We start from the raw sequence: 57283 nt of genomic DNA, 5'->3' as shown, positions 1-57283 counted from the left end.
CGGGCGGGCCGGGGGGCACCGAGTCGGCGCCCGCGACCGCCCCGCCCCCGCCGCCGCCCGCCGCGAAGGAGGCGGTCGCGGGCGACCCGGAGGGCGGGACCGCGACGGACCCACGCCGCGTCCGGCTGATCTTCGTCGGGCTGATGCTCACGCTCCTGCTCGCGGCCCTCGACCAGATGATCGTGGCCACGGCGCTCCCGAAGATCGTCGGCGAGCTGCACGGCCTGGAGAAGATGTCCTGGGCGGTGACCGCCTATCTGCTCGCCTCGACGATCGGTCTCCCGATCTACGGCAAGCTCGGTGACCTCTTCGGGCGCAAGAGCGTCTTCCAGTTCGCCATCATCGTCTTCGTCGTCGGCTCCGCACTGGCCGGCTGGTCCCGCACGATGGACCAGCTGATCGCCTTCCGGGCCATCCAGGGCATCGGCGGCGGCGGGCTGATGATCGGTGTGCAGGCGATCATCGCGGACGTGGTACCGCCCCGCGAGCGCGGCCGCTTCATGGGCCTCATCGGTGCCGCCTTCGGCCTCGCCTCGGTGGCCGGCCCGCTGCTCGGCGGCTTCTTCACCGACCACGCCTCCTGGCGCTGGTGCTTCTACATCAACGTGCCGTTCGGCCTGGTCACCCTCGCCGTGATCGCCGTGGTCCTCAAGCTCCCCAGGCCCACCGTGCGCCCCCGGCTCGACGTCCTCGGCGCCGCCCTCCTCGCCGCCGCCTCCACCTGCCTCGTGCTGCTGACCAGCTGGGGCGGTACGGAGTACGCGTGGGGCTCGGGCACCATCCTGGGGCTGGGCGCCGGAGCTGCCGGAACGACTCTGCTCTTCCTCCTCGTCGAGCGCCGTGCCCCCGAACCGATCATCCCGCTGCGGCTGTTCCGGGACTCGATCTTCAACGTGACCGCCCTGGTCGGCGCGGTCGTCGGCGTGGCGCTGTTCGGCGCGGCCAGCTATCTGCCGACCTTCCTCCAGATGGTCGACGGCGCCACCGCCACCGAGTCCGGGCTGCTGATGCTCCCCATGATGGGCGGCATCGTCGGGGCCTCCGTCGTCTCGGGCCAGCTCATCTCCCGCACCGGGCGCTACCGGGCCCACCCGATCGCCGGCAGCGCGATCTCCGCGGTGGGCATGTGGCTGCTCTCCCGGCTGGAGACCGACACCCCGCGCCTCGAGTACAGCATCGCGCAGGCGGTGCTCGGCCTCGGGATCGGGCTGGTCATGCCGGTGCTGGTGCTCGCCGTGCAGAACTCCGTACGCCCCGCCGACCTGGGCACCGCCACCAGCGCCAACAACTACTTCCGGCAGATCGGCGGCAGCGTCGGCGCCGCCGTCTTCGGCACCCTGTTCGCCGGGCGGCTGGCCGACGCGCTCGCCGTCCGGCTGCCCTCCGGAGCGGACCTCCCCGACCCGGAGTCGATCACCCCGCAACTGGTGCACGCGATGGAGCCCGCGCTGCGGGACGCCTACATCCAGGCGTACGCCGACGCGATGCCCCGGATCTTCCTCTACCTCGTGCCGGTCCTCGTGCTCGGCCTGTTCTTCGCCTTCTTCCTCAAGGAGAAACCGCTGGTGTCCCACAGCCCCGAAACCACCGCCGGCCCCGAAACCGCCGCCGAGCCCGCCCCGATCCCCTCCGCCCGCACCGGCCAGGGCCACCCCTCCACCGGCTACCTCTCCGGCGTCCCCGTCTCCGGCAGCGTCCAGCACTCCGACGGCACGAAGGTGCCCCGCGCCGCCCTCACCCTCATCGACGTCCAGGGCCAGCAGGTCGGCCGGGGGGCCAGCGGGGAGGAGGGGCGGTACGCGCTCAGCGTGCCGGGCGCCGGTTCGTACGTCCTCATCGCCGCCGCCGGGGGCCACCAGCCACAGGCTGTCAGCGTCACCGTCGGCGAACGCCCCGTCGAGCTGGACGTGGTGCTCGGCGGCGCCGGCCGGCTCGCCGGCACCGTCGTGACGGCGGACGGGGTGCCCGTACGGGACGCGGCCGTCACCCTGACCGACGTACGCGGCGAGGTCGTCGCCTCCACGCGCAGCGGCCGCGAGGGCGGCTACGTGATCACGGAACTGGTCGCCGGCGAGTACACCCTCGCCGCCTCCGCCCCGGCGTTCCGGCCCGCCGCGCTCCCGGTCAGCGTGCAGGCGGCCAGGGAGACCCGGCAGGACATCGAGCTGGCCGGCGGTGCCGTGCTGCGCGGCATCGTCCGGGCCAGTGCCGGGCGGCCCGTCGAGGACGCCCGGGTCACGCTCCTGGACGCGGCGGGCAACGTCGTCGACACCGTGACCACAGGACCGGACGGCGCGTTCCGGTTCGTGGACCTGTCCACCGGCGAGTACACCGTGATCGCGGCCGGCTACCCGCCCGTCGCCACCGTCCTCCAGGTCGCGGGCGGCGGGCGCACCGAACGGGACCTCCAGCTCGGGCACGAGGACTGAACGCCCGGTCCGTGAGGAGGCGTCGCGCCCCCGGTACGCGGGCGTACCACCCCCGGGGGTGATTCCGCCGATGCCCCGCGGACGCCGGTCGCGGCCCCGTACCGTGGAGTCACGCGCCGCGGAACGTCGCGGTGAGGAAGGAGCCTCCCCCTCATGGACCTCGGTGTGCCGCAGCAGAGGACACCACAGCCGTGTGACGCCGCGGCGGGCCGCGTACCGCTCGCCGTGGCCGTCGTCGACACGGAGGGACTCGTCTCGCACTGGTCGTCCGGTGCGAGAAGGCTCTTCGGCGTGGCCCGCGAGGACGCGGTGGGCTGCCCGGCCGGTGAACTGCTGCCCGTGTCCGGTGTGCCGGCCGGGGGCGAAGGCGCCTACGCCGCGCAGGGCCCCGCACTCGACAGCTCGCTCAGCGGGGACTTCGCCTACCCGGCGTCGGGCCGGGCCCGGCTGGACGGGCCCGCGCGCGGCCGGATCGACGTGCTGTGGTGGGCCTACCCGCTCGCCGGACCCGGACCGGCCCGTCTGCTGGTCCTCGCGGCCGACCACGAGTATCTGCGCGGCGCGGAGGACGGCGAGGACCTTCCGGCCCGTACGGTCGCCCCCGGCTTCGCCCGGCACACCGACTTCCCCGGCCACTTGGAGCTGTCCGCGCGGCTGCCGGAGATCCTGCCGAACATGAGCGTCCAGGAGGCCACCGGGATCGTCGCCCAGGTCCTCGAACTGGGCTACCCGGTCCTGGAGTTCAGCCACCACGACCGCATCCCCGTCACCCCGGACTGGGGCGTGCCGCGACGCGCGGGGGCCCTGCCCCTCCCGGAGGCCGAGGACCCGGCCGGGGAGTCGGCCGTCCCACGCGCCGCCCCCCGCCCCGAGCTGGACCTCGAATACGCGGCGGTCCGCGAGCGGCTGGAGTTCCTCAACGAGGTGAGCGGCCGCATCGGCACCTCCCTCGACCTCGAACGCACCATCCGCGAGGTCACCAGCGCCGCCGTCCCCCGCTTCGCCGACTTCGCCGGTACGCATCTGCGCGCCGCCGTCCTCGCCGGTGAGGGCTTCCCCGACGGACCGCCCGACGTCACCACCATCTGGCACCGCGTCTGGGTCGAGCACAACGACGAGCCGGGCCGCTGGGACGACACCGTGCCCGTCGGCGAGGCCATCGCCTTCCCCGAGCACACCCCGTTCTTCCAGTGCATGGTCACGGGCGAGCCCGTCGTCGTGCCCCGGGTGAGCGAGGAGCTGAGCAACCGCATCTCGGGCGAGTTCGAGAAGCGCGACCTGCGCCCCCTGATCACCAACCGCTCGCTGCTCATCGTGCCGCTCAAGGCCCGCGACGTGGTCCTCGGCTTCATGGTCCTGATGCGCCGCCCCGGCCGCGAGCTCTTCGACGACATGGACCGCACCACCGGCGCCGAACTCGCCGCGCGGGCCGGGCTCGTCCTGGACAACGCCCGCATGTACACGTACCAGGAGAACGTCGCGGAGACGCTGCAGGACAGCATGCTGCCCAACGTCGAGCCCCGCATGGCCGGCTGCGACATCGCGACCCGCTATCTGCCGGGCACCCGGCTCGGGCGGATCGGCGGCGACTGGTTCGATTCGGTGAAGCTCCCCGGCTCGCGCACCGCGCTGGTCGTCGGCGACGTCATGGGCCACGGCCTCAACTCCGCCGCGATGATGGGCCAGTTGCGGACCGCCGTACTGACCATGGCCACCATGGAGCTGCCGCCCGCCCAACTCCTGCGCAACCTGGACGACCTGGCCCAGCGCCTCGGCGAGCAGTACCTCGCGACCTGCCTGTACGCGGTCTACGACCCGATCGCGGGGGAGCTCCAGATCGCCAACGCGGGCCACATCCCGCCCGTGCTGGTCCGCGCCGAGGACGGCCGCGCCGAACTCCTCGACCTGCCGACCGGGGCACCCATCGGCGTCGGCGGCGTCGCCTTCGAGACCGCCGAGGTGCGGGTGCGCCCCGGCGACCGGCTGGTCCTGTGCACGGACGGCCTGGTCGAGGTGCGCGGCCAGGACATCGGGGCCGGGCTCGCCGCGCTCTGCGCCTCCGCCGCCCACCCCGCCGCGTCGATGGACGACGCCTGCGACACCATCATCCGCGCCCTGAACCCCCGCGGCGGCCGCAAGGACGACGTCGCCCTGCTGATGGCCCGGCTCAACGGCATCGCGGACGAGGACGTCGCCGAGTGGCAGCTCGCCCTGGACCCCCGTGAGGTGTCCCGGGCCCGCCGCCTGGTGCGCGGCAAGCTGCTCGACTGGGAGCTGCCCGACGCCGTGGAGGCGGCCGAGCTGATGGTCAGCGAGCTGGTGACCAACGCCTTCAAGCACGGCCGCACCCACCACATCGGGCTCCGGCTGGTCCGCGCGGGCGCGCTGCTGTGCGAGGTCAGCGACGACGAGCCGGCGCCCGCCTCGCTCCTCGGCGTCACCGACAGCGACGAGTTCGGCCGGGGCCTCATGGTGGTGAGCGGCCTCGCCAGGGAGTGGGGAACCAGCGGCACGGCACGCGGCAAGACCGTCTGGTTCGAGCTGGCACTGTCCCGGTCCCGCGCCAACGGCCCTTTTTCCTAAGGAGGTTGCTTCCGCACCCTTGCCCCGGGAGACCTGTGGGCAGTAGTCCCTGGCTGAACAGGATGAGCCTGCACCAGGGGACTTGGGAGTACGCATGGGTGTGTCACAGCAATACCGCGAGGCGTGGGAAGGGTTCTGGGCGGCCACGTCCCACGAGCCCGGCGAGGCGATCTGGGACGCGGCCCCGGACCTGAGCGCCATACCGCACAGCCGGCTGTTCCTGCCGTACGCCGACACCACCCTGCCCGTCGTCGATCTCGGCTGCGGCAACGGCACGCAGACCCGTCACCTCGCGACCCTCTTCCCCCGCGCGATCGGGGTGGACCTCTCCTACGCGGCGATCGAGCACGCCCGGAAGGCGGACCCCCGACAGGTCGCCGAGTTCGACCGGCTCGACCTCACCGACGCCGACGCCGTGCGCGCCCTGCACGAGCGGGCCGGCGACGCGAACGTCTACATGCGGGCGGTGATCCACCAGAGCGACCCCGAGGCCCGGCCGGCCGTCGTCGCCGCCGTGGCCACGCTGCTCGGCGAACGCGGGCGGGCCTTCGTGGCCGAGCTGACCCCCGCGTCCAAGGACGTACTGCAACGCGCCGCGCAGGGCCCGGGCGGGCCGGGGCCGAAGCTGCGCCGGGTCTTCGAGCACGGGCTCAAACCGGCGAGCGCCACCGAGGAGGAGGTCCCGCAGCTGTTGGAGGCGGCCGGGCTGACCGTCCTGGACAGCGGCGACACGGTCCTGCCGCAGACCGAGAACCTGCCCGACGGCACCCGCCTCGACCTGCCGGCGAGGTGGTTCGTACTGGCCGCCGGCTGACCCGGGCACGCACCGGTCCCGGACGCGCGAGCACGCCCGGGGCCGGCCCGTCCGTCACGGCAGCAGCCGCGGCCGGCGCCGTGCCGCGACGTCCTCGACCCGGCCGGCGAGCAGCACGGCCACCGCGACGGCCAGCAGGGCGCGGCCTTCCCGGAGAGTGGTGGCGCCGGCCTTGCGGTGGGCGGCCCGCTCGGGGCCGGCGGAACCGGCGGCGGGCGTGGGCGCCCTGTCCGTGTGGGCGGCCTTCCGGGACCGCCCGTGCACCGACGAGGACCCCGTCGCGGGCCGACGACACCTGCAGCGGCGTCACACAGCGGGACGGGGCGTTCGCCGAGGCGCTGAGCGGCTGACCGCCGGCTCGGCGCCGGTCCCCTCCTCCCGCACCAGCGCCATCAGGGCACGCGCCCCCGGGCTCATGGCCCGTGCCTCGGGAAGCACGACGACGCTCTGGTAGGCCGCCTCGTCCGCCCCGTCGAGCCGTACGGCCACGAGCCCCCGCGCCTCGGGCTTGCGGGAGAAGTGGTGCGGGACGAGCGCGATGCCCAGCTGCTCCTGGACCAGCTCCAGCAGGCTGTGGACATCGGTCACCTCCAGCGCCACGGTGCGGCGCACCCCGGCCGCCGCGAACGCCGCGTCGGCCGCCCGGCGCGGCCCGAAGTCCGGGTGGAAGTCGATGAACGGTTCACCGGCCAGCTCCGCCCGGTCCGCCCGCTCGGCGGCCGCCAGCCGGTGGCCCGGCGCGCACAGCAGCACCATGGGTTCCCGGGCCAGCGGGACCAGCTCCCCGCGCCACCCCGCCGGGTCCACCGTCGCGGCGAACGCGATGTCGAGCCGCCCGCCCGCCACCCCGTCCACCAGCTTCGCCGTACCCTCCTGGCGCAGCCGGATGTCCATGTGCGGGTGCGCGCGGTGGAAGGCGGCGAGCAGCCGGGGCAGCCGCAGCCCGGCCACACACTGCTCCACGCCCACCGACAGGGTCCCGCGCAGCAGACCCCGTACCGCGTCGACGGCCTCCTTCGCGGCCCGCACCCCGGCCAGGGTGCGTTCCGCCTCCACCAGCAGGGCGCGCCCCGCCTCGGTCAGCCGTACGCTGCGCGTGGTCCGGCTGAACAGCGGGGTCCGCAGCTCCTGCTCCAGCGCCCGCACGGAGGCGGAGAGGCCGGACTGCGACACGGCGACCCGCTCCGCGGCCCGGGTGAAGTGCCGTTCCTCGGCCACGGCCACGAAATGTTCCAGCTGACGCAACTCCATGATTGAGAACTCTAGGCCCTGAATCCCAGTGGAATCTCCTGTTGGACTGCTGGATCGAAGTGGTCCAGCCTTGGGGTGTCCTGCCGGTCATGGCCGGAACGTCTCTCCCGTGGAGCCCGCATGTACATCCCGTCCGCCGACCGCTACGAGAACATGCCCTACCGGCGTACCGGACGCAGTGGCCTGAAGCTGCCGGCCCTGTCGCTCGGCCTGTGGCACAACTTCGGCGGGGACCGGACACCGCAGGCCCAGGGCGAGATCCTGCGCCGCGCCTTCGACCTCGGCATCACCCACTTCGACCTGGCCAACAACTACGGCCCGCCGCCCGGCTCCGCCGAGACCGCGATGGGCCGGGCACTCGCCACGGACTTCGCCGCCCACCGGGACGAGATCGTCGTCTCCACCAAGGCCGGCTACCTGATGTGGGACGGCCCGTACGGCGAGTGGGGTTCGCGCAAGAACCTGCTGGCCTCGCTGGACCAGAGCCTCACCCGCCTCGGCCTGGACTACGTCGACGTCTTCTACTCCCACCGGCCCGACCCCGAGACCCCGCTCGAAGAGACCATGGGCGCCCTCGACTCGGCCGTACGCCAGGGCAAGGCGCTCTACGTGGGCGTCTCCAACTACTCACCCGAGCAGACCCGCGAGGCCGCCCGCATCCTGAAGGACCTCGGCACCCCGCTCCTCATCCACCAGCCGCGCTACTCGATGCTCGACCGCCGGCCCGAGGACGGGCTGCTCACGGTCCTGGACGAGCTGGGCGTCGGCTCCATCGCCTACTCCCCGCTGGAGCAGGGCATCCTCTCCGACCGCTACCTCGACGGCATCCCGGCGGGCTCCCGCGCCGCGGGCAGCAGCCCCTTCCTGTCGGCCGAAGCGGTCACCCCCGGCCTGGTGGCACGGCTGCGCCAACTCGACGAACTCGCCGCCGCACGCGGCCAGTCGCTCGCCCAGCTGGCCCTGGCCTGGGTGCTGCGCGGCGGGCGCGTCACCTCCGCCGTGGTCGGCGCGAGCAGCGTCGCCCAGCTGGAGAACAACGTCGCGGCCGTGCGGAACCTGGACTTCACCGACAAGGAGCTGGCCCGGATCGAGAAGCTGCTGAAGGGCGCCGGGCGCGGCTGAAGGACCGGCGTCCCCGGCGGCCCGCGCCGGCCGCCGGGGACGCCATTGGAATGGACCTGTGGAGGTCCCGACACCTCTGGCCTGCGCGTTCCCCGGCGCGTACCGTGTGGCCGCATGAAGATCCTCGTCAGCGCCGACATGGAAGGCGCCACCGGCGTGACCTGGCCGGCCGACGTGCTGCCCGGCACGCCGCAGTGGGAGCGGTGCCGCTCCCTGTTCACCTCCGACGTCAACGCCGCCGCCCTCGGCTTCTACGACGGGGGAGCGGACGAGGTGCTGATCAACGAGGCCCACTGGAGCATGCGCAACCTCCTGCTGGAGCGCCTGGACGACCGCGTCCAGATGCTCACCGGCAAGCACAAGTCGCTGAGCATGGTCGAGGGCATCCAGCACGGTGACGTCGACGCGGTCGCCTTCGTCGGCTACCACACCGGCGCCGGTACCGAGGGCGTCCTCGCCCACACCTACCTCGCCAACTCCATCACCGGCGTCTGGCTGAACGGCGTCCGGGCGAGCGAGGGCCTGCTCAACGCCCACGTCGCCGCCGAGTACGGCGTCCCCGTCGTCCTCGTCACCGGCGACGACCTGACCTGCGTGGACGCCGAGGGGTACGCCCCCGACGCGCGGAAGGTCGCCGTCAAGGACTACGTGTCGCGCTACGCCGCCGTCTGCCGTACGCCCGCCCGCACCGCCGCCGACATCCGGGCGGCCGCCGCGCGGGCCGTCTCCCTGGCCGGCCGGTACCCGCCGGTGGAGGGCGGCCCGTTCACCGTGGAGCTGGAGTTCGACGCCGAGCACCTGGCCGCGGCGGCCACCGTCGTCCCCGGGGTCGCGCCGAGCGGCGAGAGGCGGGTCTCCTACACCAGCGCGACGATGTACGAAGGTATCCGCACGTTCAAGGCGGTGACGACGATCGTCTCGTCCGCCGTGGAGGAGCAGTATGGCTGAGGCGACCGCCCCCCAGGATTCCGTCGACGCCCTCGCGCTCGACGAATCGGTGACGTTCACCTCCGAACTGATCCGCATCGACACCACCAACCGGGGCGACGGCGACTGCCGCGAACGCCCCGCCGCCGAGTACGTCGCCGAGCGTCTCGCCGCCACCGGCCTCGAACCCGCGCTCCTGGAGCGCACCCCGGGCCGCACCAACGTGGTCGCCCGCATCCCCGGCACCGACCCGGCCGCCCCCGCGCTCCTGGTCCACGGCCACCTGGACGTGGTCCCCGCCGAGGCCGCCGACTGGGCCGTGCACCCCTTCTCCGGCGAGGTGCGCGACGGGGCCGTGTGGGGGCGCGGCGCGATCGACATGAAGAACATGGACGCGATGGTCCTGGCCGTCGTCCGGTTCTGGGCCCGGGCCGGCATACGCCCCCGTCGCGACATCGTCATCGCGTACACCGCGGACGAGGAGGCCAGCGCGGCGGACGGGGCCGGCTTCCTCACCGACCGGCACGCCGCCCTCTTCGAGGGGTGTACGGAGGGCATCAGCGAATCCGGTGCCTTCACCTTCCACGCCGGGCCGAACCTGCCGCTCTACCCCGTCGGGGCCGGTGAACGCGGCACCGGGTGGCTGAAGCTCACCGCCCACGGCAAGGCCGGCCACGGCTCCAAGGTCAACCGCGCCAACGCCGTCAGCGCGCTCGCCGCCGCCGTCGCCCGCATCGGCGAGCACGAGTGGCCCGTCCGGCTCACCCCCACGGTCCGTGCCGCGCTCACCGAGATCGCCGCGCTCCACGGCATCCACCCCGACCTCGACGCCCCCGGCTTCGACGTCGACGAACTCCTCGGAAAGATCGGACCGGCCGCCGCCCTCGTCGCCCCGACCGTCCGCAACAGCTCCAACCCGACGATGCTGGAGGCCGGTTACAAGGTCAACGTCATCCCGGGCCACGCCACCGCCTACATCGACGGCCGGACCGTCCCCGGCGGGGACGAGGAGTTCCGCACCACCCTGGACCAGCTCACCGGTCCCTCCGTCGACTGGGAGTTCCACCACCGAGAGGTCGCACTCCAGGCCCCCGTCGACTCACCCACGTACGGCAGACTCCGCGCCGCCATCGAGCGGTTCGACCCCCACGGGCACGTCGTGCCGTACTGCATGTCCGGCGGTACCGACGCCAAGCAGTTCTCCCGGCTCGGCATCACCGGATACGGCTTCTCGCCGCTGAAGCTGCCCGTCGGCTTCGACTACCAGGCCCTCTTCCACGGCGTGGACGAGCGCGTCCCCGTCGACGCGCTGCACTTCGGCGTCCGGGTCCTGGACCACTACCTGCGCACCGCCTGAACCAGTCGGGGGAGACCCACACCCATGCCAACCACACAGCCCTACGGCAGCTGGCCCTCGCCGATCGACGCCGCGCTGGCCGCCTCCCACGACGGCCGCCCCGAGTACGCGGGCGCGGTCGGCGACGAACTGTGGTGGACCGCACCGCGCCCCGCCGAGGCCGGCCGGCGCGCCCTCGTCCGCCGGACCGCCGAAGGCGCCACCACCGAGCTGCCCGCCCCCTGGAACGTCCGCAGCCGCGTCATCGAGTACGGCGGACAGCCCTGGGCCGGAACCGCACGGGCGGAGGGCGGCCCGCTGATCGTCTTCGTCCACTTCGACGACCAGCGGCTGTACGCGTACGAGCCCGACGGCGCCCGCGAACCCTGGCCGCTCACCCCCGTCTCCTCCGTCGGCGGCGGACTGCGCTGGGCCGACCCGCGCCTGCACCCCGGGCGGGGCCGGGCCGGCGAGGTCTGGTGCGTCCTGGAGGAGTTCACCGGCGACGCGCCTTCCGAACTGCGCCGCGTCCTCGCCGCCGTACCGCTGGACGGCTCGGCGGCCGACGACCGCTCCGCCGTACGCGAACTCACCCATGAGAAACACCGGTTCGTCACCGCACCCGAGGTCTCGCCCGACGGGCGGCGCGCCGCCTGGATCGGCTGGGACCACCCGCGCATGCCCTGGGACGGCACCGAGGTCCTGGTCGCCTCCCTCGCGGACGACGGCACCTTCCGCGACCCCCGCGTCCTCGCCGGCGGCCCGGACGAATCCGTGCCGCAGATCCAGTGGACCGCCGACGGCCGGCTGCTCCTGGCGAGCGACCGCAGCGGCTGGTGGAACCTGTACCGGCTCGACCCGGACAGCGGAGCGACCGAGGAACTCTGCGCCCGTGAGGAGGAGTTCGCCGGGCCGCTGTGGAAGATCGGGCTCGTCTGGTTCCGCCCCCTGGCGAACGGGCTGATCGCCACCCTCCACGGGAAGGGCACCACCACCCTCGGCATCCTCGACCCGGAGACCTGCGACCTCGTCGACATCGCGGGCCCCTGGACCGAGTGGGCGCCCACCCTCACCGTCCAGGACAGCCGCGTCACCGGCGTCGCCGCCGGCCCGCACAGCGGGTACGAGATCGTGGAGCTGGACACGGCCACCGGACACACCCGGATCATCGGCACCCCGCACCAGGACGCCGTCGATCCCGCGTACTACCCCGAACCCGTCCTGCGCACCTTCACCGGACCGGGCGGACGTGAGATCCACGCCCAGGTCTACCCGCCGCGCAACCCCGCGCACACCGGCCCCGAGGGCGAGTTGCCGCCCTATGTGGTGTGGGCGCACGGCGGGCCCACCGGCCACGCCGCGCTCGTCCTGGACCTGGAGATCTCCTACTTCACCTCACGCGGCATCGGTGTCGCCGAGGTCAACTACGGCGGCTCCGCCGGATACGGCCGCGACTACCGCAACCGGCTGCGCGAGCAGTGGGGCATCGTCGACGTGGAGGACTGCGCCGCCGTCGCCGGGGCGCTCGCCGCCGAGGGCACCGCCGATCCGGACCGGCTCGCCATCCGGGGCGGCAGCGCCGGCGGCTGGACCAGCGCCGCCTCGCTGACCGGCACCGACGTCTACGCCTGCGGCACCATCATCTACCCCATCCTCGACCTCGCAGGCTGGGCCACCGACGAGACCCACGACTTCGAGTCCCGCTACCTGGAATCGCTGGTCGGCCCCCTCGCCGAGGTCCCCGAGCGCTACCGGGAACGCTCCCCGGTCGGCCGCACCGACCGGCTCACCGCGCCGTTCCTGCTGCTCCAGGGCGAGGACGACCCCATCTGCCCGCCCGTGCAGTGCGAGCGCTTCCTCGCCGCCGTCGAGGGGCGCGGCATCCCGCACGCGTACCGCACCTACCGGGGCGAGGGCCACGGATTCCGCCGCGCCGACACGATGACCGACGCGCTGGAGTCCGAACTCTCTTTGTACGCCCAGGTGTTCGGCTTCGACCGGCCCGATGTACCGCCGCTGGAGCTGAGGAAGTGACCCTGACCCCGCTGATCCGTCCCGCCCGGCTGCGCCCGGGGGCCAGGGTCGCCGTCGTGTCCCCGAGCGGGCCCGTGCCCGCCGAGCGGCTGGAACCCGGCCTGGACATCCTGCGCGGCTGGGGCCTCGACCCCGTGCCGATGCCCCATGTGCTCGACGTGCACCGGGACCTGGACTACCTCGCCGGCCCGGACGAGGGACGCGCCCGGGACCTCCGGGACGCCTGGTGCGACCCGTCCGTGGACGCGGTGATCTGCGCGCGCGGCGGGTACGGGGCGCACCGCATGGTCGACCTGGTGGACTGGGCGGCGGTGCGCGCGGCCGGGCCCAAGGTCTTCGTCGGCTACAGCGACATCACCGTCCTCCATGAGGCGTTCGCGCTGCGGACCGGCTTCGCCACCCTGCACGGGCCCATGGTGGGGGCCGAGACGTTCCTCAAGGACCCGCGCACCCAGGAGTCGCTGCGGGCCACCCTGTTCGAGCCGGAGACCCAGCGGACGCTGGGCCTGGAGGAGGCACGGGCGCTGGTGCCGGGCCGGGCGCGCGGCGTCACGTACGGCGGCTGTGTGAGCCTGCTCGCCGCCGACCTCGGCACCCCGCACGGCCGTGGATCGGCCCGGGGCGGGCTGCTCGTCATCGAGGACACCACCGAGGACCCGTACAGCCTCGACCGCATCCTCACCCAGCTGCTGCGGGCCGGGGCGCTGGACGGCGTCGCCGGGGTGGCCTGCGGCTCCTGGGCGGGGTGCGGGCCGTACGAGAAGGTACGGGCGGTGCTCGCGGACCGGCTCGGGGCGCTGGGCGTCCCGGTCGTCGAGGAGCTGGGCTTCGGGCACGGACCCACCGGGCTCACGATCCCGCTCGGCGTGCCGGCCGTGCTCGACGCCCCGGCGGACGGCGGCCCGGCCACCCTCACGGCCGAGGTGCCCGCACTGCTCTGACCCGCTGCCGCCGCCCCCGTCACCCGAATGGCCGAACATCTCCGCCGGTGGGAACGGGGGCGGCGCCATCCTGGAGCCCGGGGCGACGGCCTTACAGGGCCGGGAAAGGGGCTGCTCATGAGCCCGAAGGACGTATCGAGCAGCGGGAAGAGCGGCAGCGGGGCCTTCACCCCCGCCCGCATCCTGGTCCTCGTCATCGCGGTCCTCTCGGTCGTCTTCATCGCCGAGAACACCAAGGACGTCGAGGTCCGCCTCATCATCCCGCTGGTGACGGCGCCGCTCTACGTGTGGCTCGTCGTGATGTTCGTGGCGGGCATGGCGTGCGGGGCCTACTTCTTCCGCAGACGGGCCAAGTAGGAGCGCGGGCGACGGCCGTGCGGGCAGGGTCCACGAGCCCCGCCCGCACGGCCGTTCTACGCTGGGACGATGTCCGACACCCGCCCTCTCGCCGAGGGACCGCGTACGGCGATCCGCCGCTTCACCCCGGGCGACGCCGACGAGTTCACCGCACGGGCCCGGCAGAGCACCGCCCTGCACCGGCCCTGGCTCTTCCCGCCCACCACTGCCGGCACGTACGCCGCCTACGCGGGCGCCCTCATCGACGACCCGGCGCGGGCGGGCTTCCTCGTGTGCGAACGCGACCGGGCGGGCGGACCCGGCGACGGCGCGATCGCCGGGTTCATCAACATCAACAACATCGTCGCCGGTTCCTTCCGCTGCGGCGCCCTCGGCTACGGGGCCTTCGCCCACGCGGCCGGACGCGGCCTCATGGGCGAAGGGCTCGGCCTCGTCCTGGACCACGCCTTCGGCCCGCTCGGCCTGCACCGTCTTGAGGCCAACATCCAGCCAGGCAACGAGAGTTCGATCGCGCTCGTGCGCCGGGCGGGCTTCCGGCTCGAAGGCTACTCGCCGGACTTCCTCCACATCGACGGCGCCTGGCGCGACCACGAACGCTGGGCGATCACCGCCGAGATGCGCTGACTACCCGACCAGGCGGCGGGCCGCGTCCGCGATGTGGTCGCGGGAGATCCCGGCCGCGTCGAGCAGTTCCGCCGTGGTGCCCGACCCCGGCAGGCCGCTGCCGGCGAGATGGGCGAAGGCGGGGTGGCTGCCGGCCGCGGCGAGCGCCGAGAGCACCGCCTCGCCGATACCCCCCTCGGGGTGGTGGTCCTCCACCACGACCAGGGCCCCGGTCTCCCGGGCCGCGCGGGTCAGGGCCTCGGCGTCGAGCGGCTTGACGGAGTAGAGGTCGACGACCCGGGCCCGTACGCCCTCCCCGGCCAGCCGGTCGGCGGCGGCCAGGCACTCGTGCAGCGTGACCCCGGCGCCGACCAGGGTGACCTGGTCGTCGTCGCCGTGGCGCAGGGTCTTGGAGCCGCCGACGGGAAACGTCTCCTCGCTCCCGTACAGCACCGGGTAGGCGCCCCGGGTGGTGCGCAGGTAGGAGATGCCGTCGATGTCGGCCATCGCCACGGTCAGGGCCGCCGCCGAGGTGGCGTCGCTGGGGTACAGGACGGTCGAACCGCGCACCGCGCGCATCATGGCCAGGTCCTCGACGCCCATCTGGGAGGGGCCGTCCGCGCCGATCTCCACCCCGCTGTGGGTGCCGCACAGCGCCATCGTGATGTCCGAGACGGCCGCCATGCGGATGAAGTCGTGCGCCCGGGTGAGGAACGCGGCGAAGGTGGTGGCGTACGGGCGGTAGCCGCGCACGGCCATGCCGACGGCCTCGGCGACCATCTGCTGTTCGGCGATGTACGTCTGGAAGAAACGGTCGGGGTAGGCCTTCTCGAAGTCCTGGGAGTGCGTGGAGTTGCCGACCTCCGCGTCCAGGGCGACGACCTCGGGCCGCGCCCCGAGCGCCACCAGCGCCTTGCCGAAGGCGACCCGGGTCGCGACCTCGTCCCCCTTCTCGAAGCGCGGCGGCTCCACGGTGCCTCCGGACCGCGCGGCGACGGGCGCGGCCTTCGGCGGCCGGGGGCCCGAGACCCGCAGATCGCGGACCCCGCCCAGCTCCTCGACCGCGCGCTCGGCCAGGTCCTCGGGCAGCGGCTTGCCGTGCCAGCCCTCCTTGTCGGCGACCTCGCTCACCCCGCGCCCCTTGACGGTCTTCGCCACGATCACGGTGGGGGCGCTGCCGTCCGCCGCGGTCCTCAGCGCGCGGTCCACCGCGGTCAGGTCGTGGCCGTCGACGACGAGGGCGCGGCAGCCGAACGCCTCGACGCGGCGCGCGTAGGTGTCGGTGTCCCACTCCAGCTCGGTGGGGCCGGACTGCCCGAGGCGATTGACGTCGATGATCGCGGTGAAGTTTCCCAGTTCGTGCCGGCCGGCCTTGTCCAGGGCCTCCCACACGGACCCCTCGGTCATCTCGCTGTCCCCGCACAGCACCCACACCCGGTACGGCTGCTTCTCCAGGTCCCGCCCGGCGAGCGCGATGCCGACACCGTAGGCGATGCCCTGCCCCAGCGAGCCGGTGGCCACGTCCACCCAGGGCAGCTCGGGTGTGGGGTGGCCCTGCAGCCGGTGACCGAAGCGCCGGTACGTCGTCATCAGCTCCTCGTCCGTGATCGCACCGGCCGCCTTGAACATGGCGTAGAGCAGGGGTGAGGCGTGGCCCTTGGAGAAGACGAGGTGGTCGCCGGCCGGGTCGTCGGGGGCGTCCCAGTCGTAGCGCAGATGGCGCGTCATGAGGACGGCCATCAGATCGGCCGCGGACAGGCTGGAGGTGGGGTGCCCGGAGCCGGCCGAGGTGCTGGTGCGCACCGAGTCCACCCGCAGCTGCTGGGCGAGCTCGAAGACCTCGGTGAGGTCGCTGTCGGGGCCGAGCGTGGTGGTCTGTGCGGTGGTCATGGGACGGACCTTTCGTACGGAGTCGGACGACGGAACGGGTTCCCGCATCCGCACGGTCCATCACCTTCCGGGTGCGGGTTGCCCTCCTTTGCGCCGACCCGGTGGTTCACGGAGGGCACGATTCCGCAGGAACGTCACTACACGTAACCAATGGCTACGGTGCGTGCTGAACGGGTGTGACGATCACGCCCCGACGCACGGAGTTGCCCTCATGCGAAGCATGACCGCCAAGCTCGGCGCCCTCGCGGCCACCGCACTGCTCGCCGTGACCGCCCAGACGGGACCGGCCGGTGCCGCGGAAGAAGCCGCTTACTTCAACATGCGGGACATCACCCGCTCCGACTTCGTCATCAAGCTGACCGACCCGGCGAAGATCCAGGAGGCCCGCCAGATCGTCGAGACCGGCGAGCGCAAGATCGTCATCGGCCGGATCGTCAAGCGCTCGGCGGACTACAACCCCCGCTGGAGCTTCCACTACAACCCCGACACGGTTCAGTTCGCGGAGGCCGCCATCGAGGTCTGCGACGCCACCACCCCGTACGTGGAGGACCACCTGGACGAGGCGGGCGGCGCGTTCCTGCCCGGCCTGTACTGGTGCCCGTGGACCGGCATGCTCACGGCGGAGGTCACCGCGCCGTAGCGGGTGCGAAGCGGGCGGCGCCGGTCCCTCGAGGGGCCGGCGCCGTCGTGTTCAGCGACGCTTGTAATTGATCTTCATCGTGTCCATGTCCGTCACCGTGGACCGCAGCCCGCCATGGCCGTAACCCGCCTCGCGCAGCGCCGTCTGCGCCCGGTCCTCGGCGATCGCGCCCGCCATCTCCTCGCCGTCCTCGGCGTCCGAGACGACCACGTACCGGAAGCTGAAGTGCTTGAGCACCCGGTCGTAGGTGAGCGACCCCTCCTCGGTGAACTGCATCGCGGCGAGGCCGTGCTCCTCCACCCCGGCCAGCAGCCGCTCGCGCGCCGCGTCCGTCAGGTCCTGCCACGTGCCGCGCACGATCACCCGGTACGTGTGCTGCGTGCTCATCTGTTCCGCTGTTCCTCTCGGCCTGCCGCGTTCCGTGTCCGGAGCGAGCGTACGGGGGCCCCGGGCGAGGCGGAAACGGAATTCCGGGCGGCGGTGGCCCCGGCCCTTTGCCGAAGAGTGACGCCGTAGCCCCTGGCCGGGGCGGCGGGCGCCGTGTTCCATGGTCGTCGGGGGGCGCCCGGACCTGTGGCGACCCGTGCGAGGGAGCGAGGTCGCCTTGGCCACCACCGTACGACGTGCCGTACTGACCCTGCCCGCGGCGGCGACCGGGCCGGAGGACCCGACCGCGGCCACCGCCGCCGCCCGCGAGGTGTGGTCGGCACTGCCCCCGGAGGTCCGGGCGCGGGGCCGGTTCCGGCTGCTGGAGGCCCGGTTGCTGACCGAGGAGGGCCGCCCCGACGCCGCGAAGGCGGTGTTCGAGGCGGGCTTCGAGGTCGCCGACCTGCGCGAGGGCGCGGAGATCCTTGAGGAGGTGTGGCACCGGCTCACGGACGAACCGCTGCCGGACCTGTACGACTTCCGCATGCGCCCGAAGGCCTGACGGCGCGACGGCTTCCGCGGGCCGTGGCCGCGCCGACGTGGTCCTGCGGTCCCGGGGCGGCGCCCGGGGCCGGGATCAGGCGGGCAGGTTGCGGTCGGCGTACTCGAAGACCGAGCCGTCCGGGTGCACGGCGATCAGGTTGCGGCCGACCGGGGTCGGGACCGGGCCCGCGATGACGCGGGCACCGACCCGGGTCAGGGACTCGTGGGCCTCGTCGACGTTCTTCACGGCGATGGTCGCGGTGACCTTGCGCAGGATCTCCAGCTCCGATTCGGGGCCGCTCATCAACAGGAAGCAGCTGATCGCGGCGACGGACACCCCGCCGCGCTCGAAGCGGAGGGCGGGAGCGCCCGTGAGCTCCTCGTAGAAGGCCACCGCGGCCTCCAGGTCGTCGACGCAGATACGCAGCGTGGTTCCCAGGATCTCCATACCGGCCAGGGTAGTTGGCGGCCCGCCGCCATGTGATCCATTCGGTTCCGGCCGCTCAGGCGCGGCAGAGCACCTCGCCGTGCGGCACCATGAACCAGCCGTCGCCCTCCTCGCCCCAGGCGCGCCACGCCCCGGCGATCTCCGCCAGCTCCTCCGTCGTGGCGTGCCCGCCGTCCACCGCGCGCTTCGCGTACGCCGAGCTGACGGTGCGGTCGGCCCACAGGCCGCTCCACCACGCCCGGCTCTCCGGCGTGGCGTAGCACCACGAGCCCGCCGTGGGGGTGATGTCGGTGAACCCGGCCTGCCGCGCCCAGGACAGCAGACGGCGTCCTGCGTCCGGCTCGCCGCCGTTGGCCCGGGCCACCCGGCCGTACAGGTCTGCCCAGCGGTCCATACCGGGCGACTCGGGAAACCAGGTCATCGCCGCGTAGTCGCTGTCGCGCGCCGCGACGATGCCCCCGGGGCGGCACACCCGGCGCATCTCGCGCAGCGCCTGCACCGGATCGCCTACGTGCTGGAGGACCTGATGGGCGTGGACCACGTCGAAGGAGTCGTCCGGGTAGTCCAGGTCGTGGACGTCCGCGACGGCGAACTCCAGGTTGTCCAGGCCGCGTTCGGTGGCGACCTCGGCGGCCTGGCCCAGGATCTCGTCGGTGGTGTCCATGCCCGTCACCCGGCCCGGGGCGACCAGGGCGGCCAGGTCCGCGGTGATGGTGCCGGGGCCGCAGCCGACGTCCAGGACGTCCAGGCCCGGGCGCAGTTCGGCGATGAGATAGGCCGCGGAATTGGCGGCGGTGCGCCATCGGTGCGAGCGCAGCACCGACTCGTGGTGGCCGTGGGTGTAGACGGCGGTCTCCTTCGGCATGGGCATGCGTCCTCTCTCGAAACGCGAACCGCGAAAGCGGTGATCGGTAGTGCCACCGTAGAGCCTGTTGCCGAATAATGAGATGGCCATCTCGTTATGTGGATGGTCGTGAGGCGTGCGAAAGGGCGGCCGACTCCGTGTCGGCCGCCCGCCGGCCTTTGGGCCCGGTCTCCTACACCGGTCTCGGGCAGTACACCGTCAGCGCCTCCGGCAGCTTGTCGACCATCAACTCGGTTCCGCTGTGCGCCACTTCACCGTCGTACGCGTACGGCGTCCCGGGCTTCAGACCGGCGACGCGCACCCGCTGCCGGCGTACCGCCGCATGCATGGGGGAGCGGGTCAGCGGACCGGAGACCGCCGCCGCCAGCAGCCGCAGGCCGGGGGTGCGGCCGCCGTGCACGACCCGTACGTCCAGCAGCCCGTCCGCGAGGTTGTGCCGCCGACCCGGCGCCGGACCCACCCGCTGGAACAGGCCGTTGCCGACGAACAGCAGCCACAACGGGCGTCGCCTGCCCTGGATTTCGGCCTCCAGCGGGCGCTCGCCGCGCAGCACGTGCAGGGCCGCCAGGACCCCCGCCGGCCAGCCGCCGATCCGGGGCGACCAGCGCTCCCGCATCCGTACGAGCTCCGGATACACGCCCAGGCTGAAGGCGTTCAGGAAGTAGCCGGGCGCGCCGCCCGGCCCGTCGGGCCCCGGTCGGAAGCGGCCGAGGTCCGCCCGCACGGCGCTCCCGTCGACGAGCGCGGAGCAGACGTCGGCGACCGTCTCGATGCCCAGGTCGTACGCGAAGTGGTTGAGGGTCCCGCCGGGGAACACCGCGAGCGGCAGGCCGTGCGCCGCCGCCACGGCCGCCGCCTGATTGACCGTGCCGTCCCCGCCGCACACCCCCAGCGCCCGGCACCGGCCGGCCGCCTTCTCCAACTCGGCGGAGAGCATGTTGGGCGAACACTCGACGATCTCCGCCTCCGGCAGCGCGTTCCTGACCAGCGAGGCCGTGGCCGTCGCCGTCCCCGACTCCTGGTTGACGACGACCACCAGCTCCCGCCCCTCGGGCAGGGCGGGCGCATCGGCCGACGGCCTGCCCGGCGCGGGCAGCTGTCCCCTGGTCGGTATCACCCCGCGCAGGGCGAACGCCGCCCCCACTCCCAGGACCGCCCCGGCCAGCACATCGCTCGGGTAGTGCACCCCGGTGTAGACACGGGACACCGCCACGGACAGCGCGACCGGCGCGACGACCGCCCCCCAGCCCTTCGACTCCAGCGCCACCCCGGTGGCGAACGCCGCGGCCGACGCCGCGTGCCCCGAGGGGAACGACGTGGTCACCGGCTGCCGCTTCAGCTGCCGTATCACCGGTACGGCGTCCCGGACCGGCCGCTCCCGGCGGACCGCTCCCTTGCCCACCGTGTTGATCGCGGCCGAGGCCACCGCGAGCGAGGCGACGCCCCGCAACGCGGCCCGCCGGGCCCGCGCACTGCCCCCGAAGGCGGCCATGCCGGCCGCCGCGCCGAACCACAGGAGCCCGTGGTTGGCGCTGCGGCTCAGCCGGGGCAGTACGGGGCCCGCGGCCGGCCAGTGCCGCCGGGCCAGGTTCTGGAACACGGCGACATCGCGCCGGTGGAACCGGTCGCGCAGTCCCGTCAACCGGGACGGGAGGGAAGCATTGCTCACTGAGGACATGCGACAGCGAATACCCCCACATCACCGCCCCGAACCAGCGGCCACGCCGAAGGTAACCTATGACCGTCATACCGATCGTCGGCCGGCCTGCCCGACGCGGAGAGGGGGGTGCACGGCCATGGGGCGACTCGTCCCCGCGGTGACCAGGGCGCTCGATGTGCTCGAACTCTTCCTCCACGGCGAGGGCACGCTCTCCGCGCCCGAGGTGACCCGGAAGCTCCAGCTCCCCCGTACCACCGTCCACGAGCTGCTCACCACGCTCGCCGCCCGTTCGTACCTGGTCACCGACCCCGAGCGGCCCGGACGCTACCGGCTGGGCGTGCGCACCTACCAGCTCGGCAGCCGGTACGCCGAACAGCTCGACCTCGCCACCGAGGGCCGGCAGGTCGCCCGGCGTCTGGCCGCGCGCTGCGGCGAGAGCGTGCACGTCGCGATCCTGGACGGCACCGACGCCGTCTGCGTCGCCCAGGCCGACTCCACCCACGCCGTACGCATGGTCTCGGCGGCCGGTCACAGGCTGCCCGCCCACTGCACGTCCGCCGGCAAGATGCTGCTCGCCTCGCTGCCCGCCCCGGAGCTCGACGCCCGGCTCGACGGCCTTGAGCTGCCCGCTCTGACCCCGCACACCATCACCGGCGACCGGGAGCTGCGGGCCGCGCTCGACGCCGTACGGGAACGGGGCGTCGCGACGGAGTACCAGGAGTCCGGCCCCGGCGTCAGCTGTGTCGCCGCACCCGTGCGCGACCGGTCGGGGCGGGTCGTCGCCGCGCTCTCCGTCTCGGTCCCCATGATCCGCTGGAACGAGGAGCGCGAGCGGGAACTCGCCACCCTCGCCCTCGAAGGCGCCGACGAACTGTCCGGCCGCCTCGGCCACGACCGGAGCAGGGCGTGAAGCGACGCCCCCGCTCCAGGGCAGGCGCCCCGCCCCGTTCCCTCGTATAAAGGTCCGGAGGGCGAACGGCGGGTCGGATCGGCGAGCGGTGGCGAAGGAGGCCCGATGGGCCGGGAGCGGACCGGGCGTCACGAGCGCCCCACGCACACGCTCCGGGAGGACCGGGGGCCCGTACGGTACGGGCCGCCGGCCCCCTGGCCGGGCCTGCCCGTCCTGCCGGAGCTGGCCGAGGTGCTGGCCTCCGCCGCCGGCCGCGCCACCCCCGAACCCGCCGGCGGATCGGCCGCCCTGCGCGAGGCGGCCCGCGCCTACTGGGAGCGGCGCGGGCTGCACGGCGGCCCCGAACACATCGCCGCCGCACCCGGCACGGCCCCGCTGCTGCTCGCGCTGATCGCCGCGCACGGGGGCGACGTGCTGCTGCCGCGCCCCTGCCCCGCCTCCTGGATCCCGCAGGCCAGACTGCTCGGCCGGCCCGCCTACCAGGTGCCCACGCCGGCCGAGTGCGGCGGCGTGCCCGACCCGTACGCGCTCCTCGAAACCGTACGGAGGGTGCGCGCCGAGGGCGGCAGACCGCGGCTCCTGCTGCTCTCGGTGGCCGACGACCCCACCGCCACGGTCGCCCCGCCGGAACTCCTGCGCGAGGCGTGCGAGGCCGCCGTGGACGAGGGGCTGCACATCGTCAGCGACGAGACCTGGCGCGACACCCTGCATCGGCCGCACGAGACGGTCCTGGTCAGCCCCGCCGAGATGTGCCCGGACGACGTCACGGTGGTCTCCGGCCTGTACGGGGCGCTGACCCCGGCCGCCTGGCCGGTCGCCGTCGCCCGGTTCCCGGCCACCGCGCGCTCCGCCGTGCGCCACGCCCGCACCCTGGACGTCCTCACCGCACTCGGCGCCTCGATCGCCGGGCCGGTCGCCGCGGCCGCCGCCCACGCGCTGCGCGAACCGGACGCCGTCACCGGACGCGCCCGGCGCGCCGCCGCCCTGCACGCCCGCATCGCCACCGAGATCCACCGCGCCGTGCTCGCCTGGGGCGCCCTCGCCCGGCCCCCGCAGGCGGGCCGCCACCTCTACGCGGACCTCGGCCCGCTGCGCTCCCGGCTCGCCGCCCGGGGCGTCACCGACTCGCTCGAACTGGAGGAGTACCTCTCCGAACGGCTCGGCGCCCCCACCCCCGGCGGACACCGTTTCGGCGACGAACTCGGCGCGCTCCGGGTGCGGCTGGGCACCGGCTCGCTGCTGGGCGCGACCCCGGAGCAGCAGACCGAGGCCCTCACCGCCGCGGACCCCCTCGAATTGCCGCACATCGCGGCAGCGCTGAGCATTTTCCGAGCAGCCCCAGACGAACCGCGCTGACCCACCGCGCCGGCGCATTCCTGGACGGGAGCCCCGATGACGGACCAGACCGAGCGCCCCTCAGGGCCTGACCGGCGGATCTTCGTGGGCCCGCGACGCCTGGCACGCGCTCTCGCCGCACGCCCGAATCACCCGAGCACACCCAGTACGGGGGAGATCCGGGCGTACACCGAGAGCACACCACAGACGCCGCAGGCCGCTCCACGAGGATCCGCCGGCCAGGCCCTCGCCCGGGCCACACCCCCCGTGTCCTGCGGCGAGGTCGTCGCACCGCGTCCTCTCGGCGAGGTGCGCACCTGGCCCCGGAGCTTCGCGGACCGGCTCACCGCCCCGCTCCCCGGCGTCAAAGCCATGTCCCGCCTGGCCCGCGAGCACTCCATCCGGCCCAACGCGGAGGGCCTGCGCCACATCCACCGCCTGCCGTACGCCCCCGAGCCCCTGCCGCCCGTCCCGGCCGGGGCCGGCTGCGTCACCTGGGCCGGGCACGCCAGCTGGATCATCCGCACCGGCGGTCTCACGGTCCTCGCCGACCCCGTCTGGTCCCGCCGCATCCTCGGCACCCCGGCCCGGATCACGCCCGTCGGCGTCCGCTGGGAGGACCTGCCGCCCGTCGACGCGGTCGTCATCAGCCACAACCACTACGACCACCTCGACGCCCCCACCCTGCGCAGACTGCCCCGGCACACCCCGCTGTTCGTCCCGGCGGGCCTCGGCCAGTGGTGCCGCCGCCGGGACTTCGGCAACGTCACCGAACTCGACTGGTGGGAGTCCGCACAGCTGGGCGGGGTGCGCTTCGACTTCGTGCCCGCCCACCACTGGTCCCGGCGCACCCTCACCGACACCTGCCGCTCGCTGTGGGGCGGCTGGGTCATCCAGGACACCACGGGGGACGGCCCACGGATCTACTTCGCCGGTGACACCGGGTACGGCCACTGGTTCGCCGAGATCGGCCGCCGCCACCCCGGCATCGACCTCGCCCTGCTGCCGATCGGCGCGTACGAGCCCCGCTGGTGGCTCGGCGACGTCCACACCGAGCCGGAGGAGGCGGTGCAGGCGTACGAGGACCTCGGCGCACACGCCATGGCCCCGATGCACTGGGCGACCTTCCTGCTGTCCGCCGAACCGGTCCTCGAACCGCTCACCCGGCTGCGCACCGCCTGGCAGCGCGCCGGACACCCCCGCGACCGGCTCTGGGACCTGCCCATCGGCGGCTCACGCCTGCTGGAGGGTCCGGCCGGCTGAGCTCACCGCGCCCACCTCGCCCGCGTCCGGCGCCACATCGCGGGAGCCCCGCTGAGCAGCAGCGTCAGGCCCACCGCCGCCACCACCCCCTGCCAGGGCTCCGGGAACAGCGAACCGCCCAGGACGCCGATCAGCTGATACGTCGCCGCCCACGCCAGGCACGCCGGCACATCGCCCCGGGCGAACCGGCGCATCGGCATCCGGCCCAGCAGACACGCCAGCATCACCGGGATCCGACCGGCCGGGACCAGCCGGGACAGCACCAGCACCGTCGCCCCCTTCTCGTCCAGCTTCCGCTGCGCCTGCTCCAGCCGCTCCGGCGCGGCCCGGTCCCGGATCGTCCGCAGCCACCGCGACCCGTTCTTCGACCGCACCCCCCGCTGCCCCAGCCAGTACAGGGATATGTCCCCCAGAAACGCCGCCGCCGACGCCACCGCGAACACCATCAGCAGCGAGAACGGCGACGACTGGTGGAAGGCCACCACGGCCGCCGAGCTCACCAGGGCGCCCGTCGGCACCACCGGCACCAGGGCGCCCAGCGCCACCAGCAGGAACAGCGACGGATAGCCGACCGCCTGCCGCGTCGACTCCGGAGGCAGCTGCGCCGTCTCCCGCAGGAAATCGATCACCCGGAGCACCCCGGCCGTACCCGCTCGCCGTGCGCCAGCCGGTGCACCACGACCTCGGGCGCCGCCATGGCCGCCTTCCGCGCGAACTCCTCGCCCGGGGCGTGGAACTCGTGCGGCCGGACCCCGTCCATCCCGATCGGCCAGTACGTGCCGTAGTGCACCGGCACCGCCGCGCGCGGCCGCAGCCGGGTCAGCACCTGGGCCGCGCGGCCCGCGTCGAGGTGCCCGTGGCCCAGATAGGGCCCCCAGCCGCCGACCGGCAGCAGCGCCACGTCCACCGGACCGACCGCCTGCGCCATGTCGTCGAAGAGCCCGGTGTCCCCGGCGAAGTACGTACGCGCCGTGCCCTCCACCACGTAACCGAGAGCGGGGGAGCGGTGCGGGCCCATCGGCAGCCGCCGGCCGTCGTGCAGCGCCGGCACCGCCCGGACCCGCACCTCGCCCACCCCTACCTCGTCGCCCGCCACTACCTCGGTGATCCGCAGCCCGCGCGCCCGGCGCAGCAGCCGCAGACCCGGAACCGACCGCAGCGAGCCACGCGGCACGACCACCCGGGCCCCCGGGGCGACCCGCGCCAGCGACGGCAGGTGCAGATGGTCGGAGTGCAGATGGGAGATGAGGACCACATCGGCCACCGCCGCGTCCGGACCGGGCAGCGCGCCCCGCCGGCGCCGCAGATGCGCGAAGCGCCGTACGAACAGCGGGTCGGTCAGGAAGCGGACCCCGGAGTCCTCGATCGTGCACGTGGCATGACCCCACCAGGTGATCTCCACCGGCACGTCACCGCCTCCTCCGCTCCCCGGACCCCACCACACCTGCCCCGACGAGCCTACGGGCAGTCCCGCCCGGCGCACCCGCGGGCCACCGGTCCGGGGCCGTGCCCCCGTGCGCCCCCTCATCGCCCCGGAACGCGCCCTCGGCCACGGGCGCGGACGCATAGGGTCGGGGAACGACGAGCGACGGGGAGACGGGGCATGGGGGACGTACGTGTGGCGGCCATCGCCAGTCTGACGCCGCTGGAGGAACTGGACAGCGATCCGTTCCTCGTGGACACCCGCGGCCAGCACGCCATGTGCGCCCGCTGGGCCGCCGACCAGGGCTACGTCGTCACCCGGCAGCTGCGCCTCTACGGACTGCGCCCCGACCACCCCGCGCTCTGGGCCGACATCGACAGCGGCGAGGTCGAGCTGTTCGTCGCCCCCAGCGACCGGGTCCTCGCCCGCGCCCTGGCCTCGGTGCCGGAGTTCACCGCGGAGTGCGAGCGGCGCGGCGTACGCCTGGAGATCGCCGGGCTCGACGAGCCGTCCTACACCGCCGACGGCAAGGCCGGCGTGCACCGCAGGCTCTCCATGCCGACCGCCGGATACGACGGCTGCTGACCGCGCGGGGGACCGCCCGGCCGCTGTGAAAGGCTGGGGCGGGGCCCGGAACGGCAGGGCCCGGACGTGAGGTGACGACGGCGTGGGCGACAGGCGATGGCGGCGAGCCGGCAGCGCGCTGATGCGAGTGATCGCGGTCTGGGCCGTCTCGACGCTCACCATGCTGGCGCTCGCGGGCGTCCTCCCCGACTTCCGGCTCCAGTCCGCCGACGGCGACAGCATCACCAAGACCGCCTTCACCGCGGCCTGGGGCGCGGGCGCCTTCGGACTGCTCTCCGCACTCGTCTGGCCCGTGCTCGTACGGGCGCTGCTCATCGTGCCGGCCCTCGTCCTCGGCATGCTCGTCTTCTTCCTCAACGGCTCGCTGCTGCTGGTCGCGCTGCGGCTCATCCCGGACGGCCGGGGCGCCGCCGCCTGGGAGACCGCCGTCGCCGTCGCGGCCGTCATGTCCGCCGTCGCCTCCGCGACCTCCACGACCCTCGCCGTGCGCGACGACAACGCCTACCGCCGCCGCCTCTCCCGCCTGGCCTACCGCCGCCGCCGGCGCGGCGGTACGGGCGGGGACCCCCGCGGGGGCCCGCCGGGCACCGTCTTCATCCAGCTGGACGGGGTCGGCCACGACACCCTCGTCCAGGCCGCCGCCGGGGGTGTGATGCCGACCGTCGCCCACTGGCTGGCCGGCCCCGACGGGCACCGGCTCACGCCCTGGCGCACCGACTGGTCCAGCCAGACCGGCGCCAGCCAGCTCGGCATCCTGCACGGCAGCAACCACGACGTCCCCGCCTTCCGCTGGTACGAGAAGGAGACCGGCGTCGTCATGGTCTCCAGCAAACCCGCGTCCGCCCTGGAGCTCCAGCGCCGGGCCGTCGCCCGCACCCGGGACGGCGGACTCCTCACGCTCGACGGCGCCAGCCGCGGCAACCTCTTCAGCGGCGGCGCCGGCCAGCTCGCGCTCGTCCTGTCGATGGCCGCCAGGCTCGGCAAGGGCGGCCGGTCGCGGGCCGGGTACTTCGCCTACTTCTCCGACCCGGCCAACGCCGTCCGCACCGCCGGCTCCTTCGTCGCGGAGGTCTGCCGGGAGATCGCCCAGTCGACCCGCTCCCGCCTCCGCAAGGAGACGCCCCGCATCAAGCGCGGCGGCCTGTACCCCTTCATCCGCGCCTTCGCGACCGTCGTCGAACGCGATGTGGTGGTCACCGCCGTGATCGGCGACATGTTCGCCGGACGGACCGCGGTCTACGCCGACCTCGTCGCGTACGACGAGGTGGCGCACCACTCGGGACCGCGCAGCCGGGACGCGGAGAAGGTGCTCGCCCGCCTCGACCGGGCGCTCGCCCTGATCGCCGAGGTCGCCGAGCAGGCCCCCCGCCCCTACCGGATCGTGCTCCTCTCCGATCACGGCCAGAGCCCGGGGGAGACCTTCGCCGGCGCGTACGGGCTGACCCTCAAGGAGCTCGTGCGGGCGGGCAGCGGACTGCCCGTGCCCCGGCGCGCGCAGCGCACCCGCAGCGCCTCCGAGGCGCGCGACGCGGTCCGGATCGCGCTGCACCGGCCGGTCGCCGAGGGCCGGGAGCACGTGGTGAAACCCTCCGACCCGATAGTCCTCGCCTCCGGCAACCTGGGCCTGATCTCGTTCCCCGACATCGAGGGCCGCGCCTCGCTGGAGCAGCTGGAGCGCCGTCACCCCGCGCTGCTCTCCACCCTCGCCAACCACCCGGGCATCGGCTTCCTGCTCGTCCGCAGCGAGCGGTACGGCTCGGTGGTGCTGGCCCGCGACGGGGTGCGGGTGCCCGTGGCGGACCTGGCGGACGGCCGGGGTCCGCTGACCGCGTACGGCCCCGGAGCCGCGGACGCGATCCGCCGGACGGACACCTTCCCGCACGTCGCCGATGTGATGGTCAACTCCATGTACGACCCCGTCACCGGCACCGTGCACGCCTTCGAGGAACAGATCGGCTCGCACGGCGGCCTGGGCGGCGACCAGTCCCGGCCGTTCCTGCTGTGGCCGCGCTCCCTGACGGACCCGCTGGACGCCGTCACCGGCGAGGACGGGGAACGCCCGGACGAACTCGTCGGGGCCGAGGCCGTGCACCGGGTCCTCAGACGCTGGCTGCAGGAGGCGTCGGGGCCCCAGGTGCCGGTGGGCAACGACTGACGGCCGAGCGGGCCGCGGGAGTACGTTGACCGGCCGTCAACCGGGACCGTCGGCCACGGCGGGCGGCCGGGCGGTCCCGGCACCTCGGGGCCGGGGCGTTGTCAGTGGTGGACGGCAGGATGGAGGGCATGACGAATTCAGCAGTCGTGCTCACCGGCCACGCCTCCTATGCCGCCGCCGTCGAAGAGGCCGCGCAGGCCGCCGCCGCGTACTACGCCACCGGCGAGAGCACACTCGACGACGACGCCTACGACCGGCTGGCGCGTGGCATCGCCGCGTACGAGCGTGAGCACCCGCAGGAGGTGCTGCCCGCGTCGCCGACCGGCAAGGTGGCCGGCGGTGCCGTCGTCGGGGACGTACCGCACACCGTGCCGATGCTCTCCCTCGACAACGTCTTCTCGGCCGAGCAGTTCGCCACCTGGACCGCCTCGCTGGAGCGCCGGATCGGACGGCCCGTCACCGCGTGGAGCGTCGAGCCGAAACTGGACGGGCTCGCGGTCGCCGCCCGTTACCGCGAGGGCCGCCTGGAGCGGCTGATCACCCGGGGCGACGGGACCGCCGGTGAGGACGTGTCCCATGCCATCGGGACCGTCGTCGGGCTCCCCGGCCGGCTCGCCGAACCGGTCACGATCGAGATACGCGGCGAAGTCCTGATGACCACCGAGCAGTTCGAGCGGGCCAACACCGTCCGCACCGCGCACGGCGGCGCCCCCTTCGCCAACGCGCGCAACGGCGCCGCGGGCACCCTGCGCGCCAAGGACCGCGCGTACACGGTGGAGATGACGTTCTTCGCGTACGGCGCCCTGCCGCTGCCCGACTCCGGCGAACCGGACGCCGCCTCGGCCGAGCTGCCCCACAGCCAGGTCCTCGCCCGGGTCGCGGCCCTCGGCGTGCACACCGCGGCGGACACCGAGGCCGCCCCGCGCACCGTCGCCACCGTCGAGGAGGCCCAGGCCCGGATCGGGGAAGTCGCCGCGCTGCGGGCCTCGTTGCCCTTCGGGATCGACGGCATCGTCATCAAGGCGGACCTGGCGGCCGACCAGCGCGACGCCGGCGTCGGCACCCGGGCCCCGCGCTGGGCCATCGCCTACAAGCTGCCGGCCGTCGAGAAGGTCACCCGCCTCCTCGGCGTCGAGTGGAACGTGGGCCGTACCGGCATCATCGCGCCGCGCGCCGTGCTGGAGCCCGTCGAGATCGACGGCTCGACCGTCGGCTACGCCACCCTGCACAACCCGGCCGACATCACCCGCCGGGACCTGCGCATCGGCGACCACGTGATGGTCTACAAGGCGGGCGACATCATTCCCCGCATCGAGGCGCCCGTCGCCCATCTGCGCACCGGCGACGAGCAGCCCGTCGCCTTCCCCGAGGTGTGCCCGCAGTGCGGTTCGGAGATCGACACCAGCGAACAGCGCTGGCGTTGTGTGCGGGGCCGCGACTGCCGCCTCGTCGCCTCCGTCTCGTACGCGGCCGGGCGCGACCAGCTCGACATCGAAGGGCTCGGCACGACCCGGGTGGTCCAGCTCGTCGAGGCCGGGCTGGTCGCCGACTTCGCCGACCTGTTCACCCTGGAGCGCGAACAGCTGCTCGCGCTCGACCGGATGGGGGAGACCAGCACCGACAATCTGCTGGCCGCGATCGACGCGGCCCGTTCCCAGCCGCTGTCCCGGGTCTTCTGCGCCCTCGGGGTACGCGGGACCGGGCGGTCCATGTCCCGCCGCATCGCCCGCTACTTCGCGGACATGGACCGGATCAGGGCCGCCGGCGAGGAGGAGCTCCAGCGGGTCGACGGCATAGGAAAGGAGAAGGCGGCGGGTGTGGTCGCGGAGCTGGCCGAGCTCGCCCCGCTGATCGAGAAGCTGGTCGCCGCCGGGCTCACCATGACCGAGCCGGGTGCGACCCCGCCCCCGGCACCGGGGGAGCCCGCCGGCGAGGAGGCCGCCGGCAGCGCCGACGGCACGCCGCTGGCCGGGATGACCGTGGTGGTCACCGGGGCCATGACCGGCGCGCTGGAGAAGCTGTCGCGCAATCAGATGAACGAGCTGGTCGAGCGGGCCGGCGGGAAGTCCTCCTCCAGCGTCTCCAAGCGCACCACGCTGCTGGTGGCCGGTGAGAAGGCGGGCTCGAAGCGGACGAAGGCGGAGGACCTGGGGGTGCGCATCGCGACGCCGGAGGAGTTCGCGGAGCTGATCGGGGAGTTCCTGCCGGTGGACGCGTGACACATGGGGGGTGACGCGCGCTGTGCGGGGGCCGGGTGGTGATCCGGGCCGTGGGCGGCCGGTGACCGCGGGTCGGGCCGTGTCCTTCGATTTTGCTTGGCAGTGGCTTTCTTTGCCTGCCTATTGCATAGTGAGGGCTTGGCCAGGCCTCGCGATCAGCGGGTCACTGGGTGTGTACGGTCGCGGCTGCGCGCGGGAGGTGAGGGGCGATGCGTTCTGTGCGCGACGGACGGCGGCAGGACCGCTCCGTCCACCCGCACCACCGGGGCGTCGCCCGGGGCCTCGCCCTCGACCTCGGCAGCTCGCGGACCCGCGCCTGGGTCCCCGGCCGGGGTGTCGTCGCGGACACCGCCCACGGGAACGGTGAGTACGGCCACGGCCGGCCCGTGCGGCGAGGCCGCATCGTCGACCCGGAGTCGTGCGGCCGCATGCTGGCCCGCATCGCCGACCGGGCCCTGGGCGAGCGCCGCGAGGACATGGTCGTCGTCCTCAGCCACCCCGTCCTCGCCGGCCCCGGACACCGCACCGCGGCCCGGGAGATGCTCCGCGCGCTCGGCGCCTCGGACGTCATCGTCCTGGACAGCGCCCGGGCCGCCGCTGCGTGCGCCGGACCGGAGGGCGGCGGTCCGCTCCTCGTCGTCGACCTCGGCGCCGAACTGACCGAGGTGACCCTGCTCGTCGACGGCCTGGTGCGCGACGCGCGGCTGGCCGAGACCGGGCTCAGCGACCTGGAACCGGGTGAGCCGCCCGCCGCCGTCGTCCGCGCCGTCCTGGACATGGTCATGGCCATGTGGCGGCAGGACCGGCACGGGGCGCTGCTCGGCGCTCTGCGCAGGGGCCCGTCGCTCGTCGGAGGCGGTGCGCTGGACCCGGGTGTCACCCACCGGATCGCGGTCCGCCTCGGCGTCCCGGTCCGGCTCCTGGACGACCCGGCGACCGCGGTGGTGCGCGGGGCGGGGCTGATCCTCGGCTCCGTCCTCCGCCACGCCACGGCCACCGCCCTGCCCGGCCGATCCCGGTGACCCCTCTTCCGGGGCCGCCCCCGGGGAACGCGGACCCCGGGGCCCGGCCGGACGAGCCGGCACGCGGTGAACGGGCTTCGCACGCGGGGGCGCGTGCCGTATGTGCCCGTGGCGCCGGACCACGCCCCGAACGCGCTCCGGCCGCGCGGCGGTACGTCGTCGCGTTGTTCCTCGCTGTGCTCGCCCTCCTCGTCGGCGCGCCCGCGGTGGCGGGGGCGGGTCTCCCCGTGCGCGCGACGGCGACGCTTGCCGGGACGCACGCGGTGTCGGCCCCCGGCCTCCCCGTACGCGCCTCGACCGCCGCCCGGTCCGCCGCACCCGCCCCCGTGCCCCGGTTCACCGCACCCGCCCCCGTGCCCCGGTTCACCGCACCCGCCCCCGTGCCCCGGTCCGCCGCACCCGCCCCCGCCGCCCCCGCCCGGTCCGCCGCACCCGCCCCGCCCGATGCGGCCCCCGCACCCCCTGCCACCGCCGACCGCGGCCCGCACACCACCCCGTTGACCGCCGTCGAGCACCCCCGTACCGCACACCAGTTGCCCCCGCCGGGCCCCGGCGGCCTCGCCCCGTGCCCGGCGGCAGTCCCGCTTCCGCACCTCGCCCCCTGGTCCGGCCGCACCACCCCCGTCCCCGCCGCCCAGCGGCTGCGCGTGGCCCTTCCCGGCGTGCGCGCTCCCCCGAGTGCCGGTGTTCACCGGCCGAGGGACCGCTTCCCGGTCCCGCTTCCCACCAACGCCGTGCCGTTTCCGCCGTCCTAGTGCCGTGGCACCAGCCGGGGCGGGGGCGCCCGGCGCCCCCTCGGAGGAAATCCGCAATGACGCGCGCCACCACGGTGCGGGCGGTTCTGGCTGCGGCCGTGCTGCTCGTCTCCGTGCTCATCACGCTGACCATGTCACCCAGACTCGGCCTCGATCTTCAGGGCGGCACCCGCATGGTGCTGCAGGCCAAGGACTCCGACACCGCGACCGCCGACCGCGAGAGCACCGACCGCACCCTGGAGGTGCTGCGACGGCGCATCGACTCGCTCGGGGTGACGGAGCCGACGCTGACCCGGTCCGGCGAGGACCGGATCATCGTCGAACTCCCGGACGTCCAGGACCCCCGCGAGGCCGCCGATGTGATCGGCAGGACCGCCCAGTTGACCTTCCACGCCGTCCAGGGCCCGGGTGAGTCCGCCGAGAGCGGCAAAGGGACGACTCTGCCCGACGAGCAGGGAAGACCACTCGCCCTCGGCCCCGCCGCGCTCTCCGGTGCCGGTGTCAAGGAGGCGTCCGCCTCGTTCGACGCCCAGCAGGGGGCGGGCTGGACCGTCTCGCTCGACTTCCACCAGGACGCCGGCCGGGACTGGACCCGGCTGACCGGGGAGGCGGCCTGCCACCCGGTCCAGGACGAGCGGCGCCGGGTCGCCATCGTGCTCGACAAGCGGGTCATCTCCTCGCCCCAGGTCTCGCCGACGGTCTCCTGCGGTTCGGGCCTGCCCTCCGGCTCCACCCGGATCACCGGCTCGTTCAGCGCGGACGAGGCCCGTGAACTCGCCCTGCTGATCGAGGGCGGCGCGCTGCCCGTGCCCGTCGAGATCGTCGAGCAGCGGACGGTCGGCCCGACGCTCGGCGCCGCCGCGATCGAGGCCAGCGCGCGGGCCGCCCTGATCGGGGCTACGGCCACCGCCCTGTTCATCATCGTGATCTACCGCCTGTTCGGCGCCCTCGCCGCCGTGGCGCTCGCGGCGTACGGAGTCATCTCGTACGCGGCCCTCGTCGCCCTCGGTGTCACGCTGACCCTGCCCGGGCTCGCCGGTTTCGTGCTGGCGATCGGTATGGCCGTCGACGCGAACGTGCTGGTCTTCGAACGGGCCAGGGAGGAGTACGCCGGGCGGGCCGGGAAGAGCCTGCGCGCCTCGCTCGCCGCCGGGTTCAAGGGCGCCTGGACGGCCGTCGCGGACTCCAACGTGACGACGCTCATCGCGGCCGGGCTGCTGTTCCTCCTCGGCTCCGGACCGGTCAAGGGGTTCGGTGTCACGCTCGCCATCGGTGTCCTGGCGTCGATGTTCTCCGCGCTGGTCATCGCCCGCGCCCTCACCGAGATCGCGGCGCACTCGCGGTTCGTCGCGGACTACCGGGGCGTCAACGGCATCGCGATCCCGGGCCGGGTGCGGACCTGGCTCACCCGGCGCGACCCGCAGCCGGTGCGCTTCCCGCGCCGCTGGCTGACGGTCTCCGCCGCCCTGGTCGCGGTGGCCGTCGCGGGCATGGTGGTGCGCGGGGTGAACCTCGGCGTCGAGTTCACCGGTGGCCGGCTCGTCGAGTACTCCACCAGCCGCCCCGTGGACGTCGAGACCGCGCGCACCGCCCTCGCGGGCGCCGGGTTCGGGGACGCGGAGGTGACCACGGCCGGGGCGGGCGACATCTCCGTGCGCACCGGCGACCTCGACAACGACGGCGAACACACCCTGCGGGCCGCGCTGGCCGCCGAGGGCGGCGAGACCACCAAGGTCCGCGACGAACTGATCGGCCCCAGCCTCGGCGACGAACTGCGGCGCAACGCCCTGATCGCCCTGGCCATCGCCGTACTCGTGCAGTTGGCCTATCTGGCGGTCCGGTTCCGGTGGACGTTCGCCGTCGCGGCGGTCGGGGCGCTGGTGCACGACGTGATCATCCTGACCGGAGCGTTCGCCTGGCTGGGGCGCACCGTCGACGGCATCTTCCTGGCCGCGCTCCTCACCGTCATCGGGTACTCCGTCAACGACTCGGTCGTGGTCTTCGACCGGGTACGGGAACTGTGGGCGAAGTCCCGCGGAAAGCCCCTCGCGGACGTGGCGAACCGGGCGGTCCTGCAGACCGTGTCCCGGACGGTGAACACCGGGATGGGCGCCCTGTTCATCCTCACCGCCCTGGCCGTCCTCGGCGGTGACTCGCTGGAGGACTTCGCCCTCGCCCTGCTGATCGGCATCGTCGTCGGTACGTACTCCTCGGTGATGACCGCCGTGCCGGCCGCGCTTCTGCTGGAGCGCACCGGCAAGGTCCCGCCGCCCGCCCGCACCCGGGCCCCGCGCGCCCGGCAGGGCGCCGGACGCCGCGCCCCGCACGACAACGGCGCGCGGGTGTAGCGCGTGCGGGCCCGTGCCCGCCGTACCGGCGAAATCCGGCGCGGCGGACACGGGCCCCGGCCCGTCGTCAGGCCACAGGCGAGCGCAGACAGGCGGCCCCCGGCCCGTCGTCAGCCACCTGCGAGCGCAGATACGCGGCGGTGCCCGGGTCGGCCGGCAGCAGCGTCTCGATGGCGAGTTCCGCCACCGTCACGTCCATCGGAGTGTCGAACGTCGCGATCGAGGCGACGAACGACAGCACCCGCCCGTCGTGCTCGAGGACCAGCGGCAGGGCGAACGCCACCGACGACGAGGGATGCCGCCGGCCCCGCTCCCGCCAGCTGCGCAGCCGCGGCCCCACCCCCGTGTCGAGCGCGACAGTCGTCATACGGAGACCGTAACGTCACCGGCACCGCCGACCGGCATCGACCACCAGTGAGGGAGCCGCCCCATGCCCGCCGCACCGCTGCCGCAGAACGAGATCGAGGACCGGCTGCGCGAACTGCCCGGCTGGTCGCTGGAGGGCGACCGGATCAGCCGCACCTACCGGCTGCCCTCGCACTTCGCCGCCGCCGCCCTCGCGATGCACGTCACCGCGATCCAGGACGAGCTGAACCACCACAGCGACCTGACGCTCGGCTACAACACCGTCGCCCTGTCGGTGAACTCCCACGACGCGGGCGGCAAGGTCACCGAGAAGGACCTCGGCCTGGCCGCCCGGGTCGAGGCGGTGGCGCCGGGCCACGGGGCGAAGTAGCGGCTGCGCCTGCCGGGGTGGGGGGCCGAGGCAGCAGGCCCCCTCAGGACGCGGCGCCGAAGCCGGGGTGCGTGGCGAGCCAGCGCGTGTAGCTCTCGCTGCGCTCCACCGCCTGGGCGTACGCCGCCCGGGTGTGCCCCCTCACCGCTTCGGCCGCCGCCGACGCGGCGGCCGAGCGCGGGTGCCGGCCCAGCAGGTGGCGCCAGCTGAGCGGCGCCCCGCCGATCGGACGCGTGACCACGCCCGGGGTCGGCGGGAACGTCGCCCGGCACAGCCCGACCGCCCGCCCCACCTGGACGAGGTGGACGACGGATGAGGTGTCCGTCTCGTACACCGACGCGGGGCTGAAGCCGGCCCGGGCGCACGCCGCCACGAAACAGTCCGCGAAGCAGCCGTCGCCCGGCACGTCCGCCCAGCACTCGTCGGCCAGTTCGGACAGCTCCAGCTCGTCCCGTCCGGCCAGGGGATGGGTCTCCGGCAGCATCACGAAGACCGGGTCGATCCCGACGACCTGCCACTCCAGCCGGTCCGCGTCCGGCGGCGCGCTCTCGCCGCAGGCCCCGATGAGCGCGAAGTCGAGGCGTCCGTCGACCAGTTGGGAGGCGATCTCGACCACCGACCAGGAGGTGTACGTGGTCACCGGTGCGGCCGGGTGCGCGGCGGCCAGCCGGTCGACGAGCCCGCCGAGCAACGGGCCGTGCGTGCCGCCCAGCCGGAACCGCTCCATGGCGCCTCTGGCGTTGGCGAACCGCACCGCCTCCTCCTGGAGCTCGCTCACGGCGGGCAGCACCACCCGGGCGCGCTCCAGCACCAGTTCGCCCAGCGGGGTCGCCCGCGCGCCTGTGTGGTCCCGGTCGAACAGCGGGCCGCCGAGCGCCTTCTCGATCCGCCGCAGCTGCGCGCTGAGCGCGGGCTGCGCGAGGCCCAGCGCGGTGGCGGCCTTGGTCAGGCTGCCCGTGTCGGCGATGGCACGTACGGTTCGCAGATGCCGCAACTCCAGCTCCATCACCGCACGTTATGGCCCCCGTGGCCGCACGGCAATACGTCGTTGGTTCAGACCTCTGGTTCGGGCCCCCGAACGGCGATCATGGCCTGGTACTGCTCGGCGGAAGTCAGGGGAGAGGGCGGGAGGCGGGTCCGGACACCTCGCAGGTGTCAGACGAAGGAGAAGTGCGCGGCGGCTTCGGTGGGCGCGGTCGCCTGGCGGCGTCCGGGGACGTCGTGGACGCTGGTGGCGCCCTCGGAGCGGAGCTGGTCGGCACCGGCGTCCCGGGCCATGACGGCGGCGTAGGCACGGACGTCTGTGGCGGTGAGGTCCGTGCGGCCTCGCTCGGCGTACTGCTGGAGGAGGTCGGTGACGTCCGGGTCGAATCGCAGCATGGTCACCGGGGCGTTGAAGCGCTTGGCGAGGGTGACGAGTCGTGCGCGTGCCCGCGGCGTGACGTTTGTCGACTCGGCGACTGCGCTGTGCCCGGCGGCGAGCCTGGCGGCGATCCTGCGGTCACGTTCCTCGAAGATCTGTGCGTCCGCCGTGTCGGATTCCGCGGGTGCGGGTGAGGTGCCGAAGAGCTCCGCCCGGATCTCGTCGCTGGACACCACGTCCTTCGCGTCGATCTGCCGGCGCGCGATCAGGGCCCGGACGAAGCTGGTCTTGCCGGAGGCCGGCGGGCCGACGAGGACGACGAGTCCTCTCGGCACCCGGATGGCCGGCGCGGGAGCGTCGAGGTAGAGGTCGCCTGCGCGGTCGAGAGCTTCCTCCGGGGAGCCGGTGGGCAGTCCGCTGGGCAGGACGCCGTCCCGGTAGCCGTCGTTGCCGGCCGGATAGGGGGCGAAGCCCCAGGTGTGCAGTACACCGGTGAAACGCAGTCGGCACAGCGGCAGGCTCCGCCCGCCGGACAACTCGGCTGCCACGTAGGCGAATCCCGCGCGGAAGCGGACCGTGACGGCGTCCACATGGGGCCAGCGGGCGCGGGCGTGGCGGTTCAGGCGCCGGCGCAGGTGGTGCTGCATCGATTCCGGCGGGTTCTTCGGCACGGGTCCATCCTGCCGGGTGTGGCAGCGATCCGCCATGACCGTTGGCTGTGGCAGGCAGGGGGCGGGCGGGTAGGCGGGCAGGCGACGGGCGGGAGGCGTTCCTCACCGGGCACGGACAGGGCCGGAGCCCGGTGAGCGCGGCACGGGGGCCGGCGGGGCCGCTGCGCCTCTCGCCTGATCCCGCCGGGGGACGCCGCCGAACAGCTCGTCCGAGTCCTGGCCGTCCTCCCGGACCAGGACCGCGCGCGGACGGACCCCGAGTACCGGCTGCCGGCCTTCCGGCGCAGGTGCCCCACCTCCGCCCCCCGGCGGCCGACGGCTTGCCGGAACGGCAAGGAAGTTTGCCTGACGGGCGTGGGGTGGTGAATCTGGAGCCATGAGCAACCACCCCGGCCACCACCACGACGGCCACCAGAGCCTGCACCACGAGCCCTCCGCGCACGGCCACCACCACGGCGGGACCGAACCCGACTGGGACGTCATGGCCCCGCTCCTGGAGCGCAACGCCGAACTCAGCAGCGCGCAGTACACCGAGGCGGCCCGCTGGATCGCCGGCCTGCCCACCGCGCCGAAGGTCCGCCGGGTCCTGGACATCGGAGCCGGACCCGGTGTCGTCGCCTGCCTGCTCGCCGAGGTCTTCCCCGACGCGGAGGTCGTCGCCGTCGACGGCACCCCCGCCCTGCTGGAGCGCACCCGGGACCGCGCGCGCCGGCTCGGGCTTGACGGCCGCGTCACCACCCTGCACGCCACCCTCCCCGAAGGGCTCCCCGAGCTGGGCGAGGCCGACCTGATCTGGGCCGGCAACACCCTGCACCACATGGGCGACCAGCGCGCCGTACTGGCCGGATTCGGCGAGCTGCTGCGCCCCGGCGGCACCGTCGCCCTCGTCGAGGGCGGGCTCCAGGCCCGGCAGCTCCCGCGCGACCTCGGCTTCGGCAGGCCCGGACTCGAAGCCCGGATGGAGGCCGCCGAGGCGGAACTCTTCCAGCGGATGCGCGCCGAACTGCCCGACGCCCGGCGCGAGGTGGAGGACTGGGCCGCCCTCTTCGGCGCGGCGGGCCTCACCCCGCAGGACACCCGCAGCTTCCTGCTCGACCTGCCCGCCCCCCTCGGCGACGCGGCACGCGAACAGGTCGTCGCGGACTTCACCCGCCGCCGCGACGGGCTGCGCGACCACCTCGACGCCGACGACATCGCCGTGCTCGACCGGCTCCTCGACCACGAGGATCCGGCGTCCCTGCACCGCCGCCCGGACGTCTTCCTGCTCCTGGCCCGCACCCTCCACCTGGGCCGGCGCGCCGCCTGAGCCGTCCCCGTACAACAGCGGAACCGCCGCCCCGGCTCACGAACGAGCCGGGGCGGCGGTTCCGTACGGCTTCGGCGGTCAGGCGCCGGCGTTGAACTCGCCCGGGTTCGGGCCGAGCCGCTTGCCCTCGTCCAGCGCCGCGAACGCGGCCAGGTCATCGGCGTCCAGCTCGAAGTCGAACACGTCGATGTTCTCCGCGATCCGCGACGGCGTCACGGACTTCGGGATCACCACGTTGCCCGTCTGGAGGTGCCAGCGGAGCACCGCCTGGGCAGGCGTACGGCCGTGCTTGCGGGCGACCGCGAGGACGGTGGGGACCTCCAGCAGGCCCTTGCCGGAACCCAGCGGCGACCACGCCTCGGTGAGGATGCCGTGCTTGGCGTGCAGGGCGCGCGACTCGGCCTGCTGGAGCTGCGGGTGCAGCTCGATCTGGTTGAGCACAGGCACCACCGAGGTCTCACCGAGCAGGCGCTCCAGGTGCTCCGGGAGGAAGTTCGACACCCCGATGGCCTTCGCGCGGCCGTCGGCGTAGATCTTCTCGAACGCCCGGTAGGTGTCGACGTACGCGTCCTTGGCCGGCACCGGCCAGTGGATCAGGTACAGGTCGACGTAGTCGAGGCCCAGCTTGTCCAGGGAGGCGTCGAAGGCGCGCAGCGTCGAGTCGTACCCCTGCTCGGTGTTCCACAGCTTGGTGGTGACGAACAGCTCGTCGCGGGCGACACCGGAGGCGGCGATGGCCTTGCCCGTGCCCGTCTCGTTCTGGTAGATCGCGGCGGTGTCGATGCTGCGGTACCCGGACTCGATGGCGGTGGTGACCGCCTTCGTCGCCTCGTCGTCCGGCACCTGCCAGACGCCGAACCCGAGCTGGGGCATCTCGACGCCGTTGTTGAGGGTGAGGGAGGGGACCTGGCTCACGAGCAGAGGATCCTTACGTTGAGGGGTGGGACTCCCCACCTCAACGAGCGAGGGCGCCCACACATTCCCGGTGGCCCGGCCCGATCGTCCGCTCAGCGGTACAGCGCGTCCACCTCGGCCTCGTACGCCGCCTCGATCGCCTTGCGCTTCAGTTTCAGCGACGGCGTGAGCAGCCCGTGCTGCTCGCTGAACTGGTGCGCCAGGATGCGGAACGTACGGATGGACTCCGCCTGCGAGACCGCGGTGTTCGCCGCCACCACCGCCCGGCGCACCTCCATCTCCAGATCCGGGTCCCGCACCAGCTCGCCCGGCGCCAGGGACCGCCGCCCCTGCATCGCGAGCCAGTGCTCCACCGCCTCCTGGTCGACGGTGACCAGCGCCGCGACATAGGGCCGGTCGTTGCCGACGACGATGCACTGCGCCACCAGCGGATGCGCCCGCACCCGCTCCTCCAGGACGGCCGGCGACACGCTCTTGCCACCGGACGTCACCAGGATCTCCTTCTTCCGCCCGGTGATCGTCAGATAGCCGTCCTCGTCCAGCGCACCCAGGTCCCCGGTGGCCAGCCAGCCGTCGTTGAGCACCGCGTCGGTGGCCTTCGGGTCACCGAGATACCCGCCGAACACATGGCCCCCGTGCACCCACACCTCGCCGTCCTCCGCGATGTGCACCGTCGTGCCGGGGACCGGCTGCCCGACCGTGCCGTACCGGGTGCGCTCCGGGGGGTTCGCGGTGGCCGCCGCCGTCGTCTCGGTCAGCCCGTACCCCTCGTACACCGTCACCCCGGCGCCCGCGAAGAACAGCCCGAGCCGGCGCTCCATGCCCGAGCCGCCCGACATGGCGTTCCGGATGCGGCCGCCCATCGCCTCGCGGACCTTGCGGTACACGACCTTGTCGAAGAACTGGTGCTGCATCCGCAGCCCGGCCGAGGGCCCGGGACCGGTGCCGAACGCCCGCGCCTCCACCGCCTCCGCGTACTTCACCGCGATGTCCACGGCCTTGTCGAACGGCCCCGCCCTGCCCTCCGCCTCCGCCTTGCGCCGGGCCGCGTTGAAGACCTTCTCGAAGATGTAGGGGACCGCCAGGATGAACGTGGGACGGAACGAGACCAGATCCGGCATCAGGGCCTTCGCCGACAGCTCCGGCTGGTGCCCGAGCTTGACCCGGCCCCGGATCGCGGTGACCTCCACCATCCGCCCGAAGACGTGTGCCAGCGGCAGGAAGAGCAGCGTCGCCGCCTCGTCACCCGGTCTGGAGTGGAAGACCTGCTCCCAGCGCGAAGCCAGGGTGTCCGTCTCGAACATGAAATTGGCGTGCGTGAGGACACAGCCCTTGGGGCGGCCCGTGGTGCCGGAGGTGTAGATGACGGTCGCCACCGACTCCGGGGTCACCGCCCGCCGGTGCCGGTGCACCACCTCGTCCTCGACGTGCGCGCCCGCCTCCACCAGCTCCGCCACCGCGCCGGCGTCCAGCTGCCAGAGCCGCTTCAGCCGCGGCAGCCGGTCGATGACCGAGGCCACCGTCATCGCGTGGTCCTCGTGCTCCACCATCACCGCCGACACCTCGGCGTCGTGCAGCATCCACAGCACCTGCTCGGCCGAGGACGTCGGATAGACCGGGACGGACTGGGCGCCGACCGCCCACAGGGCGAAGTCGAAGAGGGTCCACTCGTAGCGTGTACGCGACATCAGGGCGACCCGGTCGCCGAACCGTACGCCGTGCGCGATCAGTCCCCTGGCCAGCGCCAGTACCTCGTCGCGGAAGGCGGCGGACGTGACGTCCTGCCAGTGTCCGTCCGCGTCCTTCCGGCCGAGCGCGACCCGGTGCGGCTCCTCTTCGGCATGGTCGAACACGACATCGGCGAGGCCGCCCACGAGGGGCGCGGCCGCCATGGGTGGGACAGTGAACTCGCGCAATGACCTGCTCCTTGTGGCGCTCCGCACGGCGCCGCGACGCTACCCCACCGAGCGTCCTCGCGAGAGGGTCCGGAGCCGTCCGTACCGCGTGGTATCTGCACTGGTCAGGGGCCTAAATCCGGCCAGATGGGCAAGGCTCGGGCGCGCTTGGGACCGCGGAGTAAGCGGCTCGCGCGGGAATCTCCACCGAATCTGTACGACACGATCACTGCCGGTCCGGGCGGTTACGGGGCATTTGTCCCCGTGCGACCGGTCCGGTGGGATCGGTCCGCCCGGCGCCGGCCGCCGCGTTCCGTGCATCCTCCCCCGCCCGGCACCCCGTCATGCCTGTTCACACCGACCGTGACAGCGGTGACGGCGGGGCACTCATTTCCGGATCGGGGCCCCACCCGAGCAGGATGGTCCGGGGCACGACCCGACCCGAACGGAAGAACACGTGGAGCACATGAGCCGCCGCCGCACCCCGCAGCCGCCGTCCTGGCTGCCGATCGACCCGTACATAGCGGCGCTGATCGGCACCGTCGTCCTCGCGGCACTGCTGCCGGCCTCGGGCACGGCCGCCGACGCGGCCGGCGGCGCCTCCACCGGCGCGGTCGCGTTCCTCTTCTTCCTCTACGGGGCGCGCCTGTCCACCGCGGAGGCCCTGGAGGGTCTGCGCCACTGGCGGCTCCACCTCACGGTCCTGGGCTGCACCTTTCTCGTCTTCCCGCTGCTGGGACTGGCGAGCGCGGGGCTGGTCCCGTACGTCCTGTCGCCGCAGCTGCAGAGCGGCTTTTTGTTCCTGTGCCTCGTCCCCTCGACCATCCAGTCGTCGATCGCCTTCACCTCGATCGCCCGGGGCAACGTGCCCGCCGCGATCTGCGCGGGCTCCTTCTCCTCGATCGCCGGCATCTTCCTCACCCCGCTGCTCGCCGCCGCGCTGCTCGGCGACAGCGGCGGCGGGTTCTCCGGCGAGGCCCTGCTGAAGATCGGCGTCCAGCTGCTGCTGCCGTTCCTCGCGGGGCAGCTGCTGCGCCGGCGGATCGGAGGCCTCATCGCCCGGCACCGCAAGGTCCTCGGCCTGGTCGACCGGGGCTCGATCCTGCTCGTCGTCTACACGGCCTTCAGCGAGGGCATGGTCGCGGGCACCTGGCACCAGGTCACCCCGGCCGGGCTCGGCGCGCTGCTCGCCGCCGAGGCGGTCCTGCTCGCGCTGATGCTCACGGTGACCTGGTACGGGGCGAAGCGGCTCGGTTTCGGCCGCGCGGACCGCGTCGCCATCCAGTTCGCCGGCTCCAAGAAGAGCCTGGCCTCCGGGCTGCCCATGGCGAGCGTCCTGTTCGGCGCCCACGCGAGCCTGGCGGTGCTGCCGTTGATGCTCTTCCACCAGATGCAGCTCATGGTCTGCTCGGTGATCGCCGGGCGGCGCGCCCGCCAGGGTCAGGAGGAGGCGGCGGCGTCGCCGGAGGCCGTAGCGGTGGGCTGAGCCGAGTCCAGCGCGATGCGGTGCTCTCCCGCGTACACGTTCATGGACGGCCCCCGCAGGAAGCCGACCAGTGTCAGACCCGTCTCGGCGGCCAGGTCGACGGCGAGGGACGAGGGGGCCGAGACGGCCGCCAGGACGGGGATGCCGGCCATCACCGCCTTCTGCGCCAGCTCGAACGAGGCCCGCCCCGACACCAGGAGGATCGAGCGGGACAGCGGCAGCCGGCCGTCCGTCAGCGCCCGGCCCACCAGTTTGTCGACCGCGTTGTGCCGCCCGACGTCCTCCCGCACGTCCATCAGCTCGCCGGTCTCGGAGAACAGCGCCGCGGCGTGCAGGCCCCCGGTACGGTCGAAGACCCGCTGGGAGGCCCGCAGCCGGTCGGGGAGCGCGGCCAGCAGCGCGGGCTCGATCCGGAGCGGGGGAGCGTCGGCGACGGGGTGCCGGGTCGTGGTGCGGACCGCGTCCAGGCTCGCCTTGCCGCACAGCCCGCAGGACGACGTCGTGTAGACGTTGCGCTCCAGCGTGATGTCGGGGACCTCGACACCCGGCGCGAGCCCGACGTCCACCACGTTGTACGTGTTGACCCCGTCGGCGGTCGCCCCCGCGCAGTACACGATCGACCGCACCTCGGCCCCGTCGCCGACCACCCCCTCGCTGACCAGGAAGCCCGCTGCCAGCGCGAAGTCGTCGCCCGGCGTGCGCATCGTGATGGCGAGCGGCCTGCCGTTCAGCCGGATCTCCAGGGGCTCCTCGGCGACCAGGGTGTCGGGGCGGGTGGAGACGGCCCCGTCCCGGATGCGGATGGTGCGGCGGCGCTCGGTGACCCGTCCCATGACCGTGTTGGACCCGATTTCTGTGCGTGCGGGGCCCTGAACGGCCCTGGATGGCGGCTGCCGGGTCCCCGGGCCGGCCTGCGGCGAAGGACCCCGACGCTGCCATTGTCGTGCACCCCGGACACGGCGCCGCAACCGGAGGGCCCGTCCGGAGCCACCGGCGGGTGGTGCCGAGCCCTCCAAGCCGAAGCCGGTATTCCTGTGGGATCACCTGTCTCCGTACCGGGCGGTAGCGGCCAAGACTGGTTGGTTCCTGACAGATGGAGCGAGGGGACCTTTGTTTATGACCGGCTCACGTGTCGTGGCGCTCGGCCACTACCAGCCCGCCAAGGTGCTCACCAACCACGACCTGGCGGCCATGGTCGACACCAGTGACGAGTGGATCACCAGTCGAGTCGGCATCAGGACCCGCCACATCGGCGGCCCCGACGAGCCGGTGGACGAGCTGGCCGCGCACGCGGCGGCCAAGGCCCTCGCCGCGGCGGGCCTGCAGCCGGCCGACATCGACCTGGTGCTGGTCGCCACCTCCACCGCCATCGACCGCTCGCCGAGCATGTCGGCCCGGGTCGCCGCCCGCCTCGGCATGGAGGCGCCCGCGGTCATGGACATCAACGTGGTGTGCTCCGGCTTCACCCACGCCCTCGCCACCGCCGACCACGCCCTGCGGGCCGGCGCCGCCACCCGTGCCCTGGTGATCGGTGCCGACAAGATGGGCGACATCGTCGACTGGACCGACCGCTCCAGCTGTGTGCTGATGGGGGACGGCGCCGGGGCGGCGGTCGTCGTCGCCGACACGGCGGACTCGGAGCGGCCCGGCATCGGACCGGTGCTGTGGGGATCGGTCCCCGGCATGGGGGACGCGGTCCGCATCGAGGGGACGCCGCCGCGCTTCGCCCAGGAGGGCCAGTCGGTCTACCGCTGGGCCACCACCCAGCTGCCCCCCATCGCCCGCAAGGTGTGCGAGAGGGCGGGCCTCACCCCCGAGGACCTGGCCGCCGTCGTCCTGCACCAGGCCAACCTGCGGATCATCGAGCCCGTCGCCCGGAAGATCGGCGCGGTCAACGCCGTCGTCGCCCGCGACGTGGTGGACTCCGGGAACACCTCCGCGGCCTCCATCCCCATGGCCCTGTCCAAGCTGGTCGAGCGGGGCGAAGTCCTCAGCGGGCAGCCGGTTCTGCTCTTCGGCTTCGGCGGCAACCTCAGTTACGCGGGCCAGGTGATCAGCTGTCCGTGAGGCGGGTGAGAACGGCGCCCGGCATCAGCCTTTGTCCTCGGAGTGGAGAAAGTCAGCCGGATTTCCGCGCGACTTCTTCCCGTACGGGGCAACCGCTGCTACGTTCCCCTCCCAAGCCCGATAGACAGGCCGACGAGGCGGGAGGGGCGCGTGAGACGTATGACGGCACGACCCGCGAACGCCCACCAGGCGCGACTGCTCCGGCTGTTGCGCGACGGTGGGACCAACTCCCGGGCGCAGCTGGGTGATCAGGTCGACCTGTCCCGTTCCAAGCTCGCCGTCGAGGTGGACCGGCTGCTGGAGACCGGCCTCGTGGTGGCCGACGGCCTCGCCGCATCGCGCGGCGGGCGCCGCTCGCACAACATCCGGCTCTCCCCGCACCTGCGCTTCCTCGGCGTCGACATCGGCGCCACCTCGATAGACGTGGCGGTCACCAACGCGGAACTGGAGGTCCTGGGCCACCTCAACCACCCCATGGACGTACGCGAGGGGCCCGTCGCCGTCTTCGAGCAGGTGCTGTCCATGGCGGCGAAGCTCCGGAACTCCGGGCTCGCCGACAGCTTCGACGGCGCCGGGATCGGCGTCCCCGGACCGGTCCGCTTCCCCGAGGGCGTCCCCGTCGCGCCCCCGATCATGCCCGGCTGGGACGGCTTCCCGGTCCGCGAGGCACTCAGCCAGGAACTGGGCTGCCCGGTCATGGTCGACAACGACGTGAACCTGATGGCTCTGGGCGAGCAGCACGCGGGCGTGGCCCGTTCCGTCGGCGACTTCCTCTGCGTCAAGATCGGTACGGGCATCGGCTGCGGCATCGTCGTCGGCGGCACCGTCCACCGGGGCGCGACGGGCAGCGCCGGCGACATCGGCCACATCCAGGTCGAACCCGAGGGCCGCCTCTGCGCCTGCGGCAACCGGGGCTGCCTGGAAGCCCACTTCAGCGGCGCCGCACTGGCCCGCGACGCCGAGGACGCGGCCCGCACCGGCCTGTCCGAGGAACTCGCGGCCCGGCTGGCGGCGTCCGGCCGGCTCACCGCCGCCGACGTGGCCGCCGCCGCGGCCGCCGGCGACGCCACCTCCCTCGTCCTGATCCGCGAGGGCGGCAACCGCGTAGGCCAGGTCATCGCGGGACTCGTCAGCTTCTTCAACCCCACCCTGGTGGTGATCGGCGGCGGAGTGACCGGCCTCGGCCACACGCTGCTGGCCGCCGTCCGGGCCCAGGTCTACCGGCGTTCCCTGCCGCTGGCCACCGGCAACCTCCCGATCGTCCTGGGCGAGCTGGGACCCGCCGCCGGAGTCACCGGCGCGGCCAGGCTCATCAGCGACCACCTCTTCTCCCCTGCCTGACCGGGGGAGAGCGCACCCACACCAGGGGATACCCCGCACCCCGGGGGAGACCTCACACACCAACACCCCGCCCGCCGAGGGGATTCGTCATGGCTCCGCAACCACCGCTGCTCACCATGTCCGGCATCACCAAGTCCTTCCCCGGTGTCCGTGCCCTCGACGGCGTGGACCTGGAGGTCCGCGCCGGTGAAGTGCACTGCCTCCTCGGCCAGAACGGGGCAGGCAAGTCCACCCTCATCAAGGTCCTCGCCGGTGCCCACCAGCCCGACGACGGCGAGATCACCTGGCGCGGCGCACCGGCCGTGCTCAAGTCCCCGCTGGCCGCGATGCGGCTCGGCATCGCCACCATCTACCAGGAACTCGACCTGGTCCGGGGCCTGTCCGTCGCGGAGAACGTCTTCCTCGGCCACGAGCCCACCAGCGCCGGCTTCGTCGTCCGGGGCCGCCGGGCCCGCTCCGAGACCGCCGCCCTGCTGACCCGGCTCGGCCACCCGGAGATCGACCCCGGCCGCCCCGTCGGCGAACTCTCCGCCGCCCAGCAGCAGATCGTGTCCATGGCCCGGGCGCTCTCCCACGACGTACGCCTCATCGTGATGGACGAGCCGTCCGCCGCGCTCGACCCCGACGAGGTCGCCAACCTCTTCCGGATCATCGCCTCGCTGACCGCCCAGGACGTCGCCGTCGTCTACATCTCGCACCGGCTGGAGGAGATCCGCCGCATCGGCGACCGGGTGACCGTGCTCAAGGACGGCCGGGCCGTCGCGGCCGGCCTGCCCGCCGACACCACCCCGACCCACGACATCGTCGCGCTGATGACCGGCCGCAAGGTGGAGTACGTCTTCCCGCCCCGGACCCCGGCGGCCGCCGGACGTGCTGCCGCCGCCCCCGTCCTCACCGTCGAAGGGCTCGCCAGGAAGGGGGAGTTCGCCCCGGTCGACCTGGAGGTGCGGCCCGGTGAGATCGTCGGGCTCGCCGGACTCGTCGGCTCCGGGCGCTCGGAGATCCTGGAGACCGTCTACGGCGCCCGCCGCGCCACCGCCGGCCGGGTCACGGTCGCGGGCAGGCCGCTGCGCCCCGGAAGCGTACGCGCGGCCGTCGCCGCCGGTATCGGCCTCGCCCCCGAGGAACGCAAGGCGCAGGCCCTGCTGATGCTCGAATCCGTCACCCGTAACGTCTCGGTCTCCACCATGTCCCGCTACTCCAGGGCTGGTTGGCTCGACCGCACGGCGGAGCGGAAAGCGGCCCGCGAAGCCACCCGCACCCTCTCGCTGCACCCCGACAACCCGGACACCCCCGTCCGCACCCTCTCCGGCGGCAACCAGCAGAAGGCCGTCCTGGCCAGATGGCTGCTGCGCGGCTGCCGGGTGCTGCTGCTCGACGAACCGACCCGCGGGGTGGACGTCGGCGCCCGCGCCGAGCTCTACGCCGTGATCCGGAGGCTGGCCGACGAAGGGCTCGCCGTACTGCTCGTCTCCAGCGAAGTGCCCGAAGTGCTGGGCCTCGCCGACCGGGTGCTCGTCCTGCGCGAGGGACGCGTCGTGCACACCGCCGACGCCACGGACCTCGACGAACACCGCGTACTCGACCTCGTGATGGAAGGGAGCCAGACGTCATGACCCATCCCGTTCCCACGGCACGGCAGAGCGGGCCGGACCAGGGCCCCGCCCCCGTGACCCTGAAGAAGCACGGACCCCGGCGCGCCCTCGGGCCGCGCGTGAACCTCCACACCCTGTCCCTGCTCGGCATCCTCGCCGTGCTGGTGGCCGTCGGCGGCATCACCGAACCCGACGCCTTCCTGGACACCGACAACCTCCAACTCATCCTGACCCAGGCCTCGGTGATCGGCGTCGTCACCGTCGGCGTGACCTTCGTCATCACCTCCGGGGGCATCGACCTCTCGGTCGGCGCCATGGTCGCCCTCGCCTCCGTCTGGGCCAGCACCCTCGCCACCCAGGAGTACGGCTTCGCGGGCATCCTGTTCACCGCCGTCCTCGTCGGCCTCCTCGCCGGACTGGTCAACGGGGTACTCATCGCGTACGGGCGGGTGGTGCCGTTCATCGCGACCCTGGCGATGCTCGCCTCCGCGCGCGGCCTGGCCCTCATGATCACCGACGGCAACACCCAGGTGGTCACCGTCACCTCGGTCCTGGACCTGGGCCTGCCCGACTCCTACGTCCTCGGCATCCCGCCGCTCGTCCTGATCTTCGCCGCGGTCACCGCCGTCGGCTGGCTGCTGCTGAACCGCACGACCTTCGGCCGCCGCACCGTCGCCATCGGCGGCAACGCCGAAGCCGCCCGGCTCGCGGGCATCGACGTCCGCCGGCAGCGGCTCTACCTCTACCTGCTGTCCGGACTGTGCTGCGGCATCGCGGCCTTCATGCTGATCATCTTGTCCGGCTCCGGCCAGAACACCGCCGGCAACCTCTACGAACTCGACGCCATCGCCGCCGCGATCATCGGCGGCACCCTGCTCAGCGGCGGCCGCGGCACCATCACCGGCTCCGTCCTCGGCGTCCTGATCTTCACCACGATCACCGACATCTTCGCGCTCAACAACCTGCAGAGCGACGTCCAGCAGATCGCCAAGGGGGCGATCATCGTCGCCGCCGTCCTCGTCCAGAGCCGCACCTCCCGCACGGAGACCTGACACACCACCGGCCCGACCGTCTCCCGCACCCACCGGATGAAGGGTTCACCGCCATGCCACAAACCAGTCGCAGAGGGCTCCTTTTCGGCACCGCCGCCGTCTCCGCCGGCGCCTTCCTGACCGCCTGCACCAGCAACGAGCCCAAGGAGAAGGACGCCCCCGCCCAGAGCGGGGCGCCCGCCGCCGATGACAAGCCGGGCAAGCCCGTCACCATCGGCTTCGCCGGACCGCAGGCCGACCACGGCTGGCTCAACGCCATCAACGAGAACGCCAGGTCCCGGGCGAAGAAGTACTCCGAGGTGACCCTGGAGACCACCGAGGGCTCCAACGACACCGCCGCCCAGATCGGCCAGGTCAAGACCCTCATCAACAAGAAGGTCGACGTCCTGGTGATCCTGCCGGCCGACGGGAAGGCCCTCACCCAGGTCGGCCTGGAGGCCATGCGGGCGGGCATCCCCGTCATCAACCTGGACCGGATCTTCGCCTCCCCGCAGGCGTACCGCTGCTGGGTCGGCGGCGACAACTACGGCATGGGCCTCAACGCCGGCACCTACATCGGCGAACAGCTCAAGGGCAAGAAGGACGCCAAGGTCGTCGAGCTCGCCGGCATCGACAACCTGGAACTCACCAAGCAGCGCAGCCAGGGCTTCGCCGACGCGCTGAAGAACTACTCCAACATCGAGCTGGTGGCCCGTCAGGCGGCCGACTTCACCGTGGAGTCGGGCCAGGCGAAGATGGCCCAGCTCCTCCAGGCGCAGAAGAAGTTCGACGCCCTGTGGAACCACGACGACGACCAGGGGGTCGGCGCGCTCCGCGCCATCGAGCAGGCCGGGCGCGACGAGTTCCTGATGGTCGGCGGCGCCGGCGCCAAGACCGCCATGGACGCCATCAAGGCGGACAACAGCGTCCTGAAGGCCACCGTCCTCTACCCGCCGACCATGGCGGCCTCGGCCATCGACCTGGCCCGCGCCCTCGGGCAGGCCAAGGGGGTGGCCGGACTCGCCGAACTGGAGATCCCGACCAGCCTCACCCTCTACTCCGCCGTCGTCACCAAGGACAACGTCGACCAGTACCTGCCGACGGGCTTCAAGTGAGCGGCCCCGCCACCGCACCCGCCGAACCACTGACGAGGAGGTAGCCCGGATGGCCCAGAGGGATCAGACGCAGCAGGAGACGGCCGCGCCGCCGACGCTCGGGATCGGCATGGTCGGATACGCGTTCATGGGCGCCGCCCACTCACAGGGGTGGCGCACCGCCGGACACGTCTTCGACCTGCCGATGCGGCCGGTCCTCGCCGCGATCTGCGGACGCGACCGCACGGCGGTCGAGGCCGCGGCCGGCCGGCACGGCTGGGCCGCCGCCGAGACCGACTGGCGCGCCCTGATCGCCCGCGACGACGTGCAGCTCGTCGACATCTGCACCCCCGGCGACAGCCACGCGGAGATCGCCGTCGCGGCCCTGGAGGCCGGCAAGCACGTGCTGTGCGAGAAGCCGCTCGCCAACACCGTCGCCGAGGCGGAGGCCATGACGGCGGCGGCCGGGCGCGCCGCCGCCCGGGGCCGCGCGGCCTTCGTCGGCTTCAACTACCGCAGGGTGCCCGCCCTGGCCCACGCCCGCCGGCTCATCGCCGAGGGCCGTCTCGGCGCCCTGCGCCATGTGCGCGCCGTCTACCTCCAGGACTGGCTCACCGACCCCGCCTCCCCGCTCACCTGGCGGCTGGACAAGGAGCGCGCGGGTTCCGGCGCGCTCGGCGACCTCGGGGCGCACGTGGTGGACCTCGCGCAGTACCTGGCGGGGGAGCCGCTGGTCGCGGTGTCGGCGCTGAGCGAGACATTCGTACGGGAACGCCCGCTGCCCGCCGGACCGGCCGGGGGCCTCGGCGGCGGGGCGGCGGCCGGGGGAACGGGCCCGGTGACGGTGGACGACGCGGCCGTGTTCACCGGGCGGCTCGCCTCCGGCGCCCTGGCGTCCTTCGAGGTGACCCGGATGGCGGCCGGCCGCAAGAACGCCCTGCGCCTCGAGATCAACGGCGAGCGCGGCTCGCTCGCCTTCGACCTGGAGCGGCTCAACGAACTGTCCTTCCACGACCACACCGAACCCGCCGCCACGGCCGGCTTCCGGCGCGTCCTCGTCACCGAGCCCGAACACCCCTACCTGGAGGCGTGGTGGCCGCCGGGCCACACCCTCGGCTACGAGCACACCTTCGTCCACCAGGCCCGCGACGTGGTGTGCGCCATCGCCGAAGGAACCCCGCTCGCACCGTCGTTCGCGGACGGCCTCCAGGTGCAGCGGGTGCTGGCGGCGGTGGAGGAGAGCGCCGCGAAGAACTCCGTCCTCACCCCCGTCCCGCTCTAGGAGGTCCCGCGCATGCCCCGTCCCTTCACCCTCTTCACCGGCCAGTGGGCCGACCTCCCCCTGGAGGAGGTCTGTCGGTATGCCCGTGACTTCGGCTACGACGGCCTCGAACTCGCCTGCTGGGGCGACCACTTCGAGGTCGACAAGGCCCTCGCCGATCCCGCCTATCTGGACGGCCGCCGGCAACTGCTCGACAAGTACGGCCTGAAGTGCTGGGCGGTCTCCAACCACCTGGTCGGCCAGGCCGTCTGCGACCACCCCATCGACGAACGCCACCAGGGCATCCTGCCCGCCCGCATCTGGGGCGACGGCGAGCCGGAAGGAGTACGCCGGCGGGCCGCCGCCGAGATGGCCGACACCGCGCGGGCCGCCGCCGCGTTCGGCGTGGACACCGTCATCGGCTTCACCGGCTCCTCGATCTGGCACCTGGTCGCGATGTTCCCGCCGGTCCCGCCGCACATGATCGAGCGCGGTTACGAGGACTTCGCCGAGCGCTGGAACCCCGTCCTCGACGTCTTCGACGCGGAGGGGGTGCGCTTCGCCCACGAGGTGCACCCCAGCGAGATCGCGTACGACTACTGGACCACGCACCGCGCACTGGAGGCCGTCGGCCACCGGCCGGCCTTCGGGCTGAACTTCGACCCGAGCCACTTCGTCTGGCAGGACCTGGACCCGGTCGGCTTCCTGTACGACTTCCGGGACCGGATCTACCACGTCGACTGCAAGGAGGCCCGCAAGCGCCTCGACGGCCGCAACGGCCGCCTCGGCTCCCACCTGCCGTGGGGCGACCCGCGCCGGGGCTGGGACTTCGTCTCGGCCGGCCACGGGGACGTGCCCTGGGAGGACGTGTTCCGGATGCTGCGGTCCATCGGCTACGAGGGCCCCGTCTCGGTGGAGTGGGAGGACGCCGGCATGGACCGGCTGGCCGGCGCCCCGGAGGCGCTGGCATCCCTGAAGCGGTACGACTTCGACCCGCCGAGCGCGTCGTTCGACGCGGCGTTCGGCGGCAAGGACTGAGGGGGCGGGGGAGCCGGCGGACCGGGGCCCGGACCCACCGGGGCCCGGACCCACCGGGGTCCGGTTCCACCGGGGCCCGGTTCCACCGGGGTCCGCTCCCCGCCCCCCGCCGCGTTCTTACGGCCCCCTCAGCCGATGCCCTGCCGGTCCGGCAGCAGCGAGAACTCCCGTTCGGCGGCCTCCGGCACCGCGTGCTCCACCGCTTGCACCAGCAGCGCACGGTGCCGGGCCAGCGGCCCTCGCCGGTCCGGCCCGGCCAGCGGCACCAGGTCGTCGATCCCGGCCAGCAGCCGCCGCGTCACCTGCGGAGCGGTCGCCGCACACCGGCGCACCTCCTCGAAGCCGAGGTCCACCAGGTCCTCCCACCCCGGCACGTCCTGCACCAGCCGTACCGCGCCCCCGCGGTCCCGGTGGTGCACCGTGCCCAGTGGCAGCCGCACGGTGGCCGCGAGGAACTGCACGATCCGGTCCAGGCACTGCACGGCGGTCGTCGGGTCGTTCACCGCCGGGGACAGCGCCCGCAGCGCGATGTCCGACAACTGGCGCAGCCCGAACGCCAGGTCCTGGTGCAGGGTGCGCTCGACGCCCACGGAGACCGTGTACCGCAGGGCGTGCCGGGCCGGCGCCGTCCCGCCGTGCACGGCGAGCACCGGCGTCCCCGGCACCACGAAGTCCCCGAGCCGGGGGATCAGCCGGAGCACGACGCCCTGGCGCCGGGCGGCCCGGACGAGCCGTGCGACGTTGACGTCGCGGAGCACCCCGGCCCGCCCCTCGTACAGGATCTGCCCGGTCTCGGCGGGCAGCGGCTCCTCGCCCGGCCGGCCGGCGGGCATCCGGCCCAGCACCTTGAACGTGTCCCGGGTGATGTGATCGAGGACGGGCCCGATCTGCATCAGGCGCAGCGTGGCACTCACGTAGGCGATGAAGAGCAGCAGGCTGAGCCCGACGAGCGCGGCGGTCAGCACGCTCTGCACGAACGGCAGCGAGGTGACCCGGCGCGGATCGGTCTCGCTCTCGTACGAGCTGAGGACCAGCAGCGAGAACACGAACGTCGCGAGGAACACCGACAGGGTGAGCTTGCTGATCCGGCTGCGTACGAAGATCCGCACCACCCGGGGCGTGAGCTGCCCGCTCGCCATCTGCACCGCGACCAGCGAGATGCTGAAGACCACACCGATGAAGGTCATCATCGCCGAGCTGACCGTGACGACGATCTGCTTGGTGTCCTCGGCGACCGACACCAGGTCCTGGATCTCGTCGTACGCCTGCTCCTCGCGCAGATACGAGACGAGCCGCTCGTCCACCGCCGCCGCGGCGAACCAGAGCACGAACGCGACGACGAGCGTCAGGGCCGGGGCGAACCAGAAGGTCTCGCGCAGATGCTCGCGCAGAGGGGACAGCGCGCGGGGAGGACGGTAGCCGCGATCACTCATGCGAGCGAAAGTAACCCGCCCCGCCCACCCGCCGGTGGACCGGGCCGCCGACCCTCCGGCTCCACGTTCCGTACGTGCGCGGCGACGGTCCGTACGCGAGGTGCGCGCCCCCGGCCCGAAAAGCGCCCCGACGGCCCCCGCACCGCACTGACCAGCGCAATGTCCACCGGCCGGTCGCCGGATACGCAGGTGAGAGGCACCCCGAACCCCTGGTATTGTTTTCTTTGTCGCCGCGGGAGACCGGGGCGGATCACCTGGTCCGGGTGGCGGAATGGCAGACGCGCTAGCTTGAGGTGCTAGTGCCCTTTATCGGGCGTGGGGGTTCAAGTCCCCCCTCGGACACTCATCCAGTTCCCACGGTTCATCGCGAACCGTGGGAATTTCTGGTTTCCCGGGGCGGACCGTGCCGCCACCGGAGAAGCGATCACCCCTTGGAGGACCGACCGGTGGCTGTGCAGCGGATCTCGACCCGCAACGCCCGCTTTCAGCAGTTCCAGACGCTGCTCACCAACCGGACCAAGCGCGGGCGCGCCCGCGAGTTCATCGTCCAGGGCGTCCGGCCGATCACCATGGCCGTCGAACACGGCTGGACGATCCGCTCCCTCCTGTACGACGCGAGCCGCCCCCTCTCCCGCTGGGCCGAGGAACTGGTGCGCGGCATCACCACCGAACGCGTCGCCATGGCCCCGGAACTCCTCGCGGAGCTCAGCGAGAGGGCGGAGGGCGCCCCGGAGGTGCTGGCCGTGGTCGAGATGGCCCCCGACGACCTGACCCGCATCCCGGTCGACGACGACTTCCTCGGCCTCGTCTTCGACCGCCCGACGCAGCCCGGCAACATCGGCAGCATCGTCCGCTCCGCCGACGCCCTCGGCGCGCGCGGCCTCATCGTGACGGGCCACGCGGCGGACCCGTACGACCCGAAGGCGGTCCGCGCGACGACGGGCTCCTTCTTCGCCCTCCCCGTGGTCCGCACCCCCTCCCACCACGAGGTCGCCCAGTGGCTGGACGCGGAGCGCGACCGGGGCCGCCCGGTGCTCGTCGTCGGCACCGACGAGGACGGCGAGTGCGACGCCTCGGAATTCGACCTCACCCAGCCCGTCCTGCTGCTCATCGGCAACGAGACGGCGGGCCTGAGCAACGCCTGGCGCGACCGCTGCGACCACGTCATCAGCATCCCGATGACAGGCTCGGCGAGCTCCCTCAACGCGTCGAACGCGGCGTCGATCGTCCTGTACGAGGCGCGACGGCAGCGGTTGGCGAAGGGGCGGGGCTGAGGGCCGCGCATCCGCGCCGTTCCTCGGTCCGGCCCGGAAATCCACTTGCCGATACCGGGCCCCGGGACGATGATCCCGCTGTGATCACCACACTCTGCAACCGCCGACCGCACACCTTCACGCCTGCAGAGGATCACGATCTTGACCTACACACTTCGCGCGTACACACCGGCTGACGAGACCTCCTGGCTGCGCTGCCGGGTTCTCGCCTTCCTGGACACGGCTTTCTACGACTCCGTCGTCCCCGCCAAGCCGGTCGTCGCGGCGCCCGGCCTGGAACTCGTCGTGGTCGACGCGACCGGCTCGGTGGCGGCCCTCATGGACACCGGCATCGAGGGCGACGCGGCGACCATCGACACCGTCGCGGTCCACCCCGACCACCGGCGCCGCGGCCTGGGACGGCAACTGCTGGACCGGACCCGCGACTGGGCCCGCTCGGCCGGAGCGACCACGCTGGACGCCTGGACACGGGACGACGTGGACACGCTGGCCTGGTACCACGCGATGGGCTTCGACGAGAGCGACCACTACCTGCACGTCTACGCCAACCACTACTCCGACCCGTCCGAGCCCACCCGTGCCATCAAGGAACGGCGGCCCGGGATCCACCCCATCGTGATCTTCGGGCACGCCCCGCTCGCGGACGAACGACGGCTGAGAAGCGAGTTCGCCCGGGTCCACGTGGACCGGCGCTTCGCGCAGCGCATCTGACGGAACGCTTGAGCGCGATCCCGCGCGTGCGGGCGCTGTGGCAGGGTCGGGGCCATGCCCTTCGATCACAATGACCACTACCACCGCTTGCTGCTGCGCCAAGTACCGCGCGACTGCGGGGTGGCACTGGATGTGGGGTGCGGGACCGGTCGGTTCGCGCGGCGGCTCGCCCGCCTGGGCATGGACGTCGACGCGGTCGACCCGTCGGAGGAGGCCATCGCGGAGGCCCGCGCCCTCTCCGGCGGGGCGGCCGACGACCGGAGTCCGCGTTTCCGGCACGCGGATGTGACCGAACTCGCCCTTCCCCAGGGGCACTACGGCTTCATCTCGTGCCTCGCGAGCATCCACCACATGCCGTTCGCAACCGTCGCCGCATTGCGTGACGCGCTCGCGCCAGGCGGCGTCCTGGTGATCCTGGGGTGCTACCCGGAACGGACCCGCCTCGACTGGGCCTGGAGCCTGGCAGCCGTGCCGGCCAACGCCGCCGCCAGGCTGGCGATCGGTGCGAGAGACCGGTTTCGCCCCGCCGCGAGTCACCGGGAGGGGGTGAGTGCGCCGGTGCGGCAGCCGGCCATGCCCCTGGCCGAGATCCGCCGGGAAGCGGCGGCGTTGCTGCCCGGGTGCAGCATCCGCAGACTCCTCTTCTGGCGCTACCTGCTTGTTTTCCGTAACGATGCCTGACGGCCCGCCAGCCGCCGGGGGGACGAGCGGGTTTCGACCTTGCACGTGGCGAAGTCTTGAGGAATAGCCCCTCACCTCAACTTGTGCCACGCGAACACGGGGGTGCAGTTCGGAGCTCGTGGTATTTCCGCTTCACGTACACGATCAGGTTGTCCACCGGTGGCCTTTTGCCCGTGAGGCCCGGCTTAAGGCCGAGGCGTATGCAGCAAAACTCGAGTCGCACGTCCAGACCATTTCCGGGACCTGCCACCCTCACGCTCTGCGCCACTCGATCGGGTGGGCTAATTGGGTATGGGTACGTCCCCCGGTGGTAACTGCTCGGCGAGTGCCAGCATGTATTTCAACCATGTGCCTACTCTGAGCGATGCCTCACGCAGGGCAGAACAGGTCATCAGGAGGCCATCGTGTTCCTTATCAAGAAGATAATCTCGGGTACGTCCAAGCCCGACCGTGAGAAAGACCGCCCTCATCGGCTCGTTTGCAACGGTGCGCTTGTGGCGAGGGATGGTCTGGGATTCCCTAAGAAGCTGGCGAGCATCCGCATCATCGCTGAGTACAACT

Annotated in this window: 49 protein-coding genes, 1 tRNA gene and 2 pseudogenes (2 of these 52 running past the window's edge); 36 read left to right on the top strand and 16 right to left on the bottom strand. The window is 73.3% G+C overall.

The features are described from left to right. The 3 genes from ABZ564_RS07170 to ABZ564_RS07160 all read left to right on the top strand — a co-directional run. Positions 1-2429, top strand: the 3' portion of a protein-coding gene (locus ABZ564_RS07170) for an MFS transporter (RefSeq protein ID WP_360850813.1). It extends 34 nt beyond the left edge of the window; the window shows 2429 of its 2463 coding nt (coding positions 35-2463); its start codon lies beyond the left edge, outside the window; the stop codon is at positions 2427-2429. 153 nt (positions 2430-2582) lie between these two features. Continuing rightward, a complete protein-coding gene (locus ABZ564_RS07165; RefSeq protein ID WP_360850810.1) occupies positions 2583-5012 on the top strand; it encodes a SpoIIE family protein phosphatase in 2430 nt (809 codons plus the stop codon). 94 nt (positions 5013-5106) lie between these two features. Then, positions 5107-5826, top strand: coding sequence for a class I SAM-dependent methyltransferase (locus ABZ564_RS07160; RefSeq protein ID WP_360850807.1), 720 nt, complete (start codon positions 5107-5109; stop codon positions 5824-5826). 54 nt (positions 5827-5880) lie between these two features. On the opposite strand, the gene ABZ564_RS07155 is transcribed toward ABZ564_RS07160, so the two are convergent. Both ABZ564_RS07155 and ABZ564_RS07150 read right to left on the bottom strand, forming a co-directional pair. Then, positions 5881-6090: a hypothetical protein gene (locus tag ABZ564_RS07155; RefSeq protein ID WP_360850804.1), complete on the bottom strand. Its 210-nt coding sequence runs from the start codon at positions 6088-6090 to the stop codon at positions 5881-5883. 42 nt (positions 6091-6132) lie between these two features. Then, positions 6133-7077 (bottom strand): LysR family transcriptional regulator, encoded by a 945-nt coding sequence (locus tag ABZ564_RS07150; protein ID WP_360850801.1) that lies wholly within the window; start codon positions 7075-7077, stop codon positions 6133-6135. Positions 7078-7197: 120 nt separating this feature from the next. On the opposite strand from ABZ564_RS07150, the gene ABZ564_RS07145 reads away from it, so the two are divergent. The 7 genes from ABZ564_RS07145 to ABZ564_RS07115 all read left to right on the top strand — a co-directional run bounded on the left by ABZ564_RS07145 (position 7198) and on the right by ABZ564_RS07115 (position 14418). Beyond that, positions 7198-8199: an aldo/keto reductase gene (locus tag ABZ564_RS07145; RefSeq protein WP_360850798.1), complete on the top strand. Its 1002-nt coding sequence runs from the start codon at positions 7198-7200 to the stop codon at positions 8197-8199. Between the two features lie 114 nt (positions 8200-8313). After that, positions 8314-9147 (top strand): M55 family metallopeptidase, encoded by an 834-nt coding sequence (locus ABZ564_RS07140; RefSeq protein ID WP_360850795.1) that lies wholly within the window; start codon positions 8314-8316, stop codon positions 9145-9147. Further along, positions 9140-10483: a M20/M25/M40 family metallo-hydrolase gene (locus ABZ564_RS07135; RefSeq protein WP_360850792.1), complete on the top strand. Its 1344-nt coding sequence runs from the start codon at positions 9140-9142 to the stop codon at positions 10481-10483. The genes ABZ564_RS07140 and ABZ564_RS07135 overlap by 8 nt, the downstream gene beginning before the upstream one ends. 24 nt (positions 10484-10507) lie before the next feature. Then, complete coding sequence (locus ABZ564_RS07130; protein ID WP_360850789.1) at positions 10508-12496, top strand: prolyl oligopeptidase family serine peptidase; 1989 nt, start codon at positions 10508-10510, stop codon at positions 12494-12496. Then, on the top strand, positions 12493-13437 hold the full coding sequence (locus tag ABZ564_RS07125) for an LD-carboxypeptidase (protein WP_360850786.1): 945 nt from the start codon (positions 12493-12495) through the stop codon (positions 13435-13437). Before ABZ564_RS07130 ends, ABZ564_RS07125 begins: the two co-directional genes overlap by 4 nt. 117 nt (positions 13438-13554) lie before the next feature. Further along, positions 13555-13794, top strand: a complete 240-nt coding sequence (locus tag ABZ564_RS07120) for a DUF1049 domain-containing protein (RefSeq protein WP_360850783.1) — start codon at positions 13555-13557, stop codon at positions 13792-13794. A 69-nt stretch (positions 13795-13863) separates the two neighbouring features. Continuing rightward, on the top strand, positions 13864-14418 hold the full coding sequence (locus ABZ564_RS07115; RefSeq protein WP_360850780.1) for a GNAT family protein: 555 nt from the start codon (positions 13864-13866) through the stop codon (positions 14416-14418). Here ABZ564_RS07115 and ABZ564_RS07110 read toward each other — a convergent pair whose 3' ends face one another. After that, complete coding sequence (locus ABZ564_RS07110; RefSeq protein WP_360850777.1) at positions 14419-16287, bottom strand: transketolase; 1869 nt, start codon at positions 16285-16287, stop codon at positions 14419-14421. Between the two features lie 211 nt (positions 16288-16498). Between ABZ564_RS07110 and ABZ564_RS07105 the strand changes: the two genes are divergently transcribed. Then, positions 16499-16927: a calmodulin-binding protein gene (locus ABZ564_RS07105; protein WP_360850774.1), complete on the top strand. Its 429-nt coding sequence runs from the start codon at positions 16499-16501 to the stop codon at positions 16925-16927. 51 nt (positions 16928-16978) lie between these two features. On the opposite strand, the gene ABZ564_RS07100 is transcribed toward ABZ564_RS07105, so the two are convergent. Further along, positions 16979-17314, bottom strand: coding sequence for a DUF6204 family protein (locus tag ABZ564_RS07100; RefSeq protein WP_360850771.1), 336 nt, complete (start codon positions 17312-17314; stop codon positions 16979-16981). A gap of 298 nt (positions 17315-17612) precedes the next feature. On the opposite strand from ABZ564_RS07100, the pseudogene ABZ564_RS07095 reads away from it, so the two are divergent. Next, positions 17613-17855: pseudogene (locus ABZ564_RS07095) on the top strand (DUF5107 domain-containing protein); the annotation flags it as partial. Between the two features lie 75 nt (positions 17856-17930). Here the strand turns inward: ABZ564_RS07095 and ABZ564_RS07090 are convergent. The 3 genes from ABZ564_RS07090 to ABZ564_RS07080 form a co-directional block, all read right to left on the bottom strand. Further along, on the bottom strand, positions 17931-18284 hold the full coding sequence (locus tag ABZ564_RS07090; RefSeq protein WP_360850767.1) for a VOC family protein: 354 nt from the start codon (positions 18282-18284) through the stop codon (positions 17931-17933). A gap of 55 nt (positions 18285-18339) precedes the next feature. Further along, entirely contained in the window at positions 18340-19149 is an 810-nt protein-coding gene (locus ABZ564_RS07085; protein WP_360850764.1) for a methyltransferase domain-containing protein, read from the bottom strand. A 172-nt stretch (positions 19150-19321) separates the two neighbouring features. Further along, positions 19322-20827: a phosphatase PAP2 family protein gene (locus tag ABZ564_RS07080; protein WP_360850761.1), complete on the bottom strand. Its 1506-nt coding sequence runs from the start codon at positions 20825-20827 to the stop codon at positions 19322-19324. 118 nt (positions 20828-20945) lie between these two features. Here ABZ564_RS07080 and ABZ564_RS07075 point away from each other — a divergent pair, with 118 nt between their 5' ends. The 3 genes from ABZ564_RS07075 (at position 20946) to ABZ564_RS07065 (ending at position 24317) form a co-directional block, all read left to right on the top strand. Next, positions 20946-21719, top strand: a complete 774-nt coding sequence (locus ABZ564_RS07075; RefSeq protein ID WP_360850757.1) for an IclR family transcriptional regulator — start codon at positions 20946-20948, stop codon at positions 21717-21719. A gap of 105 nt (positions 21720-21824) precedes the next feature. After that, positions 21825-23075, top strand: coding sequence for an aminotransferase class I/II-fold pyridoxal phosphate-dependent enzyme (locus ABZ564_RS07070; RefSeq protein ID WP_360850754.1), 1251 nt, complete (start codon positions 21825-21827; stop codon positions 23073-23075). A gap of 36 nt (positions 23076-23111) precedes the next feature. Continuing rightward, positions 23112-24317, top strand: a complete 1206-nt coding sequence (locus ABZ564_RS07065; protein ID WP_360850751.1) for an MBL fold metallo-hydrolase — start codon at positions 23112-23114, stop codon at positions 24315-24317. 2 nt (positions 24318-24319) lie between these two features. Here the strand turns inward: ABZ564_RS07065 and ABZ564_RS07060 are convergent, their stop codons facing one another. Beyond that, positions 24320-24946 carry a VTT domain-containing protein gene (locus ABZ564_RS07060; RefSeq protein ID WP_360850748.1) on the bottom strand — a complete coding sequence of 209 codons (627 nt, stop codon included), beginning with the start codon at positions 24944-24946 and terminating at the stop codon, positions 24320-24322. Continuing rightward, positions 24943-25725, bottom strand: a complete 783-nt coding sequence (locus ABZ564_RS07055) for an MBL fold metallo-hydrolase (protein WP_360850745.1) — start codon at positions 25723-25725, stop codon at positions 24943-24945. The genes ABZ564_RS07060 and ABZ564_RS07055 overlap by 4 nt, the downstream gene beginning before the upstream one ends. A gap of 195 nt (positions 25726-25920) precedes the next feature. Here ABZ564_RS07055 and ABZ564_RS07050 point away from each other — a divergent pair, with 195 nt between their 5' ends. The 6 genes from ABZ564_RS07050 to secD all read left to right on the top strand — a co-directional run bounded on the left by ABZ564_RS07050 (position 25921) and on the right by secD (position 34824). After that, the gene (locus ABZ564_RS07050) at positions 25921-26325 is read left to right on the top strand and encodes a hypothetical protein (protein ID WP_360850741.1); all 405 of its coding nucleotides are present in this window, start codon (positions 25921-25923) and stop codon (positions 26323-26325) included. 82 nt (positions 26326-26407) lie between these two features. Continuing rightward, complete coding sequence (locus ABZ564_RS07045) at positions 26408-28480, top strand: alkaline phosphatase family protein (protein ID WP_360850737.1); 2073 nt, start codon at positions 26408-26410, stop codon at positions 28478-28480. 119 nt (positions 28481-28599) lie between these two features. Further along, a complete protein-coding gene (gene ligA, locus ABZ564_RS07040; RefSeq protein ID WP_360850734.1) occupies positions 28600-30699 on the top strand; it encodes an NAD-dependent DNA ligase LigA in 2100 nt (699 codons plus the stop codon). A 209-nt stretch (positions 30700-30908) separates the two neighbouring features. Further along, on the top strand, positions 30909-31721 hold the full coding sequence (locus ABZ564_RS07035) for a rod shape-determining protein (RefSeq protein ID WP_360850731.1): 813 nt from the start codon (positions 30909-30911) through the stop codon (positions 31719-31721). 164 nt (positions 31722-31885) lie between these two features. Continuing rightward, entirely contained in the window at positions 31886-32476 is a 591-nt protein-coding gene (locus ABZ564_RS07030) for a hypothetical protein (RefSeq protein WP_360850728.1), read from the top strand. Between the two features lie 56 nt (positions 32477-32532). Beyond that, positions 32533-34824, top strand: coding sequence for a protein translocase subunit SecD (secD, locus tag ABZ564_RS07025; protein WP_360850725.1), 2292 nt, complete (start codon positions 32533-32535; stop codon positions 34822-34824). Between the two features lie 67 nt (positions 34825-34891). Here secD and ABZ564_RS07020 read toward each other — a convergent pair. Then, a pseudogene (locus tag ABZ564_RS07020) lies at positions 34892-35107 on the bottom strand (hypothetical protein); the annotation flags it as partial. 147 nt (positions 35108-35254) lie between these two features. Here ABZ564_RS07020 and ABZ564_RS07015 point away from each other — a divergent pair. After that, entirely contained in the window at positions 35255-35560 is a 306-nt protein-coding gene (locus tag ABZ564_RS07015) for a 4a-hydroxytetrahydrobiopterin dehydratase (protein WP_360850722.1), read from the top strand. Positions 35561-35603: 43 nt separating this feature from the next. Here ABZ564_RS07015 and ABZ564_RS07010 read toward each other — a convergent pair whose 3' ends face one another. Both ABZ564_RS07010 and ABZ564_RS07005 read right to left on the bottom strand, forming a co-directional pair. Continuing rightward, positions 35604-36566, bottom strand: a complete 963-nt coding sequence (locus tag ABZ564_RS07010) for a LysR family transcriptional regulator (protein WP_360850719.1) — start codon at positions 36564-36566, stop codon at positions 35604-35606. A 149-nt stretch (positions 36567-36715) separates the two neighbouring features. Next, on the bottom strand, positions 36716-37594 hold the full coding sequence (locus ABZ564_RS07005) for an ATP-binding protein (RefSeq protein ID WP_360850716.1): 879 nt from the start codon (positions 37592-37594) through the stop codon (positions 36716-36718). Positions 37595-37970: 376 nt separating this feature from the next. On the opposite strand from ABZ564_RS07005, the gene ABZ564_RS07000 reads away from it, so the two are divergent. Further along, positions 37971-38900: a methyltransferase gene (locus ABZ564_RS07000; protein WP_360850713.1), complete on the top strand. Its 930-nt coding sequence runs from the start codon at positions 37971-37973 to the stop codon at positions 38898-38900. Positions 38901-38978: 78 nt separating this feature from the next. On the opposite strand, the gene ABZ564_RS06995 is transcribed toward ABZ564_RS07000, so the two are convergent. Both ABZ564_RS06995 and ABZ564_RS06990 read right to left on the bottom strand, forming a co-directional pair. Further along, positions 38979-39815, bottom strand: coding sequence for an aldo/keto reductase (locus tag ABZ564_RS06995; RefSeq protein WP_360850708.1), 837 nt, complete (start codon positions 39813-39815; stop codon positions 38979-38981). 92 nt (positions 39816-39907) lie between these two features. Next, complete coding sequence (locus ABZ564_RS06990) at positions 39908-41707, bottom strand: AMP-binding protein (protein WP_360850705.1); 1800 nt, start codon at positions 41705-41707, stop codon at positions 39908-39910. Positions 41708-42176: 469 nt separating this feature from the next. On the opposite strand from ABZ564_RS06990, the gene ABZ564_RS06985 reads away from it, so the two are divergent. After that, positions 42177-43196 carry a bile acid:sodium symporter family protein gene (locus ABZ564_RS06985; protein ID WP_360850874.1) on the top strand — a complete coding sequence of 340 codons (1020 nt, stop codon included), beginning with the start codon at positions 42177-42179 and terminating at the stop codon, positions 43194-43196. Here the strand turns inward: ABZ564_RS06985 and fdhD are convergent. Beyond that, complete coding sequence (gene fdhD / locus ABZ564_RS06980; protein WP_360850702.1) at positions 43151-44029, bottom strand: formate dehydrogenase accessory sulfurtransferase FdhD; 879 nt, start codon at positions 44027-44029, stop codon at positions 43151-43153. The two genes, ABZ564_RS06985 and fdhD, sit on opposite strands and share 46 nt — an antisense overlap. Before the next feature lie 283 nt (positions 44030-44312). Between fdhD and ABZ564_RS06975 the strand changes: the two genes are divergently transcribed. The 7 genes from ABZ564_RS06975 (at position 44313) to ABZ564_RS06945 (ending at position 52623) form a co-directional block, all read left to right on the top strand. Beyond that, positions 44313-45263 carry a beta-ketoacyl-ACP synthase III gene (locus ABZ564_RS06975; RefSeq protein WP_360850698.1) on the top strand — a complete coding sequence of 317 codons (951 nt, stop codon included), beginning with the start codon at positions 44313-44315 and terminating at the stop codon, positions 45261-45263. Positions 45264-45422: 159 nt separating this feature from the next. Continuing rightward, a complete protein-coding gene (locus ABZ564_RS06970; protein WP_360850695.1) occupies positions 45423-46604 on the top strand; it encodes an ROK family transcriptional regulator in 1182 nt (393 codons plus the stop codon). An 89-nt stretch (positions 46605-46693) separates the two neighbouring features. After that, positions 46694-48220 carry a sugar ABC transporter ATP-binding protein gene (locus ABZ564_RS06965; protein WP_360850692.1) on the top strand — a complete coding sequence of 509 codons (1527 nt, stop codon included), beginning with the start codon at positions 46694-46696 and terminating at the stop codon, positions 48218-48220. Beyond that, complete coding sequence (locus ABZ564_RS06960; protein WP_360850689.1) at positions 48217-49251, top strand: ABC transporter permease; 1035 nt, start codon at positions 48217-48219, stop codon at positions 49249-49251. Before ABZ564_RS06965 ends, ABZ564_RS06960 begins: the two co-directional genes overlap by 4 nt. A 53-nt stretch (positions 49252-49304) precedes the next feature. Continuing rightward, positions 49305-50345: a substrate-binding domain-containing protein gene (locus ABZ564_RS06955; RefSeq protein ID WP_360850686.1), complete on the top strand. Its 1041-nt coding sequence runs from the start codon at positions 49305-49307 to the stop codon at positions 50343-50345. A 49-nt stretch (positions 50346-50394) separates the two neighbouring features. Then, a complete protein-coding gene (locus tag ABZ564_RS06950; RefSeq protein ID WP_360850682.1) occupies positions 50395-51606 on the top strand; it encodes a Gfo/Idh/MocA family oxidoreductase in 1212 nt (403 codons plus the stop codon). A gap of 12 nt (positions 51607-51618) precedes the next feature. After that, positions 51619-52623 carry a sugar phosphate isomerase/epimerase family protein gene (locus tag ABZ564_RS06945; protein ID WP_360850679.1) on the top strand — a complete coding sequence of 335 codons (1005 nt, stop codon included), beginning with the start codon at positions 51619-51621 and terminating at the stop codon, positions 52621-52623. A 128-nt stretch (positions 52624-52751) separates the two neighbouring features. On the opposite strand, the gene ABZ564_RS06940 is transcribed toward ABZ564_RS06945, so the two are convergent. Next, positions 52752-54056 carry a DUF2254 domain-containing protein gene (locus tag ABZ564_RS06940; RefSeq protein ID WP_360850675.1) on the bottom strand — a complete coding sequence of 435 codons (1305 nt, stop codon included), beginning with the start codon at positions 54054-54056 and terminating at the stop codon, positions 52752-52754. Between the two features lie 257 nt (positions 54057-54313). Between ABZ564_RS06940 and ABZ564_RS06935 the strand changes: the two genes are divergently transcribed. From ABZ564_RS06935 to ABZ564_RS06915, 5 genes are all read left to right on the top strand, one after another. Next, a tRNA-Leu gene (locus tag ABZ564_RS06935) sits at positions 54314-54398 on the top strand. 110 nt (positions 54399-54508) lie between these two features. Then, the gene (locus ABZ564_RS06930) at positions 54509-55330 is read left to right on the top strand and encodes an RNA methyltransferase (protein WP_360850871.1); all 822 of its coding nucleotides are present in this window, start codon (positions 54509-54511) and stop codon (positions 55328-55330) included. A 141-nt stretch (positions 55331-55471) separates the two neighbouring features. Continuing rightward, on the top strand, positions 55472-56041 hold the full coding sequence (locus ABZ564_RS06925; RefSeq protein ID WP_360850672.1) for a GNAT family N-acetyltransferase: 570 nt from the start codon (positions 55472-55474) through the stop codon (positions 56039-56041). A 54-nt stretch (positions 56042-56095) separates the two neighbouring features. After that, a complete protein-coding gene (locus tag ABZ564_RS06920; protein ID WP_360850669.1) occupies positions 56096-56722 on the top strand; it encodes a class I SAM-dependent methyltransferase in 627 nt (208 codons plus the stop codon). A 404-nt stretch (positions 56723-57126) separates the two neighbouring features. After that, a protein-coding gene (locus tag ABZ564_RS06915) for a hypothetical protein (protein ID WP_360850666.1) crosses the window boundary here: on the top strand, positions 57127-57283 show its 5' portion. The gene runs 113 nt beyond the window's last position; the window shows 157 of its 270 coding nt (coding positions 1-157); its start codon is at positions 57127-57129; the stop codon falls past the right edge of the window.

Source organism: Streptomyces sp. NPDC019224, assembly GCF_040632605.1.
Classification (GTDB): domain Bacteria; phylum Actinomycetota; class Actinomycetes; order Streptomycetales; family Streptomycetaceae; genus Streptomyces.
This window is presented reverse-complemented; position numbering and strand designations above follow the sequence as displayed.

Coding starts and splice junctions, on each gene's coding strand:
- ABZ564_RS07165 (WP_360850810.1), top strand. CDS start 2,583: ATGGACCTCGGTGTGCCGCAGCAGAGGACACCACAGCCGTGTGACGCC.
- ABZ564_RS07160 (WP_360850807.1), top strand. CDS start 5,107: ATGGGTGTGTCACAGCAATACCGCGAGGCGTGGGAAGGGTTCTGGGCG.
- ABZ564_RS07150 (WP_360850801.1), bottom strand. CDS start 7,077: ATGGAGTTGCGTCAGCTGGAACATTTCGTGGCCGTGGCCGAGGAACGG.
- ABZ564_RS07145 (WP_360850798.1), top strand. CDS start 7,198: ATGTACATCCCGTCCGCCGACCGCTACGAGAACATGCCCTACCGGCGT.
- ABZ564_RS07140 (WP_360850795.1), top strand. CDS start 8,314: ATGAAGATCCTCGTCAGCGCCGACATGGAAGGCGCCACCGGCGTGACC.
- ABZ564_RS07135 (WP_360850792.1), top strand. CDS start 9,140: ATGGCTGAGGCGACCGCCCCCCAGGATTCCGTCGACGCCCTCGCGCTC.
- ABZ564_RS07130 (WP_360850789.1), top strand. CDS start 10,508: ATGCCAACCACACAGCCCTACGGCAGCTGGCCCTCGCCGATCGACGCC.
- ABZ564_RS07120 (WP_360850783.1), top strand. CDS start 13,555: ATGAGCCCGAAGGACGTATCGAGCAGCGGGAAGAGCGGCAGCGGGGCC.
- ABZ564_RS07115 (WP_360850780.1), top strand. CDS start 13,864: ATGTCCGACACCCGCCCTCTCGCCGAGGGACCGCGTACGGCGATCCGC.
- ABZ564_RS07110 (WP_360850777.1), bottom strand. CDS start 16,287: ATGACCACCGCACAGACCACCACGCTCGGCCCCGACAGCGACCTCACC.
- ABZ564_RS07105 (WP_360850774.1), top strand. CDS start 16,499: ATGCGAAGCATGACCGCCAAGCTCGGCGCCCTCGCGGCCACCGCACTG.
- ABZ564_RS07100 (WP_360850771.1), bottom strand. CDS start 17,314: ATGAGCACGCAGCACACGTACCGGGTGATCGTGCGCGGCACGTGGCAG.
- ABZ564_RS07090 (WP_360850767.1), bottom strand. CDS start 18,284: ATGGAGATCCTGGGAACCACGCTGCGTATCTGCGTCGACGACCTGGAG.
- ABZ564_RS07085 (WP_360850764.1), bottom strand. CDS start 19,149: ATGCCGAAGGAGACCGCCGTCTACACCCACGGCCACCACGAGTCGGTG.
- ABZ564_RS07080 (WP_360850761.1), bottom strand. CDS start 20,827: ATGTCCTCAGTGAGCAATGCTTCCCTCCCGTCCCGGTTGACGGGACTG.
- ABZ564_RS07075 (WP_360850757.1), top strand. CDS start 20,946: ATGGGGCGACTCGTCCCCGCGGTGACCAGGGCGCTCGATGTGCTCGAA.
- ABZ564_RS07070 (WP_360850754.1), top strand. CDS start 21,825: ATGGGCCGGGAGCGGACCGGGCGTCACGAGCGCCCCACGCACACGCTC.
- ABZ564_RS07065 (WP_360850751.1), top strand. CDS start 23,112: ATGACGGACCAGACCGAGCGCCCCTCAGGGCCTGACCGGCGGATCTTC.
- ABZ564_RS07050 (WP_360850741.1), top strand. CDS start 25,921: ATGGGGGACGTACGTGTGGCGGCCATCGCCAGTCTGACGCCGCTGGAG.
- ligA (WP_360850734.1), top strand. CDS start 28,600: ATGGAGGGCATGACGAATTCAGCAGTCGTGCTCACCGGCCACGCCTCC.
- ABZ564_RS07035 (WP_360850731.1), top strand. CDS start 30,909: ATGCGTTCTGTGCGCGACGGACGGCGGCAGGACCGCTCCGTCCACCCG.
- secD (WP_360850725.1), top strand. CDS start 32,533: ATGACGCGCGCCACCACGGTGCGGGCGGTTCTGGCTGCGGCCGTGCTG.
- ABZ564_RS07015 (WP_360850722.1), top strand. CDS start 35,255: ATGCCCGCCGCACCGCTGCCGCAGAACGAGATCGAGGACCGGCTGCGC.
- ABZ564_RS07010 (WP_360850719.1), bottom strand. CDS start 36,566: ATGGAGCTGGAGTTGCGGCATCTGCGAACCGTACGTGCCATCGCCGAC.
- ABZ564_RS07000 (WP_360850713.1), top strand. CDS start 37,971: ATGAGCAACCACCCCGGCCACCACCACGACGGCCACCAGAGCCTGCAC.
- ABZ564_RS06990 (WP_360850705.1), bottom strand. CDS start 41,707: ATGGCGGCCGCGCCCCTCGTGGGCGGCCTCGCCGATGTCGTGTTCGAC.
- ABZ564_RS06985 (WP_360850874.1), top strand. CDS start 42,177: ATGAGCCGCCGCCGCACCCCGCAGCCGCCGTCCTGGCTGCCGATCGAC.
- fdhD (WP_360850702.1), bottom strand. CDS start 44,029: ATGGGACGGGTCACCGAGCGCCGCCGCACCATCCGCATCCGGGACGGG.
- ABZ564_RS06975 (WP_360850698.1), top strand. CDS start 44,313: ATGACCGGCTCACGTGTCGTGGCGCTCGGCCACTACCAGCCCGCCAAG.
- ABZ564_RS06970 (WP_360850695.1), top strand. CDS start 45,423: ATGACGGCACGACCCGCGAACGCCCACCAGGCGCGACTGCTCCGGCTG.
- ABZ564_RS06965 (WP_360850692.1), top strand. CDS start 46,694: ATGGCTCCGCAACCACCGCTGCTCACCATGTCCGGCATCACCAAGTCC.
- ABZ564_RS06960 (WP_360850689.1), top strand. CDS start 48,217: ATGACCCATCCCGTTCCCACGGCACGGCAGAGCGGGCCGGACCAGGGC.
- ABZ564_RS06955 (WP_360850686.1), top strand. CDS start 49,305: ATGCCACAAACCAGTCGCAGAGGGCTCCTTTTCGGCACCGCCGCCGTC.
- ABZ564_RS06950 (WP_360850682.1), top strand. CDS start 50,395: ATGGCCCAGAGGGATCAGACGCAGCAGGAGACGGCCGCGCCGCCGACG.
- ABZ564_RS06945 (WP_360850679.1), top strand. CDS start 51,619: ATGCCCCGTCCCTTCACCCTCTTCACCGGCCAGTGGGCCGACCTCCCC.
- ABZ564_RS06940 (WP_360850675.1), bottom strand. CDS start 54,056: ATGAGTGATCGCGGCTACCGTCCTCCCCGCGCGCTGTCCCCTCTGCGC.
- ABZ564_RS06920 (WP_360850669.1), top strand. CDS start 56,096: ATGCCCTTCGATCACAATGACCACTACCACCGCTTGCTGCTGCGCCAA.